The following is a 49,853-nucleotide window of genomic DNA, read 5'->3' as shown; positions in this document are numbered from 1 at the left end:
CGGCTGCGGCACCACCTCGGCGTCGACCTCGGCCGAGTAGCGCCCTTGGGCCACGTACTGGCGCTGCAGCTCATTACGCACACCTTCGAGGGTGGCACGCTGGAAGATCTCACCTTCGGCCAGGCCCGATTGTTTCAGGCCCTTCATCAGGTCTTCGGTGCTGATCGCCTTGTTGCCTTCAATCTCGATGCTCGACACCGACGGGCGCTCGACCACGTTGATGATCAGCACATTGCCATCGCGGCTCAACTGGATGTCCTGGAAGAACCCGGTCTTGAACAAGGAACGAGTCGAGTCCACCAGGCGGCGGTCGTCGGCCTGGTCGCCAACGTTCAGCGGCAAGGCACCGAACACACTGCCAGCGGAAACCCGCTGCAGGCCGTTGACGCGAATATCGGAGATGGTGAAGGACTCGGCGTGAACTTCAGCGATCATCAGTGCGGACATGACCGCAGTTAGCAGCAGACGTTTCATGAAGTCCTTTTATTCCAACTGGCAATAAACAACCTGCCGTCACAAAACGGCAGGTTCGCAATTGAGCGAAGCTTTATAGTCGACCCAGATCGTTGATCAGGGCGAGCAACATCACCCCTATGACCAAACTGATACCGATCTGAACCCCCCAACCTTGCACCCGATCCGACAGCGGACGACCGCGCGCCCACTCGACCAGGTAAAACAGCAAATGCCCCCCGTCCAGTACTGGAATGGGCAGCAGGTTAAGAACCCCCAGGCTTATGCTCAGGTAGGCCAGGAAATTCAGGAAATCCCCCACGCCGGACTGGGCTGAAGCGCCCGCCACTTTAGCAATGGTTATCGGTCCACTCAAGTTTTTTACCGAGAGCTCCCCGAACAGCATTTTCTTCAGCGATTCAAGGGTCAGGACGCTCATGTTCCAGGTACGCGACAAGCTCTCACCCACCGCATCCAGCGGGCCGTAGCTGATTTCGCGGAGCATGTTGGCAGGCCATTCGCCACCTTTGACGCCAGCGCCAAGATAGCCACCGACGGCCTTGCCCTCCCCCTTGCGGGCCAAGGTCACCGGCAGCTCCAGGGCAGCGCCATCGCGCTCCACTCGCACCACTACCCTGGCATCCGGACGGGCGCGCACGCGGTCGACAACCTGCTGCCATTCAGTCACTGCCACATCGTCCAGAGCCAGCAGCTTGTCACCGGTTTTCAGGCCCGCAGCGGCAGCCGGCCCCTTCGGATCGATCTCGGCCAGCACAGGTGTGATCGCCGGTCGCCAAGGGCGCAGCCCCAGGGATTGAATCGGGTCCGGCTCGTCGGCGCCCTTGAGCCAATTGTCCAGCTTGACCTGCAACTGACGCTCGGCGCTGGCGCCCTCATCGCGCACGCCAATCTGCAAGGTACCGCTCTCGCCCAGACGACGAACCAGCTGCAAATTGACCGCCGACCAACCGTTGGTCGGCTTGCCATCTACAGAAACGATTTCCTGACCTGCGGTCAGCCCTGCAGATGCTGCCAGGCTGCCACTGTCGACCGCGCCGATAACCGGGCGGATTTGCTGGGTACCCAGCATCGCCAGCACCCAGAAAAACAGGATAGCCAGCAGAAAATTGGCGATCGGGCCTGCCGCGACAATCGCAATACGCTGGCGCACCGACTTGCGGTTGAACGACTGCCCGGCCAGCGCCGGCGGCACATCGCCTTCACGCTCGTCGAGCATCTTGACGTAGCCCCCCAGAGGAATGGCCGCAACAACGAACTCGGTGCCGTGGCGATCATGCCACCGCAGCAGCGGCGTGCCGAAACCCACCGAGAAACGCAGCACCTTGACGCCGCAGCGGCGCGCCACCCAGAAGTGACCGAATTCGTGGAAAGTGACCAACACACCCAACGCCACGAGGGTGCCGATAATCATGTAGAGCGCTGTCATGTCCATCTCCGAATGATGTTCAGCGGGCGGGCATTCCTGCCCAGCCCCCTCACGAACCTTGGCGGGGCTGCATCAGCGGCCGTGACGCCTCAGCCACTCACGGGAAAGCTCCCGGGCACGCTGATCGGCGGCAAATACCGCATCCAGCGACGGCAGCGGCACGACCGGTTCCTGGTCGAGTACCTGTTCGATCATACCCGCGATCTCCGGGAAGCGGATGCGCCGTTCAAGAAATGCCTCGACCGCAACCTCGTTGGCTGCATTGAGCACGGCAGGCGCGCTGTTGCCGGCCTCGGCAGCCTGCCGCGCAAGGCGCAGGCAAGGGAAGCGTTGTTCGTCGGGCGCCTGAAAATCCAGACGGGCGATGGCGAACAGGTCCAGAGGGGCAACCCCGGAATCGATCCGTTCCGGCCAGGCCAACGCGTTGGCGATCGGCGTACGCATGTCCGGGTTGCCCAACTGCGCGAGTACCGATCCGTCCACGTAGTCGACCAGCGAGTGGATTACACTCTGCGGGTGCACCACCACCTCAACCTTGGACGGCACGGCATCGAACAACCAGCAGGCTTCGATCAACTCGAGGCCTTTGTTCATCATGCTGGCCGAATCCACGGAAATCTTGCGCCCCATGGACCAGTTAGGGTGCGCACAGGCTTGCTCCGGGGTCACGTCCAGCAGCGCCTCGACCGGCGTTTCGCGGAACGGCCCGCCGGACGCGGTAAGCAGGATCCGGCGCACACCGACGGCACTCAGACCACGGGCGTAGTCGCCTGGCATGCACTGGAAGATAGCGTTGTGTTCGCTGTCGATCGGCAGCAGCACGGCCCCTTTTTGCCGCACCGCCTCCATGAACAGTGCGCCCGACATCACCAGTGCTTCCTTGTTGGCCAGCAACACCTTCTTGCCGGCCTCGACCGCTGCCAGCGTGGGCCGCAGGCCGGCAGCACCGACAATGGCTGCCATCACTGCATCCACTTCAGCGGCCGACGCCACCTGACAAAGCCCGGCCTCACCTTCCAGCACCTCGGTGGTGCAGCCGGCCGCAGCCAGACCCGCACGCAACCTCACCGCCGCCTCAGTGCTCGGCACCACAGCGAATGCCGGGCGATGACGCACACATAAGGCCAACAGCTCGTCGATGCGCGAATAGCCAGTGAGGGCAAACGCTTGATAACGGTCAGGATGGCGCGCAATCACATCCAGCGTGCTCAGGCCAATGGAGCCGGTGGCCCCGAGCACGGTAATACGCTGCGGGCGACTCACATCACACCCCATTCGGCAGCCCACAGCAGTACGGCGAAAATCGGGATTGCCGCAGTCAGGCTGTCAATGCGATCGAGCACACCCCCATGCCCGGGCAACAGATTGCTGCTGTCCTTGATACCGGAGCGACGCTTGAACATGCTCTCGGTCAGGTCACCGACCACCGAGGACATCACCAGCAACGCAGCGCCCAACAGGCCCAGCAGGATCTGACCAAAGCCCCAGTCGCGGCTGATGCCGACACCCAGGGTAATCAACAGGCTGACCGCCAGGCCACCGTACACGCCTTCCCAGCTCTTGCCCGGGCTGACCTGCGGAGCCAACTTGCGCTTGCCGAATGCCCGGCCAGAGAAGTACGCACCGATGTCGGCGGCCCACACCAGCACCATGACGGACAGGATCAGCCAGTTGCCCAGGGGCCAGTGCTTGAGCAGCACCAACCCTTGCCAGGCCGGCAGCAACACCAGCAGGCCGATCAGCAACCGACAGGCAGCACTGGCCCACAGGTCGCTGCTGCGCGGGTAGGTAAGCACCAGCCAGGTGGCCAGCCCCCACCAGATCACCGCAGCGCCCAGTACCCAGGGCGCCAGTTCCGGAAGGATGTACAGCAGCATCAACGCCCCCGCGACCACCGCAGCATAGGCAATGCGCAGCGGCTGGGCCATCAGCCCGGCCAGGCGCGCCCACTCCCAGGCACCGAGGGTCACTACGAAGCCGATGAACAGGGCGAAATCCCCGCCATTGAGCAGGAAGAAACCACCCAGCGCGACCGGCAGCAGGATCAGCGCAGTAATGATGCGTTGTTTAAGCATTAAGCACGAGCTCCAGCCTCGACCTGCTCGCTGGTCTTACCGAAGCGGCGCTGGCGCGAAGCGAAATCGGCCAGGGCATTGCGCATGGCCTCGTGTTTGAAGTCCGGCCAGTAGAGGTCGGAGAAGTACAACTCGGCATAGGCCAGCTGCCACAACAGGAAATTGCTGATGCGGTGCTCGCCACCGGTGCGAATACAAAGGTCTGGTAACGGCAGCTCGCCGGTTGCCAGACAGGTCTGCAGCAGGCCCGGGGTGATGTCTTCGGGGCGCAGGTGCCCGGCTTGCACTTCCCGCGCCAGCCGCTGGGCAGCCTGGGCGATGTCCCACTGGCCACCGTAGTTGGCTGCTATCTGCAGAATGAAGCGGTTGTTGCCGGCGGTCACTGCCTCGGCTTCGCGCATGGCGGCCTGCAGCTCAGGATGGAAACGCGATCGGTCGCCGATGATGCGCAGGCTGATATTGTTCTCGTCAAGGCGCTTGGCCTCACGGCGCAGCGCCGAGAAGAACAGCTCCATCAGCGCACCGACCTCTTCGGCAGGGCGCTGCCAGTTCTCGCTGGAGAAGGCGAACAGGGTCAGTACCTCGACCCCGGATTTGGCACAGACTTCGATGACCGCGCGAACGGCGTCCACACCCGCCTTGTGCCCGGCCACGCCGGGCAGCAGGCGTTTTTTCGCCCAGCGATTGTTGCCATCCATGATGATCGCGACATGACGCGGCACCGAGGACGGCGCCGCTGGCTTGGTCTTTTCCATTAAAAAACCCCGGCCTTAGACGGCCATCAGGTCCTTTTCCTTGGCTTTGAAGGCAGCATCGACTTCGGCGACGAACTTGTCGGTCAGCTTCTGGATCTCGTCCGCGGCGCGACGCTCTTCGTCTTCGCTGATCTCCTTGTCCTTGGTCAGCTTTTTCAGGTCAGCCAGGGCGTCGCGGCGCACGTTGCGCACGGCTACCTTGGCATCCTCGGCAACACCGCTGGCCTGCTTGGTGTAGCCCTTGCGGGTTTCCTCGGTCAGGGCCGGCATCGGGACACGGATGGTGGTACCGGCGCTGGACGGGTTAAGGCCCAGATCGGAGGTGAGGATGGCCTTTTCGATGGCAGCGCTGAGGTTCTTGTCGTGAGCGACGATCTTCAGGGTGCGGGCATCTTCGACGGTGATCGCGGCGACCTGGTTCAGCGGCATTTCGCTGCCCCAGGCGGTAACCTTGACGCTGTCCAGGATGCTTGGGTGAGCGCGACCGGTGCGGATTGCAGCCAGGTTGCGGGACAGGGCCTCGATGGACTTGCCCATGCGCTCCTGCGCGTCTTTCTTGATGTCGTTGATCATGCTTGGCCTTCCTCGATCAGTGTGCCTTCAGCGCCACCCACCACGATGTTCAGCAGGGCGCCAGGCTTGTTCATGTTGAATACCCGCAATGGCATCTTGTGGTCACGGCACAGGCAGATTGCGGTCAGGTCCATCACACCCAGCTTGCGATCCAGAACCTCATCGTAGGTCAGGTGATCGAATTTCTCGGCATGCGGGTCCTTGAATGGATCGGCAGTGTACACGCCATCGACCTTGGTCGCCTTCAGCACCACGTCAGCATCGATTTCGATGGCGCGCAGGCAGGCCGCGGAGTCGGTGGTGAAGAACGGGTTGCCGGTACCGGCGGAGAAAATTACCACATCCCCGGAGTTGAGGTGACGAATAGCTTTGCGGCGATCGTAATGATCGGTGACACCCACCATGGAAATGGCCGACATGACCAGGGCCGGGATGTTCGAGCGCTCCAGCGCATCGCGCATGGCCAGGCCGTTCATCACGGTAGCCAGCATCCCCATGTGGTCACCCGTGACGCGGTCCATGCCGGCTGCGCTGAGCGCGGCGCCGCGGAACAGGTTGCCACCACCGATCACCAGGCCGACCTGGACGCCGATCCCTACCAACTGGCCAACTTCAAGCGCCATGCGATCCAGCACTTTCGGGTCGATCCCGAAGTCTTCCGAGCCCATCAGGGCCTCGCCGCTAAGTTTGAGCAAAATGCGTTTATAGCGAGGTTGGCGACCACTCACCTGCTGAGCCATTGCGAGTCTCTCCTGCGGCGTACTTTTAGAAAATTCGTGCGGGCTGTTTGCAGCCTGCTAACTGTAGCGTGGCACCGCTTCGGTGCCAGCGAAGAGGGAGTCGTATAAACCCCTCTCCGTTTTGACAAAGAGGCTGCGCGCGTGAGCGGGCAGCCTCTTTGGGGCGACAGACGGGGCTGTCTTACTGCTTGGCAGCAGCTACCTGAGCGGCAACTTCAGCAGCGAAGTCGTCGACTGGCTTCTCGATGCCTTCGCCTACTTTGAAGTAGGTGAAGGAAACGATTTCAGCACCGGCTTTCTTGGCCAGCTCGCCAACCTTGACTTCCGGGTTCATGACGAAGGCTTGCTCTTTCAGCGAGGCTTCGGCTTTGAACTTGGTGATACGACCGTTGATCATGTTCTCAACGATGTTTTCCGGCTTGCCGGCGATCTTGTCGGCGTTCAGCTGCAGGAAGACATTCTTCTCGCGCTCGATGGCCTCGGCGGAGATTTCCGACGAATCCAGGAACTCAGGGTTCGAAGCTGCAACGTGCATGGCGATGTTCTTCGCCAGCTCCACGTCACCGCCTTTCAGAACGACGACAGCGCCGATCTTGTTGCCGTGCAGGTAGGCACCGACAACGTCACCCTCAACGCGCACCAGGCGACGGATGTTGACGTTCTCGCCGCACTTGGCAACCAGGGCTTCACGAGCAGCTTCACGCGAGGCGATCAGCGGAGCGGCGTCGGTCAGCTTCTGGGCGAAGGCTTCTTCGAGGCTTTCGGCCACGAAGTTCTTGAAGTCGTCTTGCAGGGCCAGGAAGTCGGTCTGCGAGTTCACTTCCAGCAGGACGGCGGATGTACCGTCGGTCTTGACGGCGATAGCGCCTTCAGCAGCGACGTTGCCAGCCTTTTTGGCGGCCTTGATGGCGCCCGAGGCACGCATGTCGTCAATGGCTTTCTCGATGTCGCCGCCGGCCTTTTCCAGGGCCTTTTTGCAATCCATCATGCCTTCGCCGGTACGCTCGCGCAGTTCTTTTACCAGCGCTGCAGTAATTGCTGCCATTTCAAAATCCTCTTGGAAAGTTTTTCAACCATTCCACCCGTCAATCACGGGCGTTCAATTCTGCAAATCCGCTGTTTTCATTTCAGCAGGCCCATGATGCGGGGCCGATGCTGACAGCAGGATTTCAAGGTGGCAAAAAGGGGGCAAAGCCCCCTTTTTGCGTGCCAAGTAGACGCTAGCGCCTATTACTCAGCAGCAGGTGCAGCCGCTTCTTCAGCGTAAACTTCGGTGCCGCCGGCAACGTTGTTGCGGCCGCGGATGACTGCGTCAGCCATCGAAGTCATGTACAGCTCGATAGCGCGAATGGCGTCATCGTTACCTGGGATGATGTAGTCAACACCTTCCGGGCTGCTGTTGGTATCGACAACGCCGATAACCGGGATACCCAGCTTGTTGGCTTCGGTGATCGCGATGCGCTCGTGATCAACGTCGATAACGAACAGAGCGTCTGGCAGACCGCCCATGTCCTTGATGCCGCCCAGGCTGCGATCCAGTTTTTCCAGGTCGCGGGAGCGCATCAGGGCTTCTTTCTTGGTCAGCTTGGCGAAAGTGCCGTCTTCGGCCTGGGTTTCCAGGTCGCGCAGACGCTTGATCGAAGCGCGGATGGTCTTGTAGTTGGTCAGCATGCCGCCCAACCAACGGTGGTCAACGTACGGCGAACCGCAACGAGCTGCTTGCTCGGCGACGATCTTGCCGGCGGAACGCTTGGTGCCGACGAACAGGATCTTGTTCTTGCCCTGGGCCAGGCGCTCTACGAACGACAGAGCGTCGTTGAACATTGGCAGGGTTTTTTCCAGGTTGACGATGTGGATCTTGTTACGCGCGCCGAAAATGTACTTGCCCATTTTCGGGTTCCAGTAACGGGTCTGGTGGCCGAAGTGCACACCGGCCTTCAGCATATCGCGCATGTTGACTTGGGACATGATAGTTCCTTGATAAGTCGGGTTGGGCCTCCACGTATCCCAATGACCAACCCGCGAATTCTGCAACTCGGGGCACCCAGGTCATCGTGTCGACACGTGTGTGGGTTAAGTGCTGACGGGGTCGTCCCCGAAAGCGGCGCATTTTATACCACAGACCGCGAGCGAACGGAACCCGGATACTGTTGCGTCTGTCAGCACTTTTTGCAGCACCCCGGCTTTCGCGCCAGAATGCCAGCTGTAGACAACAGCATGACCGCCTTTATCCCGACCGATCGGCGCCCTGCTCTGCTAGAATCCGGCCTTTCCCGTTTGTTCGCGCCGTGCACGGCGCCGTAGAGAGCCTGTAATGACCGTCACCATCAAGACCGCAGAAGACATCGAGAAGATGCGCATCGCTGGCCGCCTGGCCGCCGAAGTGCTGGAAATGATCGAAGAACACGTCAAGCCCGGTGTCACCACCGAAGAGCTCGACCGCCTGTGCCACGATTATATCGTCAACGTTCAGCAGGCCATCCCGGCACCGCTCAACTACAAGGGCTACCCGAAGTCGATCTGCACCTCGATCAACCATGTGGTCTGCCACGGCATCCCCAACGACAAGCCGCTCAAGGACGGTGACACGCTCAATATCGACGTCACCGTGATCAAGGACGGCTACCACGGCGACACCAGCCGCATGTTCCACGTCGGTAACGTGCCGGTCTGGGCCGAGCGCCTGTCCAAGGTCACCCAGGAATGCATGTACAAGGCCATCGAGCTGGTCAAGCCGGGCTGCCGCCTGGGCGACATCGGTGAAGTGATCCAGAAGCACGCGGAAAAGAACGGCTTCTCGGTAGTGCGCGAGTTCTGCGGTCATGGCATCGGCAAAGTGTTCCATGAAGAGCCGCAGATCCTCCACTACGGCCGCGCGGGCACGGGCATGGAGCTGAAGGAAGGCATGACCTTCACCATCGAGCCGATGATCAACCAAGGCAAGGCCGACACCAAGGTGCTGGGCGACGGCTGGACCGCCATCACCAAAGACCGCAAGCTCTCGGCCCAGTGGGAACACACTTTGGTGGTGACTGCGACTGGCTACGAGATCTTCACCCTGCGCAAGGACGACACCATCCCGCGCACTTCGGCCTGACCGCACTCCGACAGGCCACCCCACGACAGGAACGTGACGCGATGCCCCAGGTGGACCCCGAGCTGTTCGACCGTGGCCAGTTCCAGGCGGAACTGGCCCTCAAGGCGAGCCCCATCGCCGCCTTCAAGAAAGCCATCCGCCTGGCCGGCGAGGTGCTCGACAAACGTTTTAGCGCCGGCAGCGACATCCGCCCGCTGATCGAGGCCCGCGCCTGGCTCGTCGACAATATCCTGCAACAGGCGTGGAACCAGTTCGACTGGGGCGACCAGAGCGGCATCGCCCTGGTTGCGGTGGGCGGCTACGGGCGCGGTGAACTGCACCCGCACTCGGACATCGACCTGCTGATTCTGCTGGGCGCTGCCGAGCACGAGCAGTACCGCGACGCCATCGAGCGCTTTCTGACCTTGCTGTGGGACATTGGCCTGGAAGTCGGCCAGAGCGTGCGCACCGTCGACGAGTGCGCCGAACAGGCCCGCGCCGACCTGACGGTAATCACCAACCTGATGGAAAGCCGCACCATCGCCGGCCCCGAGGCCTTGCGCCAGCGCATGCTGGAAGTCACCAGCACCGCGCACATGTGGCCGAGCAAGGAGTTCTTCCTGGCCAAGCGCGCCGAACTCAAGGCCCGCCACCACAAGTACAACGACACGGAATACAACCTCGAACCCAACGTCAAGGGTTCGCCAGGTGGCCTGCGTGACATCCAGACGGTCCTTTGGGTGGCCCGCCGCCAGTACGGGACGCTCAACCTGCATGCACTGGCCGGCGAAGGCTTCTTGCTGGAAAGCGAGAATGAACTGCTGGCTTCGTCCCAGGACTTCCTCTGGAAAGTCCGTTATGCCCTGCACATGCTGGCCGGACGCGCCGAAGACCGCCTGCTGTTCGACCACCAGCGCAGCATCGCCACGCTGCTGGGCTACAGCGATGAAAACCCCAAGCGGGCGATCGAACAATTCATGCAGCAGTACTACCGGGTGGTGATGAGCATCAGCCAGCTGTGCGACCTGATCATCCAGCACTTCGAAGAGGTTATCCTCGCCGATGAGGAAAGTGGCAGCACCCAGCCACTGAACGCGCGGTTCCGCCTGCATGACGGCTACATCGAGGCCGCCCATCCGAACGTGTTCAAGCGCACGCCGTTCGCCATGCTGGAAATCTTCGTGCTGATGGCCCAACACCCCGAGATCAAGGGTGTGCGTGCCGATACCGTGCGCCTGCTGCGCGAACACCGCCACCTGATCGACGACACGTTCCGCACCGATATCCGCAATACCAGCCTGTTCATCGAGCTGTTCAAGTGCGAAATCGGCATCCACCGCAACCTGCGCCGGATGAACCGCTACGGCATTCTCGGCCGTTACCTGCCAGAGTTCGGCCTGATCGTCGGGCAGATGCAGCATGACCTGTTCCACATCTATACGGTCGACGCGCATACCCTCAACCTCATCAAGCACCTGCGCAAGCTGCAATACACGCCGGTTTCCGAGAAATTCCCGCTGGCCAGCAAGCTCATGGGGCGCCTGCCCAAACCCGAGCTGATCTACCTGGCCGGCCTGTACCACGACATTGGCAAGGGTCGCCAGGGCGACCACTCGGAAATCGGTGCAGTGGACGCGCAGAAGTTCTGCGAACGGCACCAGTTGCCGGCCTGGGACAGCCGCCTGATCGTCTGGTTGGTGCAGAACCACCTGGTGATGTCGACCACCGCTCAGCGCAAGGACTTGTCCGACCCGCAGGTGATCAACGACTTTGCCCTGCACGTGGGCGACGAGACGCGCCTTGACTACCTGTACGTACTGACCGTGGCCGACATCAACGCCACCAACCCGAGCCTGTGGAACTCGTGGCGGGCCAGCCTGCTGCGCCAGCTGTACACCGAAACCAAGCGCGCCCTGCGTCGCGGCCTGGAAAACCCGCTGGACCGCGAAGAGCAGATTCGCCAGACCCAGTCGTCAGCGCTGGATATTCTGGTGCGCGAGGGCATTGACCCGGATGACGTCGAGCAGCTATGGGCGCAACTGGGCGATGACTATTTCCTCAAGCACACGGCCGCCGACGTGGCTTGGCACACGGATGCGATCCTGCAGCAACCGGCCGATGGCGGGCCGCTGGTGCTGATCAAGGAAACCACCCAGCGCGAGTTCGAAGGCGGCACGCAGATCTTCATCTATGCCCCCGACCAGCACGATTTCTTCGCCGTGACGGTGGCGGCCATGTCGCAGTTGAACCTGAACATCCACGACGCACGAATCATCACGTCGAGCAGCCAGTTCACCCTCGACACCTATATTGTGCTGGACAACGACGGCGGCTCGATCGGCGACAACCCGCAGCGGGTCAAGCAGATTCGCGACGGCCTGACAGAAGCGCTGCGCAACCCCGAGGACTACCCGACCATCATCCAGCGCCGGGTGCCGCGGCAGCTCAAGCACTTCGACTTCCCGCCGCAAGTGACCATCCTCAACGATGCCCAGCGGCCGGTGACCATCCTCGAAATCACCGCGCCAGACCGCCCAGGCCTGCTGGCCCGGCTGGGGCGGATCTTCCTGGAGTTCGACCTGTCACTGCAAAACGCCAAGATCGCCACCCTCGGTGAGCGGGTAGAAGACGTGTTCTTCATTACCGATGCCGACAACCAGCCGCTGTCAGACCCGCAGCTGTGCAGCCGCCTGCAGGAAGCCATCGTGCAGCAACTGCAGGCCGGTCAAGGTAGCGACACCAGCCAGACCCGCGTGACCTTTTAACGATTAGACGATTGACGAGACCTTGCGCCGATGAACCATGCCTTGACCCAGCTTCAGCCCTATCCGTTCGAAAAGCTCCGCGCCCTGCTGGGCAGTGTGAAGCCTGCGGCGGACAAACGCGCCATCGCCCTGTCGATCGGTGAGCCGAAGCACGAATCGCCGGCGTTCGTTGCCCAGGCCATGGCCGACAACCTCGACAAGCTGGCGGTTTACCCGAGCACCCTTGGTTTGCCAGCCCTGCGCCAGGCCATCGGCCAGTGGTGTGAACGACGCTTTGGCGTGCCAGCCGGCTGGCTGGACGCCGACCGCCACATCCTGCCGGTCAATGGCACCCGGGAAGCGCTGTTCGCCTTCACCCAGGCCGTGGTCAACCGCGCCGATGACGGCCTGGTGATCAGCCCCAACCCGTTCTACCAGATCTACGAAGGCGCAGCGCTGCTGGCCGGCGCCACCCCGCACTACCTGCCGTGCCTGGAAAACAACGGTTTCAACCCGGACTTCGACGCCGTACCGGCCGAGGTGTGGAAGCGTTGCCAGATCCTGTTCCTGTGCTCGCCGGGCAACCCTACCGGTGCGCTGGTGCCAATGAACACCCTGAAGAAGCTGATTGCCCTGGCTGACGAACACGACTTCGTGATCGCCGCCGACGAGTGCTACAGCGAGCTGTACTTCGACGAGGACGCGCCACCGCCTGGCCTGCTGTCGGCATGCGCCGAGCTTGGCCGTAGCGATTTTGCGCGCTGCGTGGTGTTCCACAGCCTGTCCAAGCGCTCCAACCTGCCTGGGCTGCGCTCGGGCTTCGTCGCGGGCGATGCCCAGATCATCAAGCCGTTTCTGCTGTACCGCACCTACCACGGCTGCGCGATGCCGGTGCAAACCCAGCTGGCCAGCATCGCTGCCTGGCAGGACGAGGCGCATGTGCGCGCGAACCGCGACCAATACCGAGCCAAGTACGATGCCGTGCTGGATATTCTGCAGCCGGTACTGGACGTGCAACGCCCGGACGGCAGTTTCTACCTGTGGGCCAAGGTACCGGGCGACGATGCCGAGTTCACCCGTGACCTGTTCGAAGCCCAGCATGTGACCGTGGTACCGGGGTCGTACCTGTCACGCGAGGTGGATGGGGTGAACCCGGGTGCCGGGCGCGTGCGCATGGCACTGGTTGCACCGCTGGCCGAATGCATCGAGGCGGCCGAGCGGATTCGCGCCTTCCTGCAAAACAGCTGATCAACCCCTTCGCGGGCACGCCCGCTCCCACAGGTACTGCGCTGATTTCAAGCGCAGCGCAGTACCTGTGGGAGCGGGCGTGCCCGCGAAGGGCCTTGATAGGGTCTACTTGACCTGCCCCAGGTTCGCCTCACTCATATCCAGCTCACCCAGTACTTGCCGCACCACCTCATCCCCCACCAGGTGCTGACGATGCAGGTTATACAATTCCAGCCGCTGCGCCCTCAGGGCACGCAAGCGTAAACGCCGCTCCAGCAAGTCCATCTGTGCGGCCAGGGCCTTGGCTTCGGCACTGTCGTCGTAGCTTTCCAGCTCATCCCGGTATTCAGCCATCAAGCGCGCCTTCAACTCGGTCGCCAACGTTGCCTGCGCAGCATCCTGCGGGGCGTTGCTGTCGATCACCTCTTCTGCCTCCAAGGCATGAATCGCCGCCTCGGCCGTGCGCCGCCAGGCTTCCTGCACTTCCTGGTGCAAGCGCTCGTCCGGGCTCTTGGTCACCCCGCGCAGTAATATCGGCAGCGCGATGCAGGCGCTGATCAACGACAGCAGGATTACCCCCGCAGCAATGAAGATAAGCAGGTCACGCTCCGGGAACGCTGTACCAGCCCCTATCAGCAACGGGATCGACATGACACCCGCCAGGGTGACAGCGCCGCGCACACCCCCCAAGGTCAGCAACCAGCAGGAACGCGCCGTAGGCATCAGCACCAGTGCCGGCTTGCCGCGCCAGCGACGGACCACGCCGATCGAGCGCCAGATACTCTGGACCCAGATGAACCGCAACACAATCAGTGCGGCAAAGATCGCCACCACGTCCAGGCAGCGGTAGGCCAATGTCGGCCAGAGGGTCGCTTCGTGGCTGACCACAGCCTTGATGATGTCTGGCAACTGCAAGCCCAACAACAGGAAGATCAGGCCATTGAAGGCAAACTCCAGCAACGACCAGACACTGCGGTTGAGCAGGCGGGTACTGGTCTGACGCGGCAGCAGGTCGAGCCAGCTCTGCATCATGCCGGCCGCCACTGCCGAGAGAATACCCGAAACGCCCAGGCGCTCGGCCAGCACGTAGGCTGCGAACGGCAGCAGCAACATGAACACCACATGGGTAGCCGGATCGTCCCAGCCCCGGGTGATCATCCACATGCGCAGGCGACCGATCAACCAGCTCAGTACCACGCCCACCGCAAGGCCGCCCAGTGCGACCAGCACGAAGCTGAAGCTGGCGTCAGCCAACGAAAACACCCCGGTGATCGCCGCCGCCAAGGCGAACTTGAAGGTTACCAGGCCCGACGCGTCGTTCATCAGCGCCTCGCCCTGCAGCATGTGCATCAGGGGAGTGGGCAGGCGGTCCTGGGCAATGGCCGAAACGGCCACGGCGTCGGTCGGCGAAAGCACTGCCGCCAGGGCGAAGGCCACCGGCAACGGGATGCTCGGCAGCAACCAGTGGATGAAGTAACCGGCGCCGACCACGGTGAACAACACCAGCCCCACGGCCAGCGCCACTACCGGGCCACGAATGCGCCATAACTCACGCTTGGGGATGCGCCAGCCGTCGGCGAACAGCAGCGGAGGCAGGAACAGGAACAGGAACAATTCGGGGTCAAGGGCTACATGCAGGCCCAGCGTCGGCCACGCCAGCAAGGCACCGGCGGCAATCTGTACCAGCGGCAATGGCAGCGGGATCACACGGCCGACCAGCTTCGACAGGCTGACCAGGGTCAGCAGGATGAGGACGGTGTAGGCGGACTGCATCCGGTAAGGCTTCCTTTGTGAACCAGAAACGACAACGGGGCGAAACATCGCCATTGAAACAATATGTTAGCGGCGATCGGCGAGCTGGGGCCGCTGCACGATAGTCGCAGGTGGCGGTTGAATATGTAACATGATGATACTTAGGTTTGATGGTAGGGCCTGCCTTGAGTCTTGTAGCGCCTGCGAGATCGAGCGCCGCCCGCGCGGCGCTTCGCGGGTAAACCCGCTCCTACGTTTGTTTCGGGCCAGTATCGCCTGTGCCAGACCCGCGCGACCGCCTTGTTTGTACGACGCGATATCGAGGCGTGCGCCAAGAGATCGAGCGCCGCCAGGTTCCCGGCTTAAAAGATTCAGCGCCTTTGAGATCGAGCGCCGCCCGCGCGGCGCTTCGCGGGTAAACCCGCTCCTACATTTGTTTCGGGCCAGTATCGCCTGTGCCAGACCCGCGCGACCGCCTTGTTTGTACGACGCGATATCGAGGCGTGCGCCAAGGCGTTCGCGCGCAAATGCCACAGGCATAACTGGCCCGAAACAAACGTAGGAGCGGGTTTACCCGCGAAGCGCCGCGCGGGCGGCGCTCGATCTCACAGGCGCTGAATCTCTTAAGCCAGGAACCTGGCGGCGCTCGATCTCAAACGCGCTACAAGACTCAAGGCAGACCTAACCACGCCCCATCAAAACCCAAGACTTGCACACCCGTGGCGCTCCCTGTCTCGTTCCCGCATAATCCCGCGACTGACATCGAAAAACGGAGAGATTGGGGCAACCTGTATCCCCAATGTACACAATGACCTACACGCTCTACGGCATCAAAGCCTGTGACACCATGAAAAAGGCGCGTACCTGGCTCGAAGACAAAGCCATCGCCTACGAATTCCACGATTACAAAACCCAAGGCATCGACCGCGACAGCCTGAACCGCTGGTGCGACGAACACGGCTGGGAAGTCATCCTCAACCGTGCCGGCACCACCTTCCGCAAGCTGGACGACGCCAGCAAGGCAGACCTCGACCAGGCCAAGGCCGTCGAGCTGATGCTGGCCCAGCCGTCGATGATCAAACGCCCGGTGCTCGACCTTGGCGCGCGTACCCTGGTTGGCTTCAAGCCCGACCTGTACGCCGCTGCCCTGGCCTGAGCCCCCACCCTATTTCGCACGAGGTAATCACATGTCCAATACCCTGTTCAGCCTGGCCTTCGGTGTCGGCTCCCAGAACCGCCAGGGCGCCTGGCTGGAAGTGTTCTACGCACAACCGCTGCTCAACCCGAGCGCCGAACTGGTTGCTGCAGTAGCCCCTGTTCTCGGTTACGAAGGTGGCAACCAGGCCATCGCCTTCAGCAACGCCCAGGCCGCACAACTGGCCGAAGCCCTGAAAGGCGTGGACGCTGCCCAGGCCGCCCTGCTGACCCGCTTGGCAGAGAGCCACAAGCCGCTGGTCGCCACCCTGCTGGCCGAAGACGCTGCCCTGAGCTCGACCCCAGAGGCCTACCTCAAGCTGCACCTGCTGTCGCACCGCCTGGTCAAGCCGCATGGCGTAAGCCTGGCCGGTATCTTCCCGCTGCTGCCGAACGTGGCCTGGACCAACCAGGGCGCGGTCGACCTGGGCGAACTGGCCGAGCTGCAACTGGAAGCACGCCTGAAGGGCGAGCTGCTGGAAGTGTTCTCGGTGGACAAGTTCCCGAAAATGACCGACTACGTGGTCCCGGCCGGCGTGCGTATCGCCGACACCGCCCGTGTGCGCCTGGGCGCCTACATTGGCGAAGGCACCACCATCATGCACGAAGGCTTCGTCAACTTTAACGCGGGTACCGAAGGCCCGGGCATGATCGAAGGCCGCGTTTCCGCTGGCGTATTCGTCGGCAAGGGCTCGGACCTGGGCGGCGGCTGCTCGACCATGGGCACCCTGTCCGGTGGCGGCAACATCGTCATCAAAGTCGGCGAAGGCTGCCTGATCGGCGCCAACGCCGGTATCGGTATTCCGTTGGGCGACCGCAACACCGTCGAAGCCGGCCTGTACATCACCGCGGGCACCAAGGTGAACCTGCTGGACGAGAACAACGAACTGGTCAAAGTGGTCAAGGCCCGCGACCTGGCCGGCCAGACCGACCTGCTGTTCCGCCGCAACTCGCTGAACGGCGCGGTAGAGTGCAAGACCCACAAGTCGGCCATCGAGCTGAACGAAGCGCTGCACGCTCACAACTGAGAACCCTGCCGGGTTTGAGGTGTTAAGATCGGGTCTGGCGCCAATGCACCAGACCCGATTTTCATTCCAGGCCTCGCAAACATGTTCCAGCCCTCTCCCTGGCGTGCCGACTTCCCCGCCATCGCCGCCCTGCAACGGCAGCACCAGACCTATCTGGACAGCGCCGCCACCACCCAGAAGCCGCAAGCCCTGCTCGATGCCCTGAGCCATTACTACGGCCATGGCGCAGCCAACGTGCACCGTGCCCAGCATTTGCCAGGTGCGCTGGCGACCCAGGCCTTCGAAACCAGCCGCGACAAGGTCGCCACCTGGCTCAATGCCGCAGACTCGCGGCAGATCGTGTTCACCCACGGCGCCACCTCGGCACTGAACCTGCTGGCCTATGGCCTGGAGCACCGCCTCGAAGCCGGTGACGAAATTGCCATCAGTGCCCTGGAGCACCATGCCAACCTGTTGCCCTGGCAACAGCTGGCGCACCGGCGCAACCTGCGCCTGGTGGTGCTGCCACTGGACGCCCAGGGTCGTATCGACCAGGACCAGGCACTGCAACTGATCGGCCCGCGCACCCGAGTACTCGCCATCAGCCAGCTGTCCAACGTGCTGGGTACCTGGCAACCGCTGCCTGCGCTGCTGGCCCATGCCCGCGCCCAGGGCGCGCTGACGGTGGTTGATGGTGCCCAGGGCGTGGTGCATGGTCGCCAGGACATGCAGCAACTGGGCTGCGACTTCTATGTGTTTTCCAGCCACAAGCTGTACGGTCCGGACGGCGTCGGCGTGCTCTATGGCCGCGCCCAGGCCCTGAAGCTGTTGCGCCACTGGCAGTTCGGTGGCGAGATGGTGCAGCTGGCCGAGTACCACAGCGCCAGCTTCCGTCCCGCGCCCCTGGGCTTCGAAGCGGGTACGCCGCCGATTGCCGGGGTGATCGGCCTGGGTGCAACGCTGGACTACCTGGCCAGCCTCGATGCCCATGCGGTCGCAGCGCATGAAGCCAGCCTGCACCAGCACCTGCTGCGTGGCCTGGGCGACCGCGAGGGCGTGAGGGTGTTGGGCGCACCGCAGACGGCCCTGGCCAGTTTCGTCATCGAGGGCGTGCACAACGCCGATATCGCTCATTTGCTGACTGAACAGGGCATTGCCGTGCGTGCCGGTCACCACTGTGCCATGCCACTGCTGAAGGGGCTGGGGCTGGAGGGCGCGATACGGGTATCGCTGGGTTTGTACAACGACAGCGATGACGTGCAGCGTTTCTTCGACGCGCTGGACCAAGGCCTGGAGCTGTTGCGATGAGCCTGCCGGAACAGGCGCACCAAGCGCTGGAAGCGTTTCAACAGGGCAAAGGCTGGGAACAGCGTGCGCGGCTGTTGATGCAGTGGGGTGACCGCCTGGAGCCGCTGGCTGATGCCGAAAAGACCGAGGCCAACCGGGTGCATGGCTGCGAGAGCCTGGTGTGGCTGGTGGCCGAGCAGATCGAGGGCGTGTGGTGGTTCAAGGCCAGCAGCGATGCCCGCTTGTTGCGTGGGCTGCTGGCGCTGTTGCTGGTGCGGGTGCAGGGACTGGCCAGTGAGGAGCTGGCCGGGATTGATCTGCGCGAGTGGTTTACCCAGCTCGGGCTGGAACGCCAACTGTCGCCGTCGCGCAGCAATGGGCTGCATGCGGTGTTGCAGCGGATGGCGGAGTTGGCATCCAACCGCTGAATCGGCGCCGGTTTCTTCGCGGGCCTGCCCGCTCCCACAGGTACGGCATCATGCTTGAGAGAGATGCAATACCTGTAGCGGGCGGGCCCGCGAAGACGCCCACGCGGTCTATTCAGGCTTGACCCGTTCCGACGGCCGGCGCGCTCCAGCCACCAGTTTTTCTATCGCCTTGCTCGCCGCTACCATGCCAAAGGTCGCAGTCACCATCATCACCGCGCCAAAGCCACCCGAGCAGTCCAGCCGCACGCCTTCACCGACAAAGCTTTTCTGCAGGCAAACACTGCCATCACCCTTGGGGTAACGCAGCTGTTCACTGGAGAACACGCACGGCACGCCATAGTTACGGCTGACATTACGCGAGAAGTTGTAGTCGCGGCGCAGGGTGGAACGCACCCGTGAAGCCAATGGGTCGTTGAAGGTCTTGCTCAGGTCGGCGATCTGGATCTGCGTCGGGTCGATCTGCCCACCCGCGCCACCGGTAGTGACAATGGCAATCTTGCGCCGCCGACACCAGGCGATCAGCGCCGCCTTGGCCATGACGCTGTCGATGCAGTCGATCACGCAGTCGAGGTGCTCGGTGATGTACTCGGCCATGGTCTCGCGGGTGACGAAGTCGGCCACCGCATGCACCGTACACCCTGGGTTGATCGCCCGCAGGCGCTCGGCCATGACCTCGACCTTGGGCCGCCCCACCTGCCCTTCCAGCGCATGGGCCTGGCGGTTGGTGTTGCTGACGCAGACATCGTCCAGGTCGAACAGGGTAATCTCGCCCACGCCGCTGCGTGCCAGGGCTTCGGCCACCCACGAGCCCACCCCGCCAATACCGACCACAGCCACATGGGCCTGGCCCAGACGTTGCAGCCCCTGGTCGCCATACAGCCGGGCAACGCCGGCAAAGCGTGGATCTTCTGTGCTCATGTTCATACCCCAAAAAACCGGCGCGCATTATATGCCAGTGAACCCTTGGCCTGCATCGTTAGGAAAGAGACTGCCAACCCTGCTTTAATGTCCTATCACTTCCACATGAATGGACGACGATGTCTTCACGTAAATTCGGCCTGAACCTGGTAGTGGTGCTGGCCATCGCCGCACTGTTCACCGGGTTCTGGGCACTGATCAACCGCCCGGTCTCCGCCCCCGCCTGGCCAGAACAGATCTCTGGCTTTTCGTATTCGCCGTTCCGCCTGGGCGAAAGCCCACAGAAGGGTCAGTACCCCACCGACGACGAAATGCGTCAGGACCTGGAGCAACTGAGCAAACTGACCGACAGCATCCGTATCTATACCGTGGAAGGCACCCAGGCCGACGTCCCGCGCCTGGCCGAGGAGTTCGGCCTGCGGGTGACGCTGGGGATATGGATCAGCCCGGACCTGGAGCGCAACGAGCGCGAAATCGCCACGGCCATCCAGCTGGCCAACACGTCGCGCAGCGTGGTGCGGGTGGTGGTCGGCAACGAGGCGCTGTTCCGTGAAGAAGTCACACCGGAAAACCTGATCAAATACCTGGACCGCGTACGCGCAGCCGTGAAGGTGCCCGTGACCACCAGTGAACAATGGCACATCTGGAAGGAACATCCTGAGCTGGCCAGGCACGTCGACCTGATTGCCGCGCACATCCTGCCCTACTGGGAGTTCGTGCCGATGAAGGATTCGGTCGAGTTCGTCCTCGACCGCGCCCGTGAACTGAAGCACCAGTTCCCGCGCAAACCCCTGCTGCTGTCGGAAGTCGGCTGGCCGAGCAACGGCCGCATGCGCGGTGGTGCCGATGCCACACAGGCCGACCAGGCCATCTACTTGCGCACCCTGGTCAATACCCTCAACCGCCGTGGCTACAACTACTTTGTCATTGAAGCCTATGACCAACCCTGGAAGGCCAGCGACGAAGGGTCGGTAGGCGCCTACTGGGGCGTCTACAACGCCGAGCGCCAGCAGAAGTTCAACTTCGACGGCCCTGTGGTGGCGATCCCGCAGTGGCGGGCCCTGGCAGTGGCGTCGGTGGTGCTGGCAATGATCGCCCTGATGGTGCTGTTCATCGATGGCTCGGCCCTGCGCCAGCGTGGCCGTACCTTCCTGACGTTCATCACCTTCCTGTGCGGGTCGGTACTGGTGTGGATCGCCTATGACTACAGCCAGCAATACAGCACCTGGTTCAGCCTGACCGTGGGCGTGCTGCTGGCCCTCGGCGCGCTGGGCGTGTTCATCGTGTTGCTCACCGAGGCCCACGAACTGGCCGAGGCGGTCTGGATACACAAGCGCCGCCGCGAATTCCTGCCCGTGCAGGCCGACAGTGCCTACCGGCCCAAGGTGTCGGTGCATGTGCCGTGCTACAACGAGCCACCTGAGATGGTGAAACAGACCCTGGACGCCCTGGCCGCCCTGGACTACCCCGACTACGAAGTGCTGGTGATCGACAACAACACCAAGGACCCGGCCGTGTGGGAGCCACTCAAGGCCCACTGCGAAAAGCTTGGCGAGCGCTTCAAGTTCTTCCACGTCGCGCCGCTGGCCGGCTTCAAGGGCGGTGCGTTGAACTACCTGATCCCGCACACGGCAAAGGACGCCGAAGTGATCGCGGTTATCGACTCGGACTACTGCGTGGACCGCAACTGGCTCAAGCACATGGTGCCCCACTTCGCCGACCCGAAAATTGCCGTGGTGCAGTCACCGCAGGATTACCGCGACCAGCACGAAAGCGCCTTCAAGAAGCTGTGCTACAGCGAATACAAAGGCTTCTTCCACATCGGTATGGTTACCCGCAACGACCGTGACGCGATCATCCAGCACGGCACCATGACCATGACCCGGCGCAGCGTGCTGGAAGAACTGGGCTGGGCCGAGTGGTGCATCTGCGAGGACGCCGAACTGGGCCTGCGTGTGTTCGAGAAAGGCCTGTCCGCCGCCTACGCCCACAACAGCTACGGCAAGGGCCTGATGCCCGACACCTTCATCGACTTCAAGAAGCAACGCTTCCGCTGGGCCTACGGCGCCATCCAGATCATCAAGCACCACGCCGGCGCGCTGCTGCGCGGCAAAGGCAGCCAGCTGACCCGTGGCCAGCGCTACCACTTCCTGGCCGGCTGGCTACCGTGGATCGCCGATGGCATGAACATCTTCTTCACCATCGGCGCGCTGTTGTGGTCGGCGGCGATGATCATCGTGCCGCATCGGGTCGATCCGCCCCTGATGATCTTCGCCATCCCGCCGCTGGCGCTGTTCTTCTTCAAGGTCGGCAAGATCATCTTCCTGTACCGCCGAGCGGTGGGGGTGAACCTCAAGGATGCCTTCGCAGCTGCGCTGGCCGGGCTGGCGCTGTCGCACACCATCGCCAAGGCGGTACTGTATGGTTTCTTCACCAGCAGCATGCCGTTCTTCCGCACACCGAAGAACGCTGACAGCCATGGGTTGCTGGTGGCGATTTCCGAAGCCCGTGAAGAGCTGTTCATCATGTTGCTGCTGTGGGGCGCGGCGCTGGGCATCTACCTGGTTCAGGGGCTGCCGAGCTCGGACATGCGCTTCTGGGTGGCGATGTTGCTGGTGCAGTCGTTGCCTTATGTGGCAGCGCTGGTGATGGCGTTCCTGTCGTCGCTGCCCAAGCCCGCAGAAAAGGCTGCCCAAGCGCAGCAGGCTTGAGATTGCCGGGGCTGACCTGTGCAGCCCATTCGCGGGCACGCCCGCTCCCACGGGCCTGGCACAGGCATTCAGAGCTGTGCGGTACCTGATGGAGCGGGCGTGCCCGCGAATGGGCCGTGCTGCCCGAAACCATTTGATATAAGATAACGCCCCTCAGATTTCCCCGCCTTGCCTTGCCCCGGAGTCCCCCATGACGGCCCCTGCCGAGCTCTCGCCTACCCTTCAACTGGCCTGCGACCTGATCCGTCGCCCCTCGGTCACCCCCGTCGACGCCGATTGCCAGGCGCAGATGATGAACCGTCTGGGCGCCGTCGGTTTCCAGCTGGAGCCGATGCGCATTGAAGACGTCGACAACTTCTGGGCCACCCACGGCAGCCAGGATGGCCCGGTACTGTGTTTTGCCGGCCACACCGACGTGGTGCCTACCGGCCCGGTCCAGCAATGGCAGCATGAACCCTTCGAGGCACTGATCGACGCCGACGGCATGCTCTGTGGCCGTGGCGCCGCCGACATGAAGGGCAGCCTGGCGTCCATGGTCATCGCCAGCGAGCGCTTCGTGCAGGACTACCCGAACCACCGCGGCAAGGTCGCGTTTCTGATCACCAGCGACGAGGAAGGCCCGGCTCACCACGGCACCAAGGCGGTGGTCGAGCGCCTGAAAGCGCGCAACGAGCGTCTGGACTGGTGCATCGTCGGCGAACCGTCCAGCACCACCTTGCTGGGTGACGTGGTCAAGAACGGTCGCCGTGGTTCGCTGGGCGCCAAGCTGACCATACGCGGCAAACAGGGCCATGTGGCCTACCCACACCTGGCGCGCAACCCGATCCACCTGGCCGCCCCGGCCCTGGCGGAACTGGCTGCCGAACACTGGGACGAAGGCAACGCGTTCTTCCCACCCACCAGCTTCCAGATCTCCAACCTCAATTCCGGCACCGGCGCCACCAACGTGGTCCCGGGCGAGCTGACCGCGCTGTTCAACTTCCGCTTCTCTACCGAGTCCACCGTCGAAGGCTTGCAGGCGCGGGTGTCGGCGATTCTCGACAAGCATGAACTGGACTGGTCGGTCGACTGGGCATTGTCTGGCCTGCCGTTCCTGACCGAACCAGGCGAGCTGCTCGACGCCGTGGCGGCCAGCATCAAGGGCGTCACCGGTCGCGATACCCAGCCCTCCACCAGCGGCGGCACCTCCGATGGTCGCTTCATCGCAACCATGGGTACCCAGGTGGTCGAACTCGGCCCGGTCAACGCCACCATCCACCAGGTTGACGAGCGGATCCTGGCCAGCGACCTCGATCTGCTGACCGAAATCTACTACCAGACCCTGGTTCGGTTGCTCGCCTGATGCTTGCCTGCCCGCTTTGCCAGGCGCCGCTGAGCCGGCTCGACAATGGTGTGGTGTGCCCAGCCGGCCACCGCTTCGACCGCGCCCGCCAGGGTTACCTGAACCTGCTGCCGGTGCAGCACAAGAACAGCCGCGACCCCGGTGACAACCAGGCCATGGTCGAGGCACGCCGCGACTTTCTCGACGCTGGCCATTACGCGCCAGTCGCCCGCCGCCTGGCCGAGCTGGCCGCCGAGCGCCAGCCTGGCACCTGGCTGGACATCGGCTGCGGCGAGGGTTACTACACCGCACAGATCGCCCAGGCCTTGCCGGCCGCCGACGGCTATGCGCTGGACATCTCCCGCGAAGCGGTCAAGCGCGCCTGCCGCCGAGCACCGGCGGTCACCTGGATGGTCGCCAGCATGGCCCGCGTGCCGCTGACCGACGCCAGTTGCCAGTTCATCGCCAGCGTTTTCAGCCCGCTGGACTGGGCCGAGGCCAAGCGTTTGCTCAGCCCCGGCGGCGGCCTGATGCGGGTCGGCCCGACCAGCGGCCACCTGATGGAACTGCGTGAAGTGCTCTACGATGAAGTACGCCCTTACGCCGACGACAAGCACCTGGCCCTGGTCCCTGAAGGCATGGCCCATGCACACAGCGAAACCCTCGAGTTCCGCCTGAGCCTGGCCGCGCCCAAGGCCCGCGCCGATCTGCTGGCCATGACCCCACACGGCTGGCGTGCCAGCGCGGAAAAACGTGCCCGGGTGATCGACCAGCCCGAGCCGTTCGAGGTCACGGTTTCCATGCGTTATGACTATTTCGTGCGCCAAGACTGAGCACACCCGGAGCCCTTATGCGTCAACCTGATATCGAGATCTACCTGAAGGACGCCGACGTCGACCACAAGCAGATTGCCGAGTGGCTCGCCCAGGCAATCGGCCCGTGCACCGAGTGGAAGCAGAAAGGCCATACCTTCAAATGCAAGGCCGGTAACATTCCGGTCACTTGGTTACCCAAGGCTGTAGGGAAATGGAACAGCCTGTACCTGGAAAGCGACCAGACGCCGTGGGCCGATGACGTTGCCTGCGCCCGCGCCGCATTTGCCGCGCTGGGTGTGGAAGTGCGCTGCGCGCCGGGTGGCTGGGTTGAGGAAGACGGGGAAGAAGATGCTGACCGCTGGGTCCGCATCAGCGCCGACGGTGAAGAGGAAATCACCTGGCGTACATCATGAAACGGCAGGCTTGCTCGTTTCTGTAGGAGCGGGTTTACCCGCGAACACGGGCCACGCCCGTGGCAGCCACCGTGGTGGCTGCTTCGCGGGCAAGCCCGCTCCTACGGCTTGAAACCAGAGGCTCAGAGGCCCACTACGTCTTCGGCTTGCAGGCCTTTCTGGCCCTGCACGCAGGCGTACTCCACCCGCTGCCCTTCGACCAGGGTACGATGCCCCTCACCGCGGATCGCCCGATAGTGGACGAACACATCCGCACCACCTTCGCGCTGAATGAAGCCATAACCCTTGGCATCGTTGAACCACTTTACATTCCCAGTCTCACGAGACGACATCTGAACTACTCCGGATTTTTATTGTGAAGATCGCCTTGCAGGCATGAGGTCACCTGCCCCGTGCCAACGCCGCTTGCCGAAATATCCTGCAAGTGGCAGGCCGAGTATATGACACAGAACAAAAAAAATTGATGACGGCGCCGCCGTTGGCCGAATTTTGCTGAACTTACGCCGATACGGCAGACTAAATAGCAGAATACCCACCTGAACATCACACCCAGGGCACACACCCCATGACCCGTTCCCCCCTGCACCGCCTGATCTTCGGCGGCCTGCGTCGCCTGTTGTACCTGTGGGTGCGCTCCGAGACCATCAACCAGTCTTCCATGACCCTCAACCTCGACCGCAGCCGGCCGGTGTTCTATGCGCTGCCCTCGCCCGCGCTCACCGACCTGGCCGTGCTCGACCACGAGTGCACCAAGGCGGGGCTACCGCGCCCGGTGCTGCCGGTAGCTGTCGGCCCACTGCAGGAACCCGCCGCGTTCTTCTACCTGACCCCCGACCCGGACTGGCTCGGCCGCCAGGACAAAAGCGGCGCCCCGCCCACCCTCGAGCGCCTGGTGGCTGCCGTCAGCCAGCATGCTGAAGAAGATGCGCAGATCATTCCTGTCAGCGTGTTCTGGGGCCAGACCCCGGCCAGCGAGTCCAGCCCCTGGAAGCTGCTGTTCGCCGACAGCTGGGCGGTAACCGGGCGCCTGCGCCGGCTGCTGACCGTACTGATCCTGGGGCGCAAGACCCGGGTACAGTTCTCCGCGCCAATCCACCTGCGCGAGCTGGTGCAGCACAACAAAGGCCACGAGCGCACCGTGCGCATGGCCCAGCGCCTGATGCGCGTGCACTTTCGCAACCTCAAGACTGCCGTCATCGGCCCGGACATCTCGCACCGACGCACCCTGGTCAAAGGCCTGGTCCATGCCCCGCAAGTGCGCCAGGCGATTGCCGACGAAGCGCAGCGCGAGAACCTGCCGCTGGCCAAAGCCGAGGCCCAGGCACTGCGCTATGGCAACGAGATAGCCTCGGACTACACCTATACCGCCATCCGCTTCCTCGAAGTGGTGCTCAGCTGGTTCTGGAACAAGATCTACGACGGCATCAAGGTCAACCACATCGAACAGGTGCAGGGTATCGCCCCTGGCCATGAAGTGATCTACGTGCCGTGCCACCGCAGCCACATCGACTACCTGCTGCTGTCGTACCTGCTGTTCCGCAACGGCCTCACTCCGCCGCACGTGGCTGCAGGCATCAACCTCAACATGCCGGTGGTGGGTAACCTGCTACGCCGTGGTGGCGCCTTCTTCATGCGCCGCACGTTCAAGGGCAACCCGCTTTACACGGCGGTGTTCAATGAGTACCTGCATACCCTGTACACCAAGGGCTTCCCGGTCGAGTACTTCGTCGAAGGCGGCCGCTCGCGCACCGGGCGCATGTTGCAGCCGCGCACCGGGATGCTGGCCATTACCCTGCGCAGCTTCCTGCGTTCGTCGCGTACGCCAATCGTGTTCGTGCCGGTGTACATCGGCTACGAGCGCGTGCTTGAAGGCCGTACCTACCTGGGCGAACTGCGCGGCGCCAGCAAGAAGAAGGAGTCGGTGCTGGACATCTTCAAGGTGTTCGGCGCACTCAAGCAGCGCTTTGGCCAGGTCTACGTCAACTTCGGCGAACCCATCCGCCTGGCTGGCTTCCTCGACCAGCAGCAGCCCGGCTGGCGTGAACAGGATCACGGTCCGCAGTACCGGCCGGACTGGCTCAACGCCACCACCGCCCGCCTGGGAGAAACCGTGGCCCGTCACCTCAACGAGGCGGCCGCCATCAACCCGGTCAACCTGGTGGCCCTGGCACTGCTGTCCACCAGCCGCCTTGCCCTGGACGAGCGCGCCCTGACCCGCGTTCTCGACCTGTACCTGGCGCTGCTGCGCCAAGTGCCCTACTCGCCGCACACCACCCTGCCCGAGGGCGACGGCCAGGCACTGATCGAACATGTGCGCAGCATGAACCTGGTGGCCGAGCAGAAGGACGCCCTGGGCCGCATCCTCTACCTGGATGAAGGCAACGCGGTGCTGATGACCTACTACCGCAACAACGTGCTACACATCTTCGCCCTGCCGGCGCTGCTGGCCAGCTTCTTCCTCAGCAGTTCACGCATGAGCCGCCAACTGCTGGGCCAGTATGTGCACGCGCTTTACCCCTACCTACAAGCCGAACTGTTCCTGCGCTGGACGCCAGAACAGCTGGACGAGGTCATCGACCAATGGCTGGTCGCGCTGGTGGAACAGGGCCTGCTGCGCCAGGACAACGACCTGTACGTGCGCCCGGCGCCCAGCTCGCGGCAGTTCGTGTTGCTGACCCTGCTCGCCCGCACCATCACCCAGACCCTGCAGCGCTTCTACATGGCCACCTCGCTGCTGATCAACAGCGGGCAGAACAGCCTGAGCGCCGAAGCGCTGGAAGACCTGTGCGTGATGATGGCCCAACGCCTGTCGATCCTGCATGGCCTGAACGCACCGGAGTTCTTCGACAAGACGCTGTTCCGCCACTTCATCCAGACCCTGCTCCAGCAAGGGGTGCTGCACGCCGATGCGCAAGGCAAGCTGGGTTATCACGACAAACTCGGCGAGCTGGCCGAGGGCGTGGCCAAGCGAGTGCTGTCAGCCGAGCTGCGCCTGTCGATCCGCCAAGTGGCCCTGCACCGTGACGACGGGTTGGAAACTTCGACCCTCTAACGGTTCATCGGTCGGCAAAATCCGCTAAAGTCCGTGGGGTTGGCCACAAGCCAGCTCCAAGGACACCGGAGATTCCATGAAAAAGCTCTTTATGCTGTGTTGCGCATCCCTGCTTGCAGCCTGCTCCAGCCAAACCCCACCCAACCAGGCCAGCCTGGACGGTGAAGTCTTCTACCTGCAGCGCATTGCCCTGCCGCCTGCCGCCACCCTGAGCGTGGAACTGCAGGATGTGTCGCTGATGGACGCCCCTGCCGTGACCCTGGCGCGCCAGGCCGGCCCGGTCAAAGGCAACGTGCCGCTGCCGTTCCATCTCACCTATGACCCCGCGCAGGTCAAGCCTGGCCACCGCTATGCGGTGAGCGCGCGCATCGAGCTGAATGGCAAGTTGCTGTTCATCAATACCGAACACCACGGTGTCGCGCTTGATGGCAGTGACCCGCAATCGGTACGCATCAAGGTAGATCAGGTTCGCTGATACCCGCACTCATCCGTTTACAAGGAAAGCTTCATGATCCGCACTTCCCTGCGCTTCACCACCCTGTGCGCCGGCCTGCTGCTGTCGGCCAGTGCCCTGGCCCTGTCGCTGGGCGACCTCAGCCAGAAAGACGCCACCGGCGGCCTGAAAGATGCCCTGACCCAAGGTGCGCAGCTGGCCGTCAAGCAACTGAGCACCCCAGGCGGCTTCAGCAACAACCCGGACGTGCGCATCGAGCTGCCAGGCAACCTGGGCAAAGCCGCCAAGGCGATGAAAATGTTCGGCAAGGGTGAACAGGTCGAAGCCCTGGAAACCAGCATGAACAAGGCCGCCGAGGCCGCCGTGCCGCAGGCCCAGGCGATTCTGGTGGATGCCGTGAAGAACATGAGCGTGACCGACGCCAAAGGCATCCTCAGCGGCGGTGACGACTCGGCCACCCAGTACCTGAACAAAAGCAGCCGCGAGCAGATCCGCGCCAAGTTCCTGCCAATCGTCAAGCAGGCCACCGACAAGGTTGGCGTGGCCCAGCAGTACAATGCCTTCGCCGCCCAGGCCAAAGGCCTGGGGCTGGTCAAGGATGACGCCAATATCGAGAACTACGTGACCGAGAAGGCGTTGGATGGCTTGTTCGAGATGATCGGCAAACAGGAGCAGAGCATTCGCCAGAACCCGGCAGCTGCGGCTACCAGCCTGGCCAAGAAGGTCTTCGGCGCGCTGTAGGAGCGGGTTCACCCGCGAAAGGGCCGGGCCTGCTGGCCAATTTTCACCAGCCGTTCACCGTTGCTGCCGCTACCGTATTCGCGGGTAAACCCGCTCCTACACTGATCGAAAAGCCTGCGCGGTCCTCTGTAGGAGCGGGTTCACCCGCGAAAGGGCCAGGCCTGCTGGCCAATTTTCACCAGCCGCTCACCGTTGCTGCCGCCACCGTATTCGCGGGTAAACCCGCTCCTAAACGGCGGCGGGGTTGGACACAGGCCGTCGTAGGAGCGGGTTTACCCGCGAAGGGAGGGCTAAGCCCTCCCCCTGCGGTCTTCAGCCCTTCTTCACCCTGAACCACGCCGCATACAACGCCGGCAGGAACAGCAGTGTAAGCACCGTGGCCACGATCAACCCACCCATGATCGCCACCGCCATCGGTCCATAGAACACACTACGTGACAACGGGATCATGGCCAGCACCGCCGCCAGCGCGGTCAGCACGATCGGTCGGAAGCGCCGCACCGTAGCCTCGATGATCGCCTGCCAGCGCTCCATCCCCGCTGCGATGTCCTGCTCGATCTGGTCCACCAGGATCACCGAGTTGCGCATGATCATCCCCGCTAACGCAATGGTGCCGAGCATGGCGACAAAGCCGAACGGCTGGCGGAACACCAGCAGGAACAGGGTCACACCGATCAGCCCCAGCGGCGCGGTGAGGAACACCATCACCGTGCGCGAGAAACTGCGCAGCTGGATCATCAGCAAGCTCAGGACTACCACGATGAACAGTGGCATGCCGGCATTCACCGACTTCTGCCCACGCTCGGAATCCTCCACCGTGCCGCCCACCTCCAGCAGGTAGCCATCGGGCAGCTTGGCGCGGATTTCCTGCAGGGTCGGCAAAATCTGCTTCACCAGCGTCGCCGGCTGCTCCTGGTCGTAGATATCGGCACGCACGGTCACCGTCGGCAAGCGGTTGCGGTGCCAGATAATGCCTTCTTCAAAGCCGTACTCCAGGGTCGCCACCTGCGACAACGCCACGCTCTGGCCATTGTCGGTGGGCAACGCCAGGCTACCCAGGTTGCCCAGCTCGCTGCGTTCCTGCCGGGTGCCGCGCAGCAGGATCTCGATCAGTTCGTTGTCCTCGCGGTACTGGCTGACCGTGGTACCGATCAGCGAGCTTTGCAGGAAGCTCGCCAGGTGCGAAGTGCTCACGCCCAGCGCACGGGCGCGGTCCTGGTCGATTTCGAGGAACACCGCCTTGCTGGGTTCCTCCCAGTCCAGGTGCACGTTCACCACATGCGGATTCTCGCGCACCTTGTCAGCCACTTCACGGGCCAGTGCACGGGCCTTCTCGATATGCTCGCCAGTGACCCGGAACTGCACCGGGTAACCCACGGGTGGGCCATTTTCCAGACGCGTGACCCGGGCGCGCAGGTCGGGGAACTGCTGGTCCACCGTGCTGATCAGCCAACTGCGCAGGCGTTCGCGGTCTTCCATCGACTTGGCCAGCACCACGAACTGGGCAAAGCTGGCTGCCGGCAGTTGCTGGTCCAGCGGCAGGTAGAAGCGCGGCGAGCCGGTGCCCACATAGGCCACGTAGTTGTCGATACCGTCCTGCTGCTTGAGCAGTGCCTCCAGCTGCTTGACCCGCTCGGCGGTATTGGCCAGCGAGGCGCCTTCGGCCAGCTTCAGGTCAACCATCAGCTCCGGACGCCCGGAGGCCGGGAAGAACTGCTGGGGTACGAAGCGGAACAGCAGGAGGCTGCCGACAAAAGCGGCAACGGTCAGCAGGATTACCGTCTTGCGCCGCCGTACGCACCACTCCACCAGCCGTCGCACGCGCTGGTAGAACGGGGTGGCGTAGGGGTCGGGCGCATGGCCGTCCTTGCCATGACGCGCCGCATGCAGCTTGGCCAGGTCGGGTAGCAGGCGCTCACCCAGGTAAGGCACGAACAACACGGCCGCCACCCAAGAGGTCAGCAAAGCGATGGTGACCACCTGGAAGATCGACCGGGTGTATTCGCCCGTGCTGGAGGCCGCGGTGGCAATCGGCAGAAAGCCTGCTGCCGTGATCAGCGTCCCGGTGAGCATCGGGAAGGCCGTACTCGTCCAGGCATAGCTAGCTGCCTTGAGGCGGTCATAGCCCTGCTCCATCTTGATCGCCATCATCTCCACAGCAATGATCGCGTCGTCCACCAGCAAGCCCAAGGCCAGCACCAGCGCGCCAAGGGAAATCTTGTGCAGGCCGATGCCGAAGTAATGCATGGCGGCAAAGGTCATGGCCAACACCAGCGGAATGGCCAGCGCCACCACCAGGCCAGTGCGCAGGCCCAGCGAGAAGAAGCTCACCAGCAGCACAATGACCAACGCTTCGACCAGCACCTGCACGAACTCGCCCACGCCGGCCTTGACCGCCGCCGGTTGATCCGAAACCTTGCGCAGCGCCATGCCGGCAGGCAGGTTATGCGCCAGGCGCTCGAACTCGCCTTCCAGGGCCTTGCCCAGTACCAGGATGTCGCCACCGTCTTTCATCGACACCGCCAGGCCAATGGCATCCTCGCCCATGAAGCGCATGCGCGGTGCAGGTGGGTCGTTGAAGCCACGGTGCACCTCGGCGACATCACCAATCCGGAAGGTGCGATCCCCCACGCGAATGGGGAACTGGCGGATCTGCTCGACACTGTCGAAACGCCCGCTCACGCGCAGTTGCAAGCGCTCGCTGGGCGTCTCGAAGAAACCGGCGGTGCTCACCGCGTTCTGTTCTTGCAACGCCTTCTGCACGGCTTCCAGGGGCACGCCGAGGGTGGCCAGCTTGAGGTTGGACAGCTCGATCCAGACTTTCTCGTCCTGCAGGCCGATCAACTCGACCTTGCCCACATCCTTGACCCGCTGCAGCTGGATCTGGATACGGTCGGCGTAGTCCTTGAGCACCGCGTAGTCAAAGCCCTCGCCAGTCAGCGCATAGATATTGCCGAAGGTGGTGCCGAACTCGTCGTTGAAGAACGGGCCCTGGATCTCCGGCGGCAAGGTGTGGCGAATGTCCGCAACCTTCTTGCGGATCTGGTACCACAACTCGGGGATGTCCTTGGAGTGCAGCGAGTCGCGGGCCATGAAAGTAACCTGCGATTCACCGGGGCGAGAGAACGAGACGATTCTCTCGTACTCACCGGTTTCCATCAGCTTCTTTTCGATGCGCTCGGTCACCTGTCGCGACACTTCTTCAGCGCTGGCGCCTGGCCACAGGGTGCGGATGACCATGGCCTTGAAGGTGAATGGCGGATCCTCGCTCTGGCCAAGCTTGGTGTACGACATGGCGCCAATGACCGCCAGCAGGATCATCAGGAACAGGACGATCTGGCGGTTGCGCAGCGCCCAGGCAGAAAGGTTGAAACCCATCGGGACTTACTCCTTGGCCGTCAGGTTCACTACACGGTTGCTGCGGTCAACGGGGCGTACCTCCTGGCCCTCGCGCAGTACATGGCCACCAGCGGCAACCACCCAGTCACCCGGGTCCAGGCCTTCGAGCACCGGCACACTGTCGCTGCCATAAGCCCCCAGGCGCACGGTCGCCCGCTCCAGGCGGCTTTCCTTGTTCACCCGCCAGACATAGGCCTGACCGTTTTCCGCCGTCACGGCCGACAGCGGTACCGCCAGCGGGATCAGCCCGTCCTTGGCGATGAACACCCGGGCGCTCTGGCCCAGTTCAGCCGGTACAGCGGCCGTGGTAAAGGCGATGCGCGCCGCGAACGTGCGCGAGCGCGGGTCGGCGGCCGGTGACAGCTCGCGAATGCGCCCCTGGAAACGCGCCTGCGGGTGCGACCACAGCTCCACGCTCACCGGTTGGCCCACAGCGAAGCGGGCAAACTGCTGCTCCGGCAGGCCGATGGCTACTTCTCGCTCGCCATCGGCGGCAAGGGTGAACACGGTCTGCCCGGCGGCGACCACCTGGCCCACTTCAACCTGGCGCTTGGCAATCACCCCGGCCTGCGGCGCACGCAATACGGCATATTCGGCCTGGTTGCCCGCCACATCGAACTCGGCCTTGGCCTGCTTCAGACGGGCAAGGCCGGCGCGGTAGAGGTTTTCGGCGTTGTCGAACTGGGAGTGGCTGACCATCTGCCGTTCCAGCAGCTTCTGGTAGCGGTCGCGCTCGGCGCGCACCAATGCCAGGTTGGCCTCGGCAGCCGCCAGCTGGGCGCGATTGGCTTCAAGTTGCAGGCGCACGTCCTGCGGGTCCAGCTCGGCCAGCGGCTGGTCGGCCTTCACCCGCTGCCCCTCCTCCACCAGGCGCTTGCTGACCTTGCCGCCAATGCGGAAGGCCAGCTCCGGCTCGAAGCGCGCGCGCACTTCGCCGGGGTAACTGTCGGCAGCGGCTTCGGCCGGCTGTGGCTGCACCACCAGCGCCGGGCGCGGCGCGGCGGGTGGGGCAGCTTCCTGGCCACACGCCGCCAGAAGCAGGGCAGCAGCGGCGGGCAGAGCGATGGACAAGGCATGGCGCAACATGATGAATCCTTTCGCGGAGTGCACATTTAATATTTGTACTGGCTGGTATATTAAATCAGCGCAACGATGCCGGGAAGGGCATGCGCTGGCTTTTCGACGACCTGGCTGGAGCCCTCTGGCGCCTGTGAGATCAAGCGGCGGCTGAACGCCCACCCTGTCGATCAACTGAACGCTGGCAGGCCGCAGGTAAATGTGAGCTAGGTTTAGCCGTATCGCGGCTGACCCGTTAAGATGGGGATTCTTAAACCAGATGCAGACCACAATGCTCAACGACGCACCCATCGGCCCAGGCCGGCCCAAGGACCTGGCCAAGCGCGAGGCGATCCTCGAAGCGGCCAAGGCGCTGTTCCTCAGCCTTGGCTATGCCAACACCAGCATGGATGCGGTCGCTGCGGCGGCAGGTGTTTCAAAACTCACCGTGTACAGCCACTTCACCGACAAACAGACCCTCTTCTGCTCGGCGGTCATGGCCACCTGCCAGGTCCAGTTGCCTGACCTGCTGTTCGAGTATCCCGAAGGGGTACCGGTGGAAGAAGTGCTGCTGACCATTGCCCGCAACTTCCAGGCGCTTATCAGCAGTGACGAAGCGATCAAGCTCAGCCGCCTGATCATGGCCCAGGGCAGCCTGGACCCGAGTTTTGGCGAGTACTTTTACGAAGCCGGGCCCAAGCGCGTGCTCGCAGGCATGGAAGCGCTACTGCGCGGGGCTCATGAGCGTGGGCTGCTGCGCATCGACAACCCGCTGCGCGCCGCGGAGCACTTCTTCTGCCTGGTCAAAGGGGCACCGGATTACCGGTTGCTGCTGGGATGTGCGGGGCCGCTGGAAGGCGATGAAGCCGAGGCGCATGTGCGCGAGGTGGTGGGGGTGTTCTTGAGGGCATTCAAACCCTGATATCTGGATATTTTTGCAGGCCTCTTCGCGAACTTACCCGCGAAGAGGCCTGGGCAGGCCACACAAACGTCAGGCTTTCAACGCCTTCTTCGGATAAATGTCATACCGGCTCGACTTGCCTTCCAGGCTGTGACTGGGCTTCGGCCCGTCGATGATCGGTGCCTTGCGCGGGCGCTTCACCACCACCCGATGGCTGGCCAGCGCCAGGGCGGCTTCGAGCAGCGCCGGGGCATCCAGGTCATCGCCCACCAAAGGCCGGAACACGCGCATTTCCTTTTTCACCAGGGCGCTCTTGTCCCGGTGCGGGAACATCGGGTCGAGGTAGATCACCTGCGGCGCCTCCCCTTCCCAGGCGCGCATGCGCTCGATGGCGTTGCCGGTCAGCAGGCGCATGCGCCCGACAATCGGGCCCACTTCTTCGTCCGCTCGCGCCCGCGCCAGGCCGTCCTCCAGCAGCGCGGCAATCAGCGGCTGGCGCTCGATCAGGGTCATCTGGCAGCCAAGGCTGGCCAGCACGAACGCGTCCTTGCCCAACCCCGCCGTGGCATCCAGCACCTGCGGCCGGATACCTTGGGCAATGCCCACAGCCTTGGCGATCATCTGCCCGTTGCCACCGCCAAACTGGCGGCGATACGCAGCCTGGCCTTCGACGAAGTCCACACGCACCGGCCCGGGTGCCTGCGGGCCCAGTTGCTGAATCTGCAAGCCGTCGGCGCCCACCTGCACCGCGAAGGCGGCGGTATCGTCCTGCAGCGGCAGGCCCAGGCGTTCAGCCCACGCCCTGGCCTGTTGCGCATACTCAGCTGCCATCGCCTCGACCCTGATACCCGTGCCTTGCTCTTCCATCGTTCACACCCGAAAAATCAAACCAAGCCCTTAATGAATCGGCAGCCACGGCCGATACAGGCAATATCCCGCTATTCTGCCAGAGCACAGCGCGCACGACTGCCATGTCAGATACTCTTCCCATCGGCTTGACCTATTTGTCGCCTGTCGGCAACTACAGTCAGCACAACACCCAGGCACTCGGGGGCGTCAGCCACCTGTGGCAGGATTTCTTTGCCCGGGCCATGGCCGAGCAGCAGGAAGAGCCCGAAGACGGCGTCAGCCAGTCGTTCGTGCAGTACGACCAGGACAGCGGTGAACCCATCGGCGGCGCCCGTGCACTGGCCTTGATCGACGCCCAGCGCGCCTGCCCGGTGCACGACACCATCGTGGCGCCGCCCGAACCGTTGTTTCTGCCCAAGGCCGAGCTTGAAGCCAAGCTGCTGCCGCCCGCCCCCGAGCCGTTCAGCGCCATGGAACTGATCGAGCAACAGCGCCAGCTCGACATCAACAACAGCTGGCTGCGCCCGGTGGTGATGAACCAGGGTCAGCCGATCGCCGAACCCGGCCCTGGCCCCACGCCACGGTCATTGTTCCTGCCCATTGCCGAGTTCGAGACCAACCTGCTGGACCCGGCGCCCGAACCGTTCGACGACGCCACCCTGGCCAAGCAGCAGAATGACCTGGCGTTCGACATCCACTGGGCGCGCCCAGTGGTGCTGAACAACGTGCGCGCGTACGCCTGAAGCTAACGACAGATCTGCCAGCGCCCCATGTCCAGATGGAAGTGGTTGCGGTGCGCAGCGTTGTAGTCCGGCCCCAGTACCGTGCTGAAGCTCTCGCAAGCTGCCCGCTGCACCCGGTGCAGGAATTCCGCCTTCTGCCCGCCCGCCTGCCAGTCACGCGCCAGAATAATGCGCTGGCCGTCCTTCAGGCGAAATCCGCTGATGTCCAGCGCATTGGCCGTAGCGTGCTGGCTCAAACGGCCCTGCTTGCGGTGGTAGACGTTGCGGCAGGCAAAGCTGCCCAGGTGATCGACCTGCGTCACCGGTTGCCCAAACACTTCCTGCGCCGCCGGCTGCAAGCCATGGTTTTCGAACAGTGCATAGGCCACCGCCAACGGGCAACTGGCCAGAAAGCTGCTGCCCAACCGCGCCTGGCCGCCCTCAATGCGCCATACGTTCTGCAGCGGGCAGTTGGCCGACGCCGGGCTGTCGGCTTGTGCCCGGTAACGCAGGTGGCTGGTTTCCAGCGCCTGCCGGCACAGCGCTGGGTCATCGCGCAGGCGCGACAGTTTGTAGGGGGTCAGCAGGTTGGGCGGCTGGTGTACGTCCAGCGGCGCCCAGGGGTTCCATGCGGCAGGCAGGCGCCAGCCGAAGTGCCAGGCCAGGCCGGCCACCGTCAGCAGGCCGGCCAGTAGCGCCAGCAATGCCCGCATCAGCGACGGAACAGGTCGTTCAGCTGGGCAAACGGCATGGTCTGCTCACCGTAGCCGAACGTGCCCTCATCGCGAATTTCCTGCGCGGCCCGGTAGAAGGCCCCGAGCGCAGCACGGGCCAGCGACGAGCCAACGCTGACGCGGCGCACGCCCAGGTCCTGCAACTGGTTGACGCTCAGCGGCACGCCCGCCATGCCCATCAGCACATTCACAGGGCGCGGTGCGACTGCCTGCACCACGGCACGGACTTCCTCCACGGTGCGCAGCCCGGGGGCGTAGAGCACGTCGGCACCGGCTTCGGCATAGGCTTGCAGGCGCAGGATGGTGTCGTCGAGGTCCATGCGCCCGTGCAGCAGGTTTTCTGCACGGGCGCACAAGGTGAACGGGAATGGCAGGCTTCGCGCAGCCTGCACAGCGGCGCGCACGCGCTCCACAGCCAGCCCGAAGTCATAGATGGGCGCATCACTGCGGCCACTGGCATCTTCGATGGAACCGCCCACCAGGCCAATTTCGGCGGCACGCAGAATGGTCTGGGCACAGTCTTCGGGCAAGTCGCCAAAGCCGTTTTCCAGATCGGCGGCCACCGGCAGCGCGGTGGCATCGACGATCTCGCCGGCATTGTCCAGCGTATCGTCCAGGCTCAAGGCGCCTTCGGCGTCCGGCCGGCCAAGGCTGAAGGCCAGGCCTGCACTGGTGGTAGCCAGCGCCTCGAAACCCAGGCTGGCGAGCAACTTGGCGGAGCCGGCATCCCACGGGTTGGGGATGACGAACGCGCCGTCGCGCGCGTGTAACGCCTTGAAGGCCTCAGCTCGCAGGGTTTGCACATCCATGGTTCAACCTCCGGCAGTCAGGGAAAGGTCAGAGTAGCCCCAATTGTTCGACCTCAGGGGCGCGCGGCAATTCCGGCAAAGGTGCCAGGCCCGGCAGGCGTGCCATCAGGCGCTGATGGAAACGCTGGGCCAGCGCCGCAGCCAGGCGATTGTCCGAGGTGTGCAGGAAGATATAGGGATTGCGGCCTTCTTCGATCCAGGCGGCGACTTTTTCTACCCAAGGGCTAAGGAAGGTGTGATTGGCCTCCAGTTCCGGATGGCCGATGAAGCGAACCTGCGGGTGCTGGCTGAAGGCTGCCGGACGCGGTGGCACCTTTGGCTTCTTCGACTGCGCATGCAGCACGGCAGGGTCGCGCGAGGTACAACTGAACAGCGCACGCGGGTCGAGGCAGATACGCTCCACACCGCGTTCGTGCAGCAGGCGGTTGAGCAGGCGTTCTTCCTCACCCTTGGCAAAAAAGGCCTGGTTACGCACTTCCACAGCCACGGGCACGGCAATCTGATCGAGGAAGTGACAAAGCTCACCCAGGCGCGCCGGGCCGAACTGGGCCGGCAACTGCAACCAGTAGGGTGATACGCGCTGGCCCAGCGGGGCCATCAGCCGAGTGAAGTCGAAGGCAGGCTCAAGCTGGTCTCGCAGGTCGCCTTCATGGCTGACATCCCGCGGAAACTTGGCAGTGAAGCGAAAGTGCTCTGGCATGACCTGCGCCCAGCGGGCAATGGTGCCGGGAGCGGGACGTGCGTAGAACGTGGTGTTGCCTTCGACGGCGTTGAATACCTGGCTGTAGAAGCCAAGCATTTGATTACTGTTGGCGTCAGCGGGGTACAGGTAGTCGCGCCAGGCGTTTTCGCTCCACGACGGGCAACCGAGAAAATAAGGCAGTGGTAGGGGATTCATCCATCAAATGTACAGGTCGAGCCCCAGTACTTCCATGTCCCAGTCAGTAAAGCCTGCAGTGCTCAGGTAGCTGGCCAGTGCGGTGGCGGTGCGGCGGTCACGGGCGCGAGGGAAAACCATATCCTGCTGGCGGGCTGGCAGGCCACCACCAGGGCGGCGGGCGGTGGCTTCCTGCGGGGCGGCTTCTGCCTCCTCGATCACCTCGGCATCGTCGATGGCCTCGTCACGCACCGCTGCTTTGCGCGAGATGCGCTTGAGCGGGTAGGACTGCGATGAGAAACCGTCGATACGCATGGCATGAGCACTCAGGACCAATGATGGCAATTTAGCAGCATCAGAGTTCCGTCGCTAATGCTTGAGTGATAACTGGACCACAGATCGCGCAAAAGGTTTAAGCGTGTTCGGCGATAATCGACGAACAGCACTCAGTGCTTCTTGGGCGTGGCTACATTATCGCGCAGATAAACCGGTTGCGCCTGCTCGGCGACGATTGCCTCGCCACGGGCCCAGGCAAAGGTGGCCAGGCTGAGGACGTCCAGGGCGTTGGGCAAGGCACCCGGGTTGCTAGCCGCCACCTGTACCGCCAGGCGCTCGGCATAGCCCCATCCGGTACCGGCACCGAACCACTCGCCATTGCTGCCTGCCGGTAGCGCCACCTGCTCGGGCGGCAACACGGCTTCACGGCCGACCAGGCGCATTTCGCCCGCCGTGGCTTGGTAGCAGCCCCAGTACACTTCATCCATGCGCGCATCGATGGCAGCTGCCACCTGCTGCACGCCATGCTCGCGCAATGCACCCTGGGCCAAAGCGGCCAGGTTGGACACCGGCAGCACTGGGCGTTCGAGGGCGAAGGCCAGGCCTTGCACAACCCCGATGGCAATACGCACGCCGGTGAAAGCGCCCGGGCCACGGCCAAAGGCAATGGCATCCAGCGCATTCAGTGCCACGCCAGCGTCGGCCAGCAGTTGCTTGATCATCGGCAGCAGCTTCTGGGCATGCATGCGCGGGATCACCTCGTAATGGCTGGTTACCTTGCCGTCATGCAGCAGCGCGACGGAACAGGCTTCGGTGGCGGTATCCAGGGCCAGCAGGGTGGTCATCGAACGGGTATCCAGATGCGAATGAAAAAGAGCGGCAGTATAGAGCAGCAGCGGCGTTGTGTCCCGAGGGGGCCGCTGTGCGGCCCATCACGCTGATTTCAAAGCCTGCACTGGCCCTGGAGGAGCGACCTTGCGTCGCGAAAAGGGCCGCAAAGCGGCCCCAGGGTTTCAGCGGTATCACACCATTGTATGGGGCTGCTCTGCAGCCCTTTCGCGACACAAGGCCGCTCCCACAAAAGCGGGCCGTTGTCGAGGTGCGTCAGGCGCCGGATCAGCTCAGGGCTGCCAGGACCTTGGCGGTGATGGCTTCAACCGAGCCGACACCTTCGATGTGGCTGTACTTCGGCTTGCCGCCATTGGCAGCCGACAGCTTCTGGTAGAAATCCACCAGCGGCTTGGTCTGGCTGTGGTAGACCGACAGGCGATGGCGAACGGTTTCTTCTTTGTCGTCGTCACGCTGGATCAGGTCTTCACCGGTCTCGTCGTCCTTGCCTTCCACTTTCGGCGGGTTGTACTGAATGTGGTAGGTACGGCCCGAGGCCAGGTGCACGCGGCGGCCAGCCATGCGGCCGACGATTTCTTCGTCGTCGACGGCAATTTCGACCACGGCATCGATGTCGACACCGGCAGCGACCATGGCTTCGGCCTGTGGGATGGTGCGTGGGAAGCCGTCGAACAGGCAGCCGTTGGCGCAATCAGGCTGAGCGATGCGCTCCTTCACCAGGCTGATGATCAACTCGTCGGAGACCAGCTGGCCGGCATCCATGACTTTCTTCAGTTCCAGGCCCAGCGGGGTGCCGGCCTTGACGGCGGCACGCAGCATGTCACCGGTGGAGATCTGTGGAATACCGAACTTTTCGGTGATGAACTTTGCCTGAGTACCTTTACCGGCCCCGGGAGCTCCCAGCAGAATTACGCGCATCTTGTGCTCCTCAAATTTTTGTATGAAATTCAATGGATTCGGCGACCAGGGCCAAGTCCGGATAATCGGGTATGACCATAAATCGGTCAGAAGGCTGCTCAAGATACACAGCGCCCGGCAGCCAGACAAGCGTCCCAAAGTTGCAGGAATGCGCCACTTGCGGCTGACCGGGCAGGCGGTTGCGCCAGGCGCAACCACCCTCCCCGTCATAGTGCCGGGCCTGGATGGCACGCGCCAGACATGACCCGGGCTTGCCCTTAGCCGGTGTTGCGCAGCCCGGCGGCAATACCCGCCACGGTCACCAGCAAGGCCTGCTCCAACGGGCTGTCCAGAGCGGCTTCGCGACTGCGCGAGCGGGCCAGCAACTCTGCCTGCAGGCGGTGCAACGGGTCCAGATAGGTATTGCGCAGGCTAATGAATTCCAGTGTCTCGGGGCTGTGCGCCAGTAGCACCGGCTGCCCGGTCAGACCCAGCACGACCTGGCATGACTGCGACAATAGGTCGCGCAGGTGCGCACCTAAAGGACGCAAGTGCGGTTGCACCAGACGTTCGTCGTAGGCCTCGGCAATTTGCGCATCCGCTTTGGCCAGTACCATTTCCAGCATGTCGATTCGGGTGCGGAAGAACGGCCATTGCTCGCGCATTTGCGCCAGCAACTCACCCTGACCACGGGCCAAGGCATTAGTCAGCGCCGTTTCCCAGCCCAGCCAGGCCGGCAGCATCAGCCGGGTCTGGGTCCAGCCGAAGATCCACGGGATGGCCCGCAGGCTTTCGATGCCCCCGGCGCGACGTTTTGCCGGGCGGCTGCCCAACGGCAGGCGCCCCAACTCCTGTTCTGGCGTCGACTGGCGGAAGTACTCGACGAAATCGGGATTCTCCCGTACCACGCTGCGGTAGGCCTGGACACCATCGGCGGCCAACTGGTCCATCACTTCACGCCAGGCCGGCTGCGGGGGCGGTGGTGGCAATAGCGTGGCTTCAAGCACGGCAGCCAGGTACAGGTTGAGGTTTTGCTCGGCGATGCCCGGCAAGCCGAACTTGAAGCGAATCATTTCACCCTGCTCGGTGGTGCGGAAACGCCCCGCCACCGAACCCGGTGGCTGCGACAGGATCGCAGCATGGGCCGGGCCGCCGCCTCGCCCGACCGTACCGCCACGGCCGTGGAACAGCAGCAGCTCGACCTGATGCTCGGCACAGATACGCACCAGGTTTTCCTGAGCCCGGTACTGCGCCCAGGCAGCAGCGGTGGTGCCGGCGTCCTTGGCCGAATCGGAGTAGCCGATCATCACTTCCTGCGGGCCGCGCAGGCCCGCGCGGTAGCCCGGCAGGCCAAGCAGGCGCTGCATGACCGGGCCGGCGTTGTCGAGGTCGGCCAAGGTCTCGAACAGTGGCACCACACGCATGGGGCGGGTCAGGCCGGCTTCCTTGAGCAACAGTTGCACCGCCAATACATCCGAGGCGGCACCGGCCATGGAAATGACGTAAGACCCCAGCGAGGCGGCCGGCGCAGCGGCCACTTCCCTGCAGGTCGCCAGCACTTCGGCGGTGTCCGCTTGCGGCTTGAAATGCGCAGGTAGCAGCGGCCGGCGGTTTTTCAGCTCGGCCTGGAGGAACGCGATGCGCTGCTCCTCATCCCAGTCGGCGTAACGCCCCAGGCCCAGGTAATCGGTAATCTCGGTCAGCGCATCACGGTGGCGGGCAGCGTCCTGGCGTACGTCCAGGCGGCCCAGGAACAGGCCGAAGGTCACCGCACGACGCAGGCAGTCAAGCAGCGGCCCCTCGGCGATCACGCCCATGCCGCATTCGTGCAGTGACTGGTAGCACAGCTCCAGCGGCGCGATCAGCTCGCGGTTGTCCACCAGCACGTCGGCACCGGCCGGTTGGTTGCTGGTCAAGGCCGAATGCGCCCATGCGCGTGTCGCACGCAGGCGGTCGCGCAGTTGCTTGAGCACAGCGCGGTAGGGTTCGGCACTGTCGCCAACCTGTTTGCGCAGGGCGTCGTTGGCCTGCTGCATGGACAACTCGGCGGCCAGCGCATCGATGTCGCGCAGGAACAGGTCGGCGGCCATCCAGCGCGCCAGCAGGAGTACTTCGCGGGTGACGGCAGCCGTTACATTGGGGTTGCCATCACGGTCCCCACCCATCCACGAGGCAAAGCGAATCGGCGCGGCCTCCAGCGGCAGGCGCAGGCCAGTGGCCTCCAGCAGGGCCTTGTCGACCTTGCGCAGGTGGCTGGGGATGGCATGCCACAGTGAATGCTCGATCACTGCGAAACCCCACTTGGCTTCGTCTACCGGCGTAGGCCGGGTACGGCGGATTTCTTCGGTGTGCCAGGCCTCGGCGATCAGCCGGCGCAGGCGTTCACGCACTTGCTGACGTTCTGCCGAGGTCAGGTCACGATGGTCCTGTGCGGCCAGTTGGCCGGCGATCGCGTCGTACTTCTGGATCAGCGTGCGACGGGCCACTTCGGTGGGATGTGCGGTGAGCACCAACTGGATATCGAGCTTGGCCAGTTGCCGGGCCAGGGCATCGTTGCTGTGGCCGGCCTGCTTCAAGCGCCCCAGCAGCTCGGGCAGTACCTGCGCTTCGAACGGCTCGGGCTGGTCAGCGTCGCGCCGGCGGATCAACTGGTACTGCTCGGCCATGTTGGCCAGGTTGAGGAACTGGTTGAAGGCCCTCGCTACGGGCAGCAGGTCTTCTTCGGCCAGGTCCGCCAAGGTCGAGCTCAGCTGCTCACCCGGGCCGCGGCGGTCGGCCTTGGCACTGTGGCGGATGTCCTCGATTTTCTGCAGGAACGCATCGCCATGCTGTTGGCGAATGGTTTCGCCAAGCAGCTCCCCCAACACATGGACATCTTCACGCAAACGCACATCGATATCGGTCACTGGCGCTCTCTCCGTTGCATCCCTCTCAGCCTTGGCGCGCCCTGTGCCAGAGCGGGGTAACCCGTGAAGAGCCCAATGCGGTGTCTGGCACCGGCGTTGCCGGTGTTCGCGGGTAAACCCGCTCCTACAGGGGGGCGGTATCCCCCAAGAGTGCCCACAGCCGGGCGACGATGGCAAGCCGTGATCGGCCAAACCAAACTAAAGTGAAAGCACAGCACTCCCATGCAGTGCAGCCTTTCCAGGCGTCAACAGAGGTCATCATGAAAATCCGTGAACTCGCCCAGCACTGGGAACAGAATGCCGCCGGTACCCTCAGCCGTACCGGCCATGTCCTGCATCTGGACCTGGAGTCCGAAGCGCGCCTGGCCGCGCTGATCGACATGTACCCCAAGCGCACCGCCGAAGAACTGCTCGGCGAACTGATCGCCGCCGCCCTTGAAGAACTGGAAGCCAGTTTCCCCTATGTGCAGGGCCGCCAGGTCATCGCCACCGACGAAGAAGGCGACCCTTTGTACGAAGACGTTGGTCCTACGCCGCGCTTTCTCTCCCTGTCCCGCCAGCACCTGCACAACTTGAGCAACGCGACAGTCGACACCGACAAATAATCCTGCGCCCCAGCATTCCGGGCCTGCTCAAGGCCCGGAATACCGCTCCAGCCTGGGAAAGTTCCAGGCAAATCGCACTGACCGATCAGTCAGAAATAGTTATTCGATTACAGCGCTTTTTTCTGAACTATTCGAAAAACGTTCGAGTCGGAGCCAATAGCCATCACGCTAAAACCCTGCACACTGCCCTCGTGCACCGTTGAGCTGAAGCGCGCGGTTTTGTCAGGGATTGAGCGATGGACTGCTACGGACATCGTCGTTATCAGGAGTGATCCAATGGAGCTGACCACCATGAAGACCCGCACTAGCCAACTGTCATCCACTCATGTGCGCGGGTTCAAGCTGGCCGCGCTGGCGCTGGGCAGTAGCCTGGTCCTGGCCGGCTGTGCGGGCAATCCGCCCACCGAGCAGTATGCCGTTACCCAGTCCGCCGTGAACTCCGCCGTCAGCGCTGGCGGTACCGAGTTCGCCGCCGTGGAAATGAAAGCGGCTCAGGACAAGTTCAAGCAAGCCGAAATCGCCATGCACGACAAGAAGTACGACGAGGCCAAGCGCCTGGCCCAACAGGCCGAGTGGGATGCACGCCTCGCCGAACGCAAGGCCCAGGCAGCCAAAGCCCAGAAGGCCGTGCAGGATGCCCGCCAGGGCGTTCAGGACGTACGTGAGGAAGGCCTGCGCAGCGCTCAGTGAGCCCTGCCCCGCCAACCTTAGCCTTCGCACACGATCAAAGGATGAACACTATGCGCAAACACGTCATGATTCCCGCCCTGCTGGCCCTGAGCGTCGGTCTTGCTGCCTGCTCGCACGATCCGAATGCCAACCTGGAATCGGCCCGCACCAACTTCTCCTCGCTGCAGAGCGACCCGCAAGCGAGCAAAGTCGCGGCACTGGAGACCAAGGACGCCCAGGACTGGCTGAACAAGGCCGACAAGGCCTACATGGACCGTGAAGACGAGAAGAAAGTCGACCAATTGGCCTACCTGACCAACCAGCGCGTCGAAGTGGCCAAGCAGACCATTGCCCTGCGCACCGCCGAAGCTGAACTGAAGAATGCCTCGGCCCAGCGCGCCCAGGCCAAGCTGGATGCCCGCGACGCGCAGATCGCCAAGCTGCAGGACAGCCTCAACGCCAAGCAGACCGACCGCGGAACGCTGGTGACCTTCGGCGACGTGCTGTTCGACTTCAACAAGGCCGAACTCAAGAGCAGCGCTTACCCGAACATCACCAAGCTGGCCCAGTTCCTTCAGGAAAACCCGGAACGCAAGGTGATCGTCGAGGGCTACACCGACAGCGTCGGCTCGGCCAACTACAACCAGACCCTGTCCGAGCGCCGTGCCAACAGCGTGCGCATGGCACTGGTGCGTGCCGGGGTAGATCCGGCGCGTATCGTTTCCCAGGGCTATGGCAAGGAGTACCCGGTAGCGGACAACTCGAGCAACTCGGGACGTGCGCAGAACCGTCGGGTGGAGGTGACCATCTCCAACGACAACCAGCCGGTGGCACCACGCTCGGTGAGCCAGGTTCAGCGCTAAGGCTGGCTAGCTGAAAGGACAAGCCCCGCGATCGACGCGGGGCTTTCTTTTGCCTGTTCGGGCCTCTTCGCGGGCACGCCCGCTCCCACAGGTACGGCGCCAGTTTCGAGTTTTGCGCGACCCTGTGGGAGCGGGCGTGCCCGCGAAGAGGCGAGTTCAGGCAGCAGGGATAATGGCTCACTGCACCTGCTGCGGTGTTTCCTCGCCCATGCAGCGCACCGCGCGCTTGCGGTTGTCCACCAGCACGCCGGTCAGGCCTTTCTGCTGGGTGTCGAACAGCACCAGCACGCCGTCGACGCACTGGGCCACTTGCGGCGCCGGGTCCAGCGATACCTTGTAGTCCTCGCCGGGGATGGTCTTGAGCATGGTGAAATCCTGCAGCAGCAGGGCATCTTCGGGCTTGGCGAAATGCAGGTAACCGTAATACCACAAGGCCCCCACCGTCACGATGATGCTGCCGACGCCGGTCAGGATCAGCGGGATGGCGTTGCGTTCTTCACTCATTGCTTGTTCTTCTCGTCAGGGAAATTGGGCACTTCGGCAAGCCGCCGCAGGCCGTTGAAATGGCTGGGGTCATCGAGGAACCGCAGCATCACCTGGCGCCAGGTAGGGTCGGCGAAGGTCTGCACGTGCCCCCCTCGGGTCAGTTGCAGCACCCGCGGTGGTGGCGCGTGCTGATACAGGCGGATGCCGTTGTCCATCGGCACCAGGTTGTCGTCGATGCTGTGGAAAAACAACTTGGGCGGGCTGCTCAATCGCTCGATCGAGCGGATCGCGCTGTCGCCGTCCGGCACTAGCCACGACAGCGGAACCTGCAATGGCCAGGTCATCCAGGAGGTGCTGAGCGCAAAGCGCCCCACCGCGCGGTAACTGGCCGGCACGCCATCGAACACCAGGGCGCTGAAGCGCTGACGCTGCTCGGGGTGGGCCGCCAGGTAATGAATGGCCATGGCACCGCCCAGGCTCTGCCCCAGCAGTACCAGCGGCTTGCCCTTGACCTCGGGCGCCTGCTGCAGCCAGGCCATGGCTGCAGCAATGTCCTGGTACACCTCCGGCAGGCTCGGCTGGCCCTGAGACAAGCCATAGCCGCGGTAATCGATCATGAACACCTGGTAGCCCTGCTCCGGCAACCAGTAGCTCCCCCCCAGGTGCCCTGGCAGGTTACCGCCGTTGCCGTGCAGGTGCAGCACCGTGCCCTTGACCTCGACCCCAGCCTTGGCTGGCAGCCACCAACCGTGAAGGCGGATGCCATCAGCAGTGGTCAGCGTGACATCGCGGTATTCCAGCTTGGCGCGCTCCGGGGTGAAGGCCTGACCACGCTCGGGGTAGAACAACAGGCTGCTGCAGCCGCCAAGGCTCACCAGGACCAGGCCGAGGACGAGCAGGCGGCAGTGCTCAGAGAATGTTCGCGTAGTCGGCTTCAATGCGATCCAGGCTCAGGTGGTTGAGGAAGTTGGAGAAGCACATCCAGGCCGACAACGCACTCAGGTCGCGGAACTGTTCAGGCAGGTACTTGGGCGGCTCGACCAACCCTTCCTCGACAAGTTGGCGCAGGGTGCGCATGTCTTCCAGGGTGGTCTTGCCACAGAACAGCAACGGGATCTGTTCCAGTTTGCCCTTCTTCACGGCCAACTGAATGTAGTTGTAAACCATGATGAAGCCCTTGAGATAGGACAAGTCCTTGGTGAATGGCAGGCCATTGGGTACCGACCCGCGGAACACCCGGCTGGCGTTGCTGTAGCTCTGCGCCATCTCGAAGCCCTGCTCGCGGAAGAAACCGTAAACCTGCATGAAGTCTGCACCCTCCTCGACCATGTGGATGGCACGGGTGCGGTTGGTAAGCTTGCGCAGGCGGCTGGGGTAGGAGGCAAAGGCGATCACCTCCATGAGAATCGCCAGGCCCTCCTGGGTTACCGTCGATGAGGGCGGGCCCTTGGCCAGGAAGGTGCAGATCGGCTGGTTCAGGCCATTGAGCGTGGTGCCGACATGCACCAACCCTTCATGCACCTCCAGGGCGCGCACATCGCGGGCGTTGAACATGGCATCGGCACGCACCTTGATGTAGTCGGCACCGGCTGCGGCATCGGCGACGATACCGTCGGACTCGAACACGCGAATGGTCCCTTCAGCCTCGCCGAACACGTTGTTCAGCCGGTGCTGGAGGATCTCCACCGCCTCCTTGGCGGTGAGATTCTTTGGCTCATCCTTGAGGTCACCACGGCCATCGATGTTGTTCAGGTAGTCCGACAGCATCAGGCCAAGGTCGGCCAGGGTCGGGTCACCGGCGTGGAAAGCATCCGAGGCGGCGCCGTACAGCTCCTGGGAGATCAGGCCGAAGTCCTCGGTACCGCGCGCTTCAAGCATGCGCACCACCATGCGGTATTCGCGGCACATGCGCTTCATGATCTGCCCGACCGGGTTGAACTGGCCCAACTGGCGAATGATGTCGCGCTCGATGCCCTGGAACTCGGCCTTGACCGCGCTGGAGTCGAACGACAGCGGGCGCGACTGGTAGTAGGCACGATCAACCGCCGGCGGCTCCTTGCCTTTGGCCTTGAGAAAGCCCTGGCGGATGTTGTCGTCCCACTTCACCGCGTCCAGGACCCGGATAGGCGTCTGTGCCGCGACGATGCGGTCGGACAGGGCGCGGATGGTTTGCTGGTATTCGTCCACCGGGGACTCCTTTCTAGTACACGAAACCTGTACCGGCCTCTTCGCGGGCAAGCCCGCTCCTACAGGGATATCAAGAAGCCCAGGCCTGGCAAGGCCCCTGTAGGAGCGGGCTTGCCCGCGAAGAGGCCGGTACAGGCCACTACTTGCCGGAGCGCTGGAACCGCGCCACTTCAACGAACAGGTCGGAGTTGGCCGGGTCGTCCAGGTAGGCCAGCACCCGCGCCGCCGGGCTATCGATCAGCACGCCATCGCCGTTGTCGTCCGGCACTTCGGTACTGCGACCGGTCAGTTCCTTGTTGTCCACCGCCTGCTGTACCTGCTCGACATCCAGGTTGTAGACCACCAGCTCCTTGCCATCGACGATATCGAAGCCGCCAATCAGGAAATTGCCACCCAGGCGCTTGGGCACGCCAGCCGACAAGTACCAGCGGTTGCCATGGCGTGACACGGTGAACACGTACTCTTCAGGCGCCTTGCCCTTGGCCGTGGCCACTGCCTTGTAGGCGTCGCCACCGCTACGGCTGATCACCAGTTTCAACGGCTCCCCCCAGGCGTCCTTGCTACTCCACTTGCCGAGCAAGGCCTTGGGCGCTGCCTGGTTGCTGGGCAAGGGCTCATGGAAGGTCACCAGACAACCGCCCAGCAGCAGGAATGACAAAGTCAACAACACCACACGCCAGGCTTTCATCAGGTTCTCCTTGAAAAGGTCGTTCTCGGCTCAGGCCGATGCCAGCACCAGCTGCAGGTATCGGGTAAGCATAGCGAGCATCTGCCCATCGGCTTGCGCATTCGCTTGCTTGAGCAGGCCTTGATATTCCAACTGCTCGATAATCGCCGTCAACATCTGTGCATCCTGCTCCGGCTGCCGCGAGCCCACGACCTGCAGCAATTGCCGGGTGCCGTGCAGCAGGATCTGCTCATGAGCGCACACCAGCTCAGCCAGTCGCGGGCACAGCAATGCTTCCTGGCGGAAAGCCTGCTCGGCCATCAGGAAGTCACGGCGGTTCAGCAGTTGCCGCTGAACGTAGTCGGCGGTCATGCGCGCCACCTCGTCAGCCAGCCGCGCCCGGGCCTGCGGGCTGCCATCGCCCTGTGCCAGCAACTGGCGCAACACCACCTCGGTGTTGGCCCACAGCTTGGCCATGTAAGCCGCACTGCGCTCGACGTACTGGGCAAAGGTATCGGTGAGCAGGTCCTCGATGTCCTTGAAGTAGTAGGTGGTGGCCGACAATGGTACGCCGGCCTCGGCGGCCACTGCCCGGTGGCGCACACCGCGCACGCCATCGCGCACGACAATGCGCATGGCGGCATCGAGAATCAACTGGCGACGCTGTTCGCTGCCTTGGCGGGCAGTCTTGCGGCCTTGGTATTGCACGCTTTCGGCGACGGCGGTGGCGATGCCGGCGGCGCCTTGGTCAGGCATGGCGGGTGTCACGGGGGATACCTCATGGGCAGTGTTTCGTCAGTGCTGGCCCCTTCGCGGGTAAAAACCCAACAACAAATCCGGTTGTGGAACAGGTTTAACCCCCAAAAGGGCCGGAAAATACACAAAAAAAGTAATTCAAAAAAAAACCACCCCAAAACA

General features: G+C 63.3%; 46 protein-coding genes. 19 read left to right on the top strand and 27 right to left on the bottom strand.

Annotated features, from left to right (window positions below; genetic code table 11):
* From I8746_RS26060 to rpsB, 9 genes are all read right to left on the bottom strand, one after another.
* Window positions 1-474: POTRA domain-containing protein (locus tag I8746_RS26060; RefSeq protein ID WP_311044816.1), on the bottom strand; the 474-nt coding region annotated here is incomplete at its 3' end.
* 73 nt (window positions 475-547) lie between these two features.
* Window positions 548-1,900: an RIP metalloprotease RseP gene (gene rseP, locus I8746_RS26055; protein WP_012053542.1), complete on the bottom strand. Its 1,353-nt coding sequence runs from the start codon at window positions 1,898-1,900 to the stop codon at window positions 548-550.
* A 72-nt stretch (window positions 1,901-1,972) separates the two neighbouring features.
* Window positions 1,973-3,163, bottom strand: coding sequence for a 1-deoxy-D-xylulose-5-phosphate reductoisomerase (gene ispC, locus I8746_RS26050; RefSeq protein ID WP_041168522.1), 1,191 nt, complete (start codon window positions 3,161-3,163; stop codon window positions 1,973-1,975).
* Window positions 3,160-3,975 (bottom strand): phosphatidate cytidylyltransferase, encoded by an 816-nt coding sequence (locus I8746_RS26045; RefSeq protein ID WP_003252301.1) that lies wholly within the window; start codon window positions 3,973-3,975, stop codon window positions 3,160-3,162. The genes ispC and I8746_RS26045 overlap by 4 nt, the downstream gene beginning before the upstream one ends.
* Window positions 3,975-4,730: a polyprenyl diphosphate synthase gene (gene uppS, locus I8746_RS26040; protein ID WP_003252299.1), complete on the bottom strand. Its 756-nt coding sequence runs from the start codon at window positions 4,728-4,730 to the stop codon at window positions 3,975-3,977. The genes I8746_RS26045 and uppS overlap by 1 nt, the downstream gene beginning before the upstream one ends.
* A gap of 15 nt (window positions 4,731-4,745) precedes the next feature.
* Window positions 4,746-5,303, bottom strand: a complete 558-nt coding sequence (frr, locus tag I8746_RS26035; protein ID WP_003252296.1) for a ribosome recycling factor — start codon at window positions 5,301-5,303, stop codon at window positions 4,746-4,748.
* Window positions 5,300-6,043, bottom strand: coding sequence for a UMP kinase (pyrH, locus tag I8746_RS26030; RefSeq protein WP_003252294.1), 744 nt, complete (start codon window positions 6,041-6,043; stop codon window positions 5,300-5,302). The genes frr and pyrH overlap by 4 nt, the downstream gene beginning before the upstream one ends.
* Window positions 6,044-6,224: 181 nt before the next feature.
* The gene (tsf, locus tag I8746_RS26025; RefSeq protein WP_003252290.1) at window positions 6,225-7,088 is read right to left on the bottom strand and encodes a translation elongation factor Ts; all 864 of its coding nucleotides are present in this window, start codon (window positions 7,086-7,088) and stop codon (window positions 6,225-6,227) included.
* A gap of 185 nt (window positions 7,089-7,273) precedes the next feature.
* Window positions 7,274-8,011: a 30S ribosomal protein S2 gene (gene rpsB / locus I8746_RS26020; RefSeq protein WP_003252287.1), complete on the bottom strand. Its 738-nt coding sequence runs from the start codon at window positions 8,009-8,011 to the stop codon at window positions 7,274-7,276.
* Window positions 8,012-8,357: 346 nt separating this feature from the next.
* On the opposite strand from rpsB, the gene map reads away from it, so the two are divergent.
* Genes map through dapC form a run of 3 tightly spaced genes read left to right on the top strand, consistent with a single transcriptional unit; the run spans window position 8,358 to window position 13,111 of the window.
* Window positions 8,358-9,140 (top strand): type I methionyl aminopeptidase, encoded by a 783-nt coding sequence (gene map, locus I8746_RS26015; protein WP_003252286.1) that lies wholly within the window; start codon window positions 8,358-8,360, stop codon window positions 9,138-9,140.
* A 41-nt stretch (window positions 9,141-9,181) separates the two neighbouring features.
* On the top strand, window positions 9,182-11,884 hold the full coding sequence (locus I8746_RS26010) for a [protein-PII] uridylyltransferase (protein ID WP_221101178.1): 2,703 nt from the start codon (window positions 9,182-9,184) through the stop codon (window positions 11,882-11,884).
* Between the two features lie 30 nt (window positions 11,885-11,914).
* Entirely contained in the window at window positions 11,915-13,111 is a 1,197-nt protein-coding gene (gene dapC / locus I8746_RS26005) for a succinyldiaminopimelate transaminase (RefSeq protein WP_012053545.1), read from the top strand.
* Window positions 13,112-13,216: 105 nt separating this feature from the next.
* On the opposite strand, the gene I8746_RS26000 is transcribed toward dapC, so the two are convergent.
* Window positions 13,217-14,863, bottom strand: a complete 1,647-nt coding sequence (locus tag I8746_RS26000; protein WP_012053546.1) for a Na+/H+ antiporter — start codon at window positions 14,861-14,863, stop codon at window positions 13,217-13,219.
* Between the two features lie 787 nt (window positions 14,864-15,650).
* Here I8746_RS26000 and I8746_RS25995 point away from each other — a divergent pair.
* The 4 genes from I8746_RS25995 (at window position 15,651) to I8746_RS25980 (ending at window position 18,758) form a co-directional block, all read left to right on the top strand.
* Window positions 15,651-15,998, top strand: a complete 348-nt coding sequence (locus I8746_RS25995) for an ArsC family reductase (protein WP_003252272.1) — start codon at window positions 15,651-15,653, stop codon at window positions 15,996-15,998.
* A 31-nt stretch (window positions 15,999-16,029) separates the two neighbouring features.
* Window positions 16,030-17,064: a 2,3,4,5-tetrahydropyridine-2,6-dicarboxylate N-succinyltransferase gene (gene dapD, locus I8746_RS25990; protein WP_004574732.1), complete on the top strand. Its 1,035-nt coding sequence runs from the start codon at window positions 16,030-16,032 to the stop codon at window positions 17,062-17,064.
* 81 nt (window positions 17,065-17,145) lie between these two features.
* Window positions 17,146-18,351 (top strand): cysteine desulfurase, encoded by a 1,206-nt coding sequence (locus tag I8746_RS25985; RefSeq protein ID WP_012053549.1) that lies wholly within the window; start codon window positions 17,146-17,148, stop codon window positions 18,349-18,351.
* Window positions 18,348-18,758 (top strand): SufE family protein, encoded by a 411-nt coding sequence (locus tag I8746_RS25980; protein ID WP_012053550.1) that lies wholly within the window; start codon window positions 18,348-18,350, stop codon window positions 18,756-18,758. Before I8746_RS25985 ends, I8746_RS25980 begins: the two co-directional genes overlap by 4 nt.
* 108 nt (window positions 18,759-18,866) lie before the next feature.
* On the opposite strand, the gene tcdA is transcribed toward I8746_RS25980, so the two are convergent.
* On the bottom strand, window positions 18,867-19,676 hold the full coding sequence (tcdA, locus tag I8746_RS25975) for a tRNA cyclic N6-threonylcarbamoyladenosine(37) synthase TcdA (protein WP_012053551.1): 810 nt from the start codon (window positions 19,674-19,676) through the stop codon (window positions 18,867-18,869).
* Window positions 19,677-19,795: 119 nt separating this feature from the next.
* Here tcdA and I8746_RS25970 point away from each other — a divergent pair, with 119 nt between their 5' ends.
* The 4 genes from I8746_RS25970 (at window position 19,796) to I8746_RS25955 (ending at window position 24,936) form a co-directional block, all read left to right on the top strand.
* Window positions 19,796-22,387 carry a glycosyltransferase gene (locus I8746_RS25970; protein ID WP_012053552.1) on the top strand — a complete coding sequence of 864 codons (2,592 nt, stop codon included), beginning with the start codon at window positions 19,796-19,798 and terminating at the stop codon, window positions 22,385-22,387.
* Between the two features lie 190 nt (window positions 22,388-22,577).
* Window positions 22,578-23,729: a succinyl-diaminopimelate desuccinylase gene (gene dapE, locus I8746_RS25965; RefSeq protein WP_004574734.1), complete on the top strand. Its 1,152-nt coding sequence runs from the start codon at window positions 22,578-22,580 to the stop codon at window positions 23,727-23,729.
* Window positions 23,729-24,541, top strand: coding sequence for a putative RNA methyltransferase (locus I8746_RS25960; RefSeq protein WP_014754288.1), 813 nt, complete (start codon window positions 23,729-23,731; stop codon window positions 24,539-24,541). Before dapE ends, I8746_RS25960 begins: the two co-directional genes overlap by 1 nt.
* A gap of 17 nt (window positions 24,542-24,558) precedes the next feature.
* Window positions 24,559-24,936 (top strand): hypothetical protein, encoded by a 378-nt coding sequence (locus I8746_RS25955; protein WP_012053554.1) that lies wholly within the window; start codon window positions 24,559-24,561, stop codon window positions 24,934-24,936.
* Between the two features lie 122 nt (window positions 24,937-25,058).
* On the opposite strand, the gene I8746_RS25950 is transcribed toward I8746_RS25955, so the two are convergent.
* Entirely contained in the window at window positions 25,059-25,268 is a 210-nt protein-coding gene (locus tag I8746_RS25950; protein ID WP_003252255.1) for a cold-shock protein, read from the bottom strand.
* 233 nt (window positions 25,269-25,501) lie between these two features.
* On the opposite strand from I8746_RS25950, the gene plsB reads away from it, so the two are divergent.
* The 3 genes from plsB (at window position 25,502) to I8746_RS25935 (ending at window position 29,183) form a co-directional block, all read left to right on the top strand.
* Window positions 25,502-27,988 carry a glycerol-3-phosphate 1-O-acyltransferase PlsB gene (plsB, locus tag I8746_RS25945; RefSeq protein WP_180689358.1) on the top strand — a complete coding sequence of 829 codons (2,487 nt, stop codon included), beginning with the start codon at window positions 25,502-25,504 and terminating at the stop codon, window positions 27,986-27,988.
* Between the two features lie 76 nt (window positions 27,989-28,064).
* Window positions 28,065-28,463, top strand: a complete 399-nt coding sequence (locus I8746_RS25940) for a YbaY family lipoprotein (protein ID WP_003252249.1) — start codon at window positions 28,065-28,067, stop codon at window positions 28,461-28,463.
* A gap of 33 nt (window positions 28,464-28,496) precedes the next feature.
* Window positions 28,497-29,183 carry a DUF4197 domain-containing protein gene (locus I8746_RS25935; RefSeq protein ID WP_003252248.1) on the top strand — a complete coding sequence of 229 codons (687 nt, stop codon included), beginning with the start codon at window positions 28,497-28,499 and terminating at the stop codon, window positions 29,181-29,183.
* 312 nt (window positions 29,184-29,495) lie between these two features.
* On the opposite strand, the gene I8746_RS25930 is transcribed toward I8746_RS25935, so the two are convergent.
* Complete coding sequence (locus tag I8746_RS25930; RefSeq protein ID WP_221101177.1) at window positions 29,496-32,561, bottom strand: efflux RND transporter permease subunit; 3,066 nt, start codon at window positions 32,559-32,561, stop codon at window positions 29,496-29,498.
* 6 nt (window positions 32,562-32,567) lie between these two features.
* On the bottom strand, window positions 32,568-33,668 hold the full coding sequence (locus I8746_RS25925; RefSeq protein ID WP_012053558.1) for an efflux RND transporter periplasmic adaptor subunit: 1,101 nt from the start codon (window positions 33,666-33,668) through the stop codon (window positions 32,568-32,570).
* A gap of 250 nt (window positions 33,669-33,918) precedes the next feature.
* Between I8746_RS25925 and I8746_RS25920 the strand changes: the two genes are divergently transcribed.
* Entirely contained in the window at window positions 33,919-34,560 is a 642-nt protein-coding gene (locus I8746_RS25920) for a TetR/AcrR family transcriptional regulator (protein WP_012053559.1), read from the top strand.
* A gap of 69 nt (window positions 34,561-34,629) precedes the next feature.
* On the opposite strand, the gene I8746_RS25915 is transcribed toward I8746_RS25920, so the two are convergent.
* Entirely contained in the window at window positions 34,630-35,406 is a 777-nt protein-coding gene (locus I8746_RS25915; RefSeq protein ID WP_221101176.1) for a class I SAM-dependent methyltransferase, read from the bottom strand.
* Window positions 35,407-35,510: 104 nt separating this feature from the next.
* Between I8746_RS25915 and I8746_RS25910 the strand changes: the two genes are divergently transcribed.
* Window positions 35,511-36,131, top strand: a complete 621-nt coding sequence (locus I8746_RS25910; RefSeq protein ID WP_221101175.1) for an energy transducer TonB — start codon at window positions 35,511-35,513, stop codon at window positions 36,129-36,131.
* Between the two features lie 2 nt (window positions 36,132-36,133).
* On the opposite strand, the gene I8746_RS25905 is transcribed toward I8746_RS25910, so the two are convergent.
* The 7 genes from I8746_RS25905 to ppc form a co-directional block, all read right to left on the bottom strand.
* Window positions 36,134-36,823: an extensin family protein gene (locus I8746_RS25905; RefSeq protein ID WP_014754295.1), complete on the bottom strand. Its 690-nt coding sequence runs from the start codon at window positions 36,821-36,823 to the stop codon at window positions 36,134-36,136.
* On the bottom strand, window positions 36,823-37,653 hold the full coding sequence (locus I8746_RS25900) for an oxaloacetate decarboxylase (protein ID WP_014754296.1): 831 nt from the start codon (window positions 37,651-37,653) through the stop codon (window positions 36,823-36,825). The genes I8746_RS25905 and I8746_RS25900 overlap by 1 nt, the downstream gene beginning before the upstream one ends.
* A 28-nt stretch (window positions 37,654-37,681) precedes the next feature.
* Window positions 37,682-38,551 carry a DUF72 domain-containing protein gene (locus tag I8746_RS25895; RefSeq protein ID WP_014754297.1) on the bottom strand — a complete coding sequence of 290 codons (870 nt, stop codon included), beginning with the start codon at window positions 38,549-38,551 and terminating at the stop codon, window positions 37,682-37,684.
* Between the two features lie 3 nt (window positions 38,552-38,554).
* A complete protein-coding gene (locus I8746_RS25890) occupies window positions 38,555-38,845 on the bottom strand; it encodes a hypothetical protein (RefSeq protein ID WP_012053565.1) in 291 nt (96 codons plus the stop codon).
* 131 nt (window positions 38,846-38,976) lie between these two features.
* Window positions 38,977-39,651 (bottom strand): tRNA (adenosine(37)-N6)-threonylcarbamoyltransferase complex dimerization subunit type 1 TsaB, encoded by a 675-nt coding sequence (gene tsaB, locus I8746_RS25885; protein ID WP_003252230.1) that lies wholly within the window; start codon window positions 39,649-39,651, stop codon window positions 38,977-38,979.
* A 271-nt stretch (window positions 39,652-39,922) separates the two neighbouring features.
* Window positions 39,923-40,573, bottom strand: a complete 651-nt coding sequence (adk, locus tag I8746_RS25880) for an adenylate kinase (protein WP_004575467.1) — start codon at window positions 40,571-40,573, stop codon at window positions 39,923-39,925.
* Window positions 40,574-40,830: 257 nt separating this feature from the next.
* A complete protein-coding gene (gene ppc, locus I8746_RS25875; RefSeq protein WP_012053566.1) occupies window positions 40,831-43,458 on the bottom strand; it encodes a phosphoenolpyruvate carboxylase in 2,628 nt (875 codons plus the stop codon).
* A gap of 260 nt (window positions 43,459-43,718) precedes the next feature.
* On the opposite strand from ppc, the gene I8746_RS25870 reads away from it, so the two are divergent.
* The 3 genes from I8746_RS25870 to I8746_RS25860 all read left to right on the top strand — a co-directional run bounded on the left by I8746_RS25870 (window position 43,719) and on the right by I8746_RS25860 (window position 45,595).
* A complete protein-coding gene (locus I8746_RS25870; RefSeq protein ID WP_088513357.1) occupies window positions 43,719-44,063 on the top strand; it encodes a pilin assembly protein in 345 nt (114 codons plus the stop codon).
* A gap of 276 nt (window positions 44,064-44,339) precedes the next feature.
* Window positions 44,340-44,753 (top strand): DUF4398 domain-containing protein, encoded by a 414-nt coding sequence (locus tag I8746_RS25865; protein WP_003252223.1) that lies wholly within the window; start codon window positions 44,340-44,342, stop codon window positions 44,751-44,753.
* Between the two features lie 50 nt (window positions 44,754-44,803).
* Complete coding sequence (locus I8746_RS25860; RefSeq protein ID WP_003252221.1) at window positions 44,804-45,595, top strand: OmpA family protein; 792 nt, start codon at window positions 44,804-44,806, stop codon at window positions 45,593-45,595.
* A gap of 177 nt (window positions 45,596-45,772) precedes the next feature.
* Here the strand turns inward: I8746_RS25860 and I8746_RS25855 are convergent, their stop codons facing one another.
* The 5 genes from I8746_RS25855 to I8746_RS25835 form a co-directional block, all read right to left on the bottom strand.
* Window positions 45,773-46,099: a hypothetical protein gene (locus tag I8746_RS25855; RefSeq protein WP_003252219.1), complete on the bottom strand. Its 327-nt coding sequence runs from the start codon at window positions 46,097-46,099 to the stop codon at window positions 45,773-45,775.
* A complete protein-coding gene (locus I8746_RS25850) occupies window positions 46,096-47,019 on the bottom strand; it encodes an alpha/beta hydrolase (protein ID WP_017147929.1) in 924 nt (307 codons plus the stop codon). The genes I8746_RS25855 and I8746_RS25850 overlap by 4 nt, the downstream gene beginning before the upstream one ends.
* A complete protein-coding gene (locus tag I8746_RS25845) occupies window positions 46,991-48,268 on the bottom strand; it encodes a flavohemoglobin expression-modulating QEGLA motif protein (RefSeq protein ID WP_003252215.1) in 1,278 nt (425 codons plus the stop codon). Before I8746_RS25845 ends, I8746_RS25850 begins: the two co-directional genes overlap by 29 nt.
* A 139-nt stretch (window positions 48,269-48,407) precedes the next feature.
* The gene (locus I8746_RS25840) at window positions 48,408-48,956 is read right to left on the bottom strand and encodes a hypothetical protein (RefSeq protein WP_014754305.1); all 549 of its coding nucleotides are present in this window, start codon (window positions 48,954-48,956) and stop codon (window positions 48,408-48,410) included.
* 30 nt (window positions 48,957-48,986) lie between these two features.
* On the bottom strand, window positions 48,987-49,691 hold the full coding sequence (locus I8746_RS25835; RefSeq protein ID WP_003252210.1) for a TetR/AcrR family transcriptional regulator: 705 nt from the start codon (window positions 49,689-49,691) through the stop codon (window positions 48,987-48,989).
* Window positions 49,692-49,853: the final 162 nt, after the last annotated feature.

Source organism: Pseudomonas sp. USTB-Z, assembly GCF_019691255.1.
In the GTDB taxonomy this organism is placed as follows: Bacteria; Pseudomonadota; Gammaproteobacteria; order Pseudomonadales; family Pseudomonadaceae; genus Aquipseudomonas; species Aquipseudomonas alloputida.
This window is presented reverse-complemented; position numbering and strand designations above follow the sequence as displayed.

What these genes read in the sequence shown, in the direction of transcription:
- rseP (WP_012053542.1), bottom strand. Translation starts at nt 1,900, where the DNA reads ATGACAGCGCTCTACATGATTATCGGCACCCTCGTGGCGTTGGGTGTG.
- I8746_RS26045 (WP_003252301.1), bottom strand. Translation starts at nt 3,975, where the DNA reads ATGCTTAAACAACGCATCATTACTGCGCTGATCCTGCTGCCGGTCGCG.
- uppS (WP_003252299.1), bottom strand. Translation starts at nt 4,730, where the DNA reads ATGGAAAAGACCAAGCCAGCGGCGCCGTCCTCGGTGCCGCGTCATGTC.
- frr (WP_003252296.1), bottom strand. Translation starts at nt 5,303, where the DNA reads ATGATCAACGACATCAAGAAAGACGCGCAGGAGCGCATGGGCAAGTCC.
- pyrH (WP_003252294.1), bottom strand. Translation starts at nt 6,043, where the DNA reads ATGGCTCAGCAGGTGAGTGGTCGCCAACCTCGCTATAAACGCATTTTG.
- tsf (WP_003252290.1), bottom strand. Translation starts at nt 7,088, where the DNA reads ATGGCAGCAATTACTGCAGCGCTGGTAAAAGAACTGCGCGAGCGTACC.
- rpsB (WP_003252287.1), bottom strand. Translation starts at nt 8,011, where the DNA reads ATGTCCCAAGTCAACATGCGCGATATGCTGAAGGCCGGTGTGCACTTC.
- map (WP_003252286.1), top strand. Translation starts at nt 8,358, where the DNA reads ATGACCGTCACCATCAAGACCGCAGAAGACATCGAGAAGATGCGCATC.
- I8746_RS26010 (WP_221101178.1), top strand. Translation starts at nt 9,182, where the DNA reads ATGCCCCAGGTGGACCCCGAGCTGTTCGACCGTGGCCAGTTCCAGGCG.
- dapC (WP_012053545.1), top strand. Translation starts at nt 11,915, where the DNA reads ATGAACCATGCCTTGACCCAGCTTCAGCCCTATCCGTTCGAAAAGCTC.
- I8746_RS26000 (WP_012053546.1), bottom strand. Translation starts at nt 14,863, where the DNA reads ATGCAGTCCGCCTACACCGTCCTCATCCTGCTGACCCTGGTCAGCCTG.
- I8746_RS25995 (WP_003252272.1), top strand. Translation starts at nt 15,651, where the DNA reads ATGACCTACACGCTCTACGGCATCAAAGCCTGTGACACCATGAAAAAG.
- dapD (WP_004574732.1), top strand. Translation starts at nt 16,030, where the DNA reads ATGTCCAATACCCTGTTCAGCCTGGCCTTCGGTGTCGGCTCCCAGAAC.
- I8746_RS25985 (WP_012053549.1), top strand. Translation starts at nt 17,146, where the DNA reads ATGTTCCAGCCCTCTCCCTGGCGTGCCGACTTCCCCGCCATCGCCGCC.
- I8746_RS25980 (WP_012053550.1), top strand. Translation starts at nt 18,348, where the DNA reads ATGAGCCTGCCGGAACAGGCGCACCAAGCGCTGGAAGCGTTTCAACAG.
- tcdA (WP_012053551.1), bottom strand. Translation starts at nt 19,676, where the DNA reads ATGAGCACAGAAGATCCACGCTTTGCCGGCGTTGCCCGGCTGTATGGC.
- I8746_RS25970 (WP_012053552.1), top strand. Translation starts at nt 19,796, where the DNA reads ATGTCTTCACGTAAATTCGGCCTGAACCTGGTAGTGGTGCTGGCCATC.
- dapE (WP_004574734.1), top strand. Translation starts at nt 22,578, where the DNA reads ATGACGGCCCCTGCCGAGCTCTCGCCTACCCTTCAACTGGCCTGCGAC.
- I8746_RS25960 (WP_014754288.1), top strand. Translation starts at nt 23,729, where the DNA reads ATGCTTGCCTGCCCGCTTTGCCAGGCGCCGCTGAGCCGGCTCGACAAT.
- I8746_RS25955 (WP_012053554.1), top strand. Translation starts at nt 24,559, where the DNA reads ATGCGTCAACCTGATATCGAGATCTACCTGAAGGACGCCGACGTCGAC.
- I8746_RS25950 (WP_003252255.1), bottom strand. Translation starts at nt 25,268, where the DNA reads ATGTCGTCTCGTGAGACTGGGAATGTAAAGTGGTTCAACGATGCCAAG.
- plsB (WP_180689358.1), top strand. Translation starts at nt 25,502, where the DNA reads ATGACCCGTTCCCCCCTGCACCGCCTGATCTTCGGCGGCCTGCGTCGC.
- I8746_RS25940 (WP_003252249.1), top strand. Translation starts at nt 28,065, where the DNA reads ATGAAAAAGCTCTTTATGCTGTGTTGCGCATCCCTGCTTGCAGCCTGC.
- I8746_RS25935 (WP_003252248.1), top strand. Translation starts at nt 28,497, where the DNA reads ATGATCCGCACTTCCCTGCGCTTCACCACCCTGTGCGCCGGCCTGCTG.
- I8746_RS25930 (WP_221101177.1), bottom strand. Translation starts at nt 32,561, where the DNA reads ATGGGTTTCAACCTTTCTGCCTGGGCGCTGCGCAACCGCCAGATCGTC.
- I8746_RS25925 (WP_012053558.1), bottom strand. Translation starts at nt 33,668, where the DNA reads ATGTTGCGCCATGCCTTGTCCATCGCTCTGCCCGCCGCTGCTGCCCTG.
- I8746_RS25920 (WP_012053559.1), top strand. Translation starts at nt 33,919, where the DNA reads ATGCAGACCACAATGCTCAACGACGCACCCATCGGCCCAGGCCGGCCC.
- I8746_RS25915 (WP_221101176.1), bottom strand. Translation starts at nt 35,406, where the DNA reads ATGGAAGAGCAAGGCACGGGTATCAGGGTCGAGGCGATGGCAGCTGAG.
- I8746_RS25910 (WP_221101175.1), top strand. Translation starts at nt 35,511, where the DNA reads ATGTCAGATACTCTTCCCATCGGCTTGACCTATTTGTCGCCTGTCGGC.
- I8746_RS25905 (WP_014754295.1), bottom strand. Translation starts at nt 36,823, where the DNA reads ATGCGGGCATTGCTGGCGCTACTGGCCGGCCTGCTGACGGTGGCCGGC.
- I8746_RS25900 (WP_014754296.1), bottom strand. Translation starts at nt 37,653, where the DNA reads ATGGATGTGCAAACCCTGCGAGCTGAGGCCTTCAAGGCGTTACACGCG.
- I8746_RS25895 (WP_014754297.1), bottom strand. Translation starts at nt 38,551, where the DNA reads ATGAATCCCCTACCACTGCCTTATTTTCTCGGTTGCCCGTCGTGGAGC.
- I8746_RS25890 (WP_012053565.1), bottom strand. Translation starts at nt 38,845, where the DNA reads ATGCGTATCGACGGTTTCTCATCGCAGTCCTACCCGCTCAAGCGCATC.
- tsaB (WP_003252230.1), bottom strand. Translation starts at nt 39,651, where the DNA reads ATGACCACCCTGCTGGCCCTGGATACCGCCACCGAAGCCTGTTCCGTC.
- adk (WP_004575467.1), bottom strand. Translation starts at nt 40,573, where the DNA reads ATGCGCGTAATTCTGCTGGGAGCTCCCGGGGCCGGTAAAGGTACTCAG.
- I8746_RS25870 (WP_088513357.1), top strand. Translation starts at nt 43,719, where the DNA reads ATGAAAATCCGTGAACTCGCCCAGCACTGGGAACAGAATGCCGCCGGT.
- I8746_RS25865 (WP_003252223.1), top strand. Translation starts at nt 44,340, where the DNA reads ATGGAGCTGACCACCATGAAGACCCGCACTAGCCAACTGTCATCCACT.
- I8746_RS25860 (WP_003252221.1), top strand. Translation starts at nt 44,804, where the DNA reads ATGCGCAAACACGTCATGATTCCCGCCCTGCTGGCCCTGAGCGTCGGT.
- I8746_RS25855 (WP_003252219.1), bottom strand. Translation starts at nt 46,099, where the DNA reads ATGAGTGAAGAACGCAACGCCATCCCGCTGATCCTGACCGGCGTCGGC.
- I8746_RS25840 (WP_014754305.1), bottom strand. Translation starts at nt 48,956, where the DNA reads ATGAAAGCCTGGCGTGTGGTGTTGTTGACTTTGTCATTCCTGCTGCTG.
- I8746_RS25835 (WP_003252210.1), bottom strand. Translation starts at nt 49,691, where the DNA reads ATGCCTGACCAAGGCGCCGCCGGCATCGCCACCGCCGTCGCCGAAAGC.